73 protein-coding genes and 1 pseudogene (1 of these 74 only partly in view) are annotated in these 53,106 nt (G+C 69.8%); 64 read left to right on the top strand and 10 right to left on the bottom strand.

Annotated elements, in window-relative coordinates; all coding sequences use genetic code 11:
• From VFB40_RS27955 to VFB40_RS27885, 15 genes are all read left to right on the top strand, one after another.
• Positions 1–2,360: the 3' portion of a hypothetical protein gene (locus VFB40_RS27955; protein ID WP_324855961.1), read on the top strand. 436 nt of this gene lie to the left of the window's left edge; only the last 2,360 of its 2,796 coding nucleotides appear in the window; its start codon lies beyond the left edge, outside the window; it ends in the stop codon at positions 2,358–2,360.
• Between the two features lie 68 nt (positions 2,361–2,428).
• A complete protein-coding gene (locus VFB40_RS27950; RefSeq protein WP_324855959.1) occupies positions 2,429–4,423 on the top strand; it encodes a hypothetical protein in 1,995 nt (664 codons plus the stop codon).
• Between the two features lie 73 nt (positions 4,424–4,496).
• Positions 4,497–6,242, top strand: coding sequence for a hypothetical protein (locus VFB40_RS27945; RefSeq protein WP_324855957.1), 1,746 nt, complete (start codon positions 4,497–4,499; stop codon positions 6,240–6,242).
• A 66-nt stretch (positions 6,243–6,308) separates the two neighbouring features.
• Positions 6,309–6,572, top strand: coding sequence for a hypothetical protein (locus VFB40_RS27940; protein WP_324855955.1), 264 nt, complete (start codon positions 6,309–6,311; stop codon positions 6,570–6,572).
• Entirely contained in the window at positions 6,572–6,958 is a 387-nt protein-coding gene (locus VFB40_RS27935; RefSeq protein ID WP_324855953.1) for a hypothetical protein, read from the top strand. Before VFB40_RS27940 ends, VFB40_RS27935 begins: the two co-directional genes overlap by 1 nt.
• A complete protein-coding gene (locus VFB40_RS27930; protein WP_324855951.1) occupies positions 6,958–7,416 on the top strand; it encodes a hypothetical protein in 459 nt (152 codons plus the stop codon). Before VFB40_RS27935 ends, VFB40_RS27930 begins: the two co-directional genes overlap by 1 nt.
• Positions 7,416–7,595: a hypothetical protein gene (locus tag VFB40_RS27925; protein WP_324855949.1), complete on the top strand. Its 180-nt coding sequence runs from the start codon at positions 7,416–7,418 to the stop codon at positions 7,593–7,595. Before VFB40_RS27930 ends, VFB40_RS27925 begins: the two co-directional genes overlap by 1 nt.
• Before the next feature lie 25 nt (positions 7,596–7,620).
• Positions 7,621–8,502, top strand: a complete 882-nt coding sequence (locus VFB40_RS27920; RefSeq protein ID WP_324855947.1) for a hypothetical protein — start codon at positions 7,621–7,623, stop codon at positions 8,500–8,502.
• 57 nt (positions 8,503–8,559) lie between these two features.
• Complete coding sequence (locus tag VFB40_RS27915) at positions 8,560–9,090, top strand: hypothetical protein (RefSeq protein ID WP_324855945.1); 531 nt, start codon at positions 8,560–8,562, stop codon at positions 9,088–9,090.
• A gap of 1 nt (position 9,091) precedes the next feature.
• Positions 9,092–9,532, top strand: a complete 441-nt coding sequence (locus VFB40_RS27910) for a hypothetical protein (protein ID WP_324855943.1) — start codon at positions 9,092–9,094, stop codon at positions 9,530–9,532.
• 43 nt (positions 9,533–9,575) lie between these two features.
• Complete coding sequence (locus tag VFB40_RS27905) at positions 9,576–9,860, top strand: hypothetical protein (protein ID WP_324855941.1); 285 nt, start codon at positions 9,576–9,578, stop codon at positions 9,858–9,860.
• A gap of 6 nt (positions 9,861–9,866) precedes the next feature.
• Positions 9,867–10,883 (top strand): phage tail tube protein, encoded by a 1,017-nt coding sequence (locus VFB40_RS27900; RefSeq protein WP_324855939.1) that lies wholly within the window; start codon positions 9,867–9,869, stop codon positions 10,881–10,883.
• Between the two features lie 16 nt (positions 10,884–10,899).
• Positions 10,900–11,397 (top strand): hypothetical protein, encoded by a 498-nt coding sequence (locus tag VFB40_RS27895; protein WP_324855937.1) that lies wholly within the window; start codon positions 10,900–10,902, stop codon positions 11,395–11,397.
• A 94-nt stretch (positions 11,398–11,491) separates the two neighbouring features.
• Positions 11,492–11,944 (top strand): phage virion morphogenesis protein, encoded by a 453-nt coding sequence (locus VFB40_RS27890; protein ID WP_324855935.1) that lies wholly within the window; start codon positions 11,492–11,494, stop codon positions 11,942–11,944.
• A 61-nt stretch (positions 11,945–12,005) separates the two neighbouring features.
• On the top strand, positions 12,006–14,465 hold the full coding sequence (locus VFB40_RS27885; RefSeq protein WP_324855933.1) for a phage tail tape measure protein: 2,460 nt from the start codon (positions 12,006–12,008) through the stop codon (positions 14,463–14,465).
• Here VFB40_RS27885 and VFB40_RS27880 read toward each other — a convergent pair.
• Genes VFB40_RS27880 through VFB40_RS27870 form a run of 3 tightly spaced genes read right to left on the bottom strand, consistent with a single transcriptional unit; the run spans position 14,462 to position 15,675 of the window.
• Positions 14,462–14,788 carry a hypothetical protein gene (locus VFB40_RS27880; protein WP_324855931.1) on the bottom strand — a complete coding sequence of 109 codons (327 nt, stop codon included), beginning with the start codon at positions 14,786–14,788 and terminating at the stop codon, positions 14,462–14,464. The genes VFB40_RS27885 and VFB40_RS27880 overlap by 4 nt on opposite strands.
• On the bottom strand, positions 14,785–15,102 hold the full coding sequence (locus VFB40_RS27875) for a hypothetical protein (protein WP_324855929.1): 318 nt from the start codon (positions 15,100–15,102) through the stop codon (positions 14,785–14,787). The genes VFB40_RS27880 and VFB40_RS27875 overlap by 4 nt, the downstream gene beginning before the upstream one ends.
• 9 nt (positions 15,103–15,111) lie before the next feature.
• A complete protein-coding gene (locus VFB40_RS27870) occupies positions 15,112–15,675 on the bottom strand; it encodes a DUF4352 domain-containing protein (RefSeq protein ID WP_324855927.1) in 564 nt (187 codons plus the stop codon).
• A 113-nt stretch (positions 15,676–15,788) separates the two neighbouring features.
• Here VFB40_RS27870 and VFB40_RS27865 point away from each other — a divergent pair, with 113 nt between their 5' ends.
• The 5 genes from VFB40_RS27865 to VFB40_RS27845 all read left to right on the top strand — a co-directional run bounded on the left by VFB40_RS27865 (position 15,789) and on the right by VFB40_RS27845 (position 23,682).
• Complete coding sequence (locus VFB40_RS27865) at positions 15,789–20,018, top strand: hypothetical protein (RefSeq protein WP_324855925.1); 4,230 nt, start codon at positions 15,789–15,791, stop codon at positions 20,016–20,018.
• A gap of 67 nt (positions 20,019–20,085) precedes the next feature.
• Positions 20,086–20,613, top strand: coding sequence for a hypothetical protein (locus VFB40_RS27860; RefSeq protein WP_324855923.1), 528 nt, complete (start codon positions 20,086–20,088; stop codon positions 20,611–20,613).
• 14 nt (positions 20,614–20,627) lie between these two features.
• Positions 20,628–22,133 (top strand): hypothetical protein, encoded by a 1,506-nt coding sequence (locus tag VFB40_RS27855; RefSeq protein WP_324855921.1) that lies wholly within the window; start codon positions 20,628–20,630, stop codon positions 22,131–22,133.
• A 704-nt stretch (positions 22,134–22,837) separates the two neighbouring features.
• The gene (locus tag VFB40_RS27850) at positions 22,838–23,146 is read left to right on the top strand and encodes an HNH endonuclease (protein ID WP_324855919.1); all 309 of its coding nucleotides are present in this window, start codon (positions 22,838–22,840) and stop codon (positions 23,144–23,146) included.
• A 29-nt stretch (positions 23,147–23,175) separates the two neighbouring features.
• A complete protein-coding gene (locus tag VFB40_RS27845) occupies positions 23,176–23,682 on the top strand; it encodes a hypothetical protein (protein WP_324855917.1) in 507 nt (168 codons plus the stop codon).
• A 60-nt stretch (positions 23,683–23,742) separates the two neighbouring features.
• Here VFB40_RS27845 and VFB40_RS28715 read toward each other — a convergent pair.
• Positions 23,743–24,240 (bottom strand): annotated as a pseudogene (locus VFB40_RS28715) (HNH endonuclease); the annotation flags it as partial.
• A 75-nt stretch (positions 24,241–24,315) separates the two neighbouring features.
• On the opposite strand from VFB40_RS28715, the gene VFB40_RS27840 reads away from it, so the two are divergent.
• From VFB40_RS27840 to VFB40_RS27825, 4 genes are read left to right on the top strand one after another with little or no spacing between them, the layout of a single operon-like run.
• Positions 24,316–24,717 carry a hypothetical protein gene (locus tag VFB40_RS27840; protein WP_324855915.1) on the top strand — a complete coding sequence of 134 codons (402 nt, stop codon included), beginning with the start codon at positions 24,316–24,318 and terminating at the stop codon, positions 24,715–24,717.
• Complete coding sequence (locus tag VFB40_RS27835; protein WP_324855913.1) at positions 24,714–25,577, top strand: hypothetical protein; 864 nt, start codon at positions 24,714–24,716, stop codon at positions 25,575–25,577. The genes VFB40_RS27840 and VFB40_RS27835 overlap by 4 nt, the downstream gene beginning before the upstream one ends.
• Positions 25,578–25,627: 50 nt before the next feature.
• Positions 25,628–26,047: a hypothetical protein gene (locus VFB40_RS27830; RefSeq protein WP_324855911.1), complete on the top strand. Its 420-nt coding sequence runs from the start codon at positions 25,628–25,630 to the stop codon at positions 26,045–26,047.
• 20 nt (positions 26,048–26,067) lie between these two features.
• A complete protein-coding gene (locus tag VFB40_RS27825; protein ID WP_324855909.1) occupies positions 26,068–26,919 on the top strand; it encodes a hypothetical protein in 852 nt (283 codons plus the stop codon).
• Positions 26,920–26,926: 7 nt separating this feature from the next.
• On the opposite strand, the gene VFB40_RS27820 is transcribed toward VFB40_RS27825, so the two are convergent.
• The 5 genes from VFB40_RS27820 to VFB40_RS27800 all read right to left on the bottom strand — a co-directional run bounded on the left by VFB40_RS27820 (position 26,927) and on the right by VFB40_RS27800 (position 30,736).
• The gene (locus VFB40_RS27820; RefSeq protein WP_324855907.1) at positions 26,927–27,421 is read right to left on the bottom strand and encodes an HNH endonuclease signature motif containing protein; all 495 of its coding nucleotides are present in this window, start codon (positions 27,419–27,421) and stop codon (positions 26,927–26,929) included.
• Between the two features lie 240 nt (positions 27,422–27,661).
• Complete coding sequence (locus tag VFB40_RS27815) at positions 27,662–28,582, bottom strand: tyrosine-type recombinase/integrase (protein ID WP_324855905.1); 921 nt, start codon at positions 28,580–28,582, stop codon at positions 27,662–27,664.
• Positions 28,572–29,246 (bottom strand): GIY-YIG nuclease family protein, encoded by a 675-nt coding sequence (locus tag VFB40_RS27810; RefSeq protein WP_324855902.1) that lies wholly within the window; start codon positions 29,244–29,246, stop codon positions 28,572–28,574. The genes VFB40_RS27815 and VFB40_RS27810 overlap by 11 nt, the downstream gene beginning before the upstream one ends.
• 228 nt (positions 29,247–29,474) lie before the next feature.
• Positions 29,475–30,104 carry a hypothetical protein gene (locus VFB40_RS27805; RefSeq protein ID WP_324855900.1) on the bottom strand — a complete coding sequence of 210 codons (630 nt, stop codon included), beginning with the start codon at positions 30,102–30,104 and terminating at the stop codon, positions 29,475–29,477.
• 125 nt (positions 30,105–30,229) lie between these two features.
• The gene (locus VFB40_RS27800; protein WP_324855898.1) at positions 30,230–30,736 is read right to left on the bottom strand and encodes a hypothetical protein; all 507 of its coding nucleotides are present in this window, start codon (positions 30,734–30,736) and stop codon (positions 30,230–30,232) included.
• Positions 30,737–31,079: 343 nt separating this feature from the next.
• On the opposite strand from VFB40_RS27800, the gene VFB40_RS27795 reads away from it, so the two are divergent.
• The 25 genes from VFB40_RS27795 to VFB40_RS27675 all read left to right on the top strand — a co-directional run bounded on the left by VFB40_RS27795 (position 31,080) and on the right by VFB40_RS27675 (position 43,838).
• Positions 31,080–31,400: a hypothetical protein gene (locus tag VFB40_RS27795; RefSeq protein WP_324855896.1), complete on the top strand. Its 321-nt coding sequence runs from the start codon at positions 31,080–31,082 to the stop codon at positions 31,398–31,400.
• Complete coding sequence (locus VFB40_RS27790; protein ID WP_324855894.1) at positions 31,397–31,675, top strand: hypothetical protein; 279 nt, start codon at positions 31,397–31,399, stop codon at positions 31,673–31,675. Before VFB40_RS27795 ends, VFB40_RS27790 begins: the two co-directional genes overlap by 4 nt.
• Before the next feature lie 90 nt (positions 31,676–31,765).
• Positions 31,766–32,860, top strand: coding sequence for a hypothetical protein (locus VFB40_RS27785; protein WP_324855893.1), 1,095 nt, complete (start codon positions 31,766–31,768; stop codon positions 32,858–32,860).
• Entirely contained in the window at positions 32,857–33,075 is a 219-nt protein-coding gene (locus tag VFB40_RS27780) for a hypothetical protein (RefSeq protein WP_324855891.1), read from the top strand. Before VFB40_RS27785 ends, VFB40_RS27780 begins: the two co-directional genes overlap by 4 nt.
• Positions 33,072–34,121 carry a YqaJ viral recombinase family nuclease gene (locus VFB40_RS27775; RefSeq protein WP_324855889.1) on the top strand — a complete coding sequence of 350 codons (1,050 nt, stop codon included), beginning with the start codon at positions 33,072–33,074 and terminating at the stop codon, positions 34,119–34,121. Before VFB40_RS27780 ends, VFB40_RS27775 begins: the two co-directional genes overlap by 4 nt.
• Positions 34,121–35,011, top strand: a complete 891-nt coding sequence (locus tag VFB40_RS27770; protein WP_324855887.1) for an ERF family protein — start codon at positions 34,121–34,123, stop codon at positions 35,009–35,011. The genes VFB40_RS27775 and VFB40_RS27770 overlap by 1 nt, the downstream gene beginning before the upstream one ends.
• A complete protein-coding gene (locus tag VFB40_RS27765) occupies positions 35,008–35,718 on the top strand; it encodes an exonuclease domain-containing protein (protein WP_324855885.1) in 711 nt (236 codons plus the stop codon). Before VFB40_RS27770 ends, VFB40_RS27765 begins: the two co-directional genes overlap by 4 nt.
• A gap of 97 nt (positions 35,719–35,815) precedes the next feature.
• Positions 35,816–36,115: a hypothetical protein gene (locus VFB40_RS27760; RefSeq protein ID WP_324855883.1), complete on the top strand. Its 300-nt coding sequence runs from the start codon at positions 35,816–35,818 to the stop codon at positions 36,113–36,115.
• Entirely contained in the window at positions 36,112–36,531 is a 420-nt protein-coding gene (locus VFB40_RS27755; RefSeq protein WP_324855881.1) for a hypothetical protein, read from the top strand. Before VFB40_RS27760 ends, VFB40_RS27755 begins: the two co-directional genes overlap by 4 nt.
• Positions 36,532–36,685: 154 nt before the next feature.
• A complete protein-coding gene (locus VFB40_RS27750; RefSeq protein ID WP_324855879.1) occupies positions 36,686–37,048 on the top strand; it encodes a hypothetical protein in 363 nt (120 codons plus the stop codon).
• Entirely contained in the window at positions 37,048–37,464 is a 417-nt protein-coding gene (locus tag VFB40_RS27745) for a hypothetical protein (RefSeq protein WP_324855877.1), read from the top strand. The genes VFB40_RS27750 and VFB40_RS27745 overlap by 1 nt, the downstream gene beginning before the upstream one ends.
• A complete protein-coding gene (locus tag VFB40_RS27740) occupies positions 37,461–38,033 on the top strand; it encodes a RusA family crossover junction endodeoxyribonuclease (protein WP_324855875.1) in 573 nt (190 codons plus the stop codon). Before VFB40_RS27745 ends, VFB40_RS27740 begins: the two co-directional genes overlap by 4 nt.
• 26 nt (positions 38,034–38,059) lie before the next feature.
• Positions 38,060–38,506: a hypothetical protein gene (locus tag VFB40_RS27735; protein WP_324855873.1), complete on the top strand. Its 447-nt coding sequence runs from the start codon at positions 38,060–38,062 to the stop codon at positions 38,504–38,506.
• Between the two features lie 57 nt (positions 38,507–38,563).
• Positions 38,564–38,959 carry a hypothetical protein gene (locus tag VFB40_RS27730; RefSeq protein ID WP_324855871.1) on the top strand — a complete coding sequence of 132 codons (396 nt, stop codon included), beginning with the start codon at positions 38,564–38,566 and terminating at the stop codon, positions 38,957–38,959.
• 184 nt (positions 38,960–39,143) lie between these two features.
• Positions 39,144–39,338, top strand: coding sequence for a hypothetical protein (locus VFB40_RS27725; protein WP_324855869.1), 195 nt, complete (start codon positions 39,144–39,146; stop codon positions 39,336–39,338).
• A complete protein-coding gene (locus VFB40_RS27720; RefSeq protein ID WP_324855867.1) occupies positions 39,335–39,757 on the top strand; it encodes a hypothetical protein in 423 nt (140 codons plus the stop codon). Before VFB40_RS27725 ends, VFB40_RS27720 begins: the two co-directional genes overlap by 4 nt.
• Positions 39,750–40,319 (top strand): hypothetical protein, encoded by a 570-nt coding sequence (locus VFB40_RS27715; RefSeq protein ID WP_324855865.1) that lies wholly within the window; start codon positions 39,750–39,752, stop codon positions 40,317–40,319. The genes VFB40_RS27720 and VFB40_RS27715 overlap by 8 nt, the downstream gene beginning before the upstream one ends.
• Positions 40,312–40,971, top strand: coding sequence for a hypothetical protein (locus VFB40_RS27710; RefSeq protein ID WP_324855863.1), 660 nt, complete (start codon positions 40,312–40,314; stop codon positions 40,969–40,971). Before VFB40_RS27715 ends, VFB40_RS27710 begins: the two co-directional genes overlap by 8 nt.
• A complete protein-coding gene (locus VFB40_RS27705; protein WP_324855861.1) occupies positions 40,968–41,213 on the top strand; it encodes a hypothetical protein in 246 nt (81 codons plus the stop codon). Before VFB40_RS27710 ends, VFB40_RS27705 begins: the two co-directional genes overlap by 4 nt.
• Positions 41,210–42,094 carry a sigma-70 RNA polymerase sigma factor region 4 domain-containing protein gene (locus VFB40_RS27700; RefSeq protein ID WP_324855859.1) on the top strand — a complete coding sequence of 295 codons (885 nt, stop codon included), beginning with the start codon at positions 41,210–41,212 and terminating at the stop codon, positions 42,092–42,094. Before VFB40_RS27705 ends, VFB40_RS27700 begins: the two co-directional genes overlap by 4 nt.
• Positions 42,091–42,561, top strand: coding sequence for a hypothetical protein (locus VFB40_RS27695; protein ID WP_324855857.1), 471 nt, complete (start codon positions 42,091–42,093; stop codon positions 42,559–42,561). The genes VFB40_RS27700 and VFB40_RS27695 overlap by 4 nt, the downstream gene beginning before the upstream one ends.
• Positions 42,558–43,118: a helix-turn-helix domain-containing protein gene (locus VFB40_RS27690; RefSeq protein ID WP_324855855.1), complete on the top strand. Its 561-nt coding sequence runs from the start codon at positions 42,558–42,560 to the stop codon at positions 43,116–43,118. The genes VFB40_RS27695 and VFB40_RS27690 overlap by 4 nt, the downstream gene beginning before the upstream one ends.
• Positions 43,115–43,384: a hypothetical protein gene (locus tag VFB40_RS27685; RefSeq protein ID WP_324855853.1), complete on the top strand. Its 270-nt coding sequence runs from the start codon at positions 43,115–43,117 to the stop codon at positions 43,382–43,384. The genes VFB40_RS27690 and VFB40_RS27685 overlap by 4 nt, the downstream gene beginning before the upstream one ends.
• Positions 43,381–43,626, top strand: coding sequence for a hypothetical protein (locus VFB40_RS27680; protein ID WP_324855851.1), 246 nt, complete (start codon positions 43,381–43,383; stop codon positions 43,624–43,626). The genes VFB40_RS27685 and VFB40_RS27680 overlap by 4 nt, the downstream gene beginning before the upstream one ends.
• On the top strand, positions 43,623–43,838 hold the full coding sequence (locus VFB40_RS27675; protein ID WP_324855849.1) for a hypothetical protein: 216 nt from the start codon (positions 43,623–43,625) through the stop codon (positions 43,836–43,838). Before VFB40_RS27680 ends, VFB40_RS27675 begins: the two co-directional genes overlap by 4 nt.
• 328 nt (positions 43,839–44,166) lie before the next feature.
• On the opposite strand, the gene VFB40_RS27670 is transcribed toward VFB40_RS27675, so the two are convergent.
• Positions 44,167–44,409, bottom strand: a complete 243-nt coding sequence (locus VFB40_RS27670) for a hypothetical protein (protein ID WP_324855847.1) — start codon at positions 44,407–44,409, stop codon at positions 44,167–44,169.
• A gap of 178 nt (positions 44,410–44,587) precedes the next feature.
• On the opposite strand from VFB40_RS27670, the gene VFB40_RS27665 reads away from it, so the two are divergent.
• The 15 genes from VFB40_RS27665 (at position 44,588) to VFB40_RS27595 (ending at position 53,039) form a co-directional block, all read left to right on the top strand.
• Complete coding sequence (locus VFB40_RS27665) at positions 44,588–44,953, top strand: hypothetical protein (RefSeq protein ID WP_324855845.1); 366 nt, start codon at positions 44,588–44,590, stop codon at positions 44,951–44,953.
• 100 nt (positions 44,954–45,053) lie between these two features.
• Positions 45,054–45,596, top strand: coding sequence for an HNH endonuclease (locus tag VFB40_RS27660; protein ID WP_324855843.1), 543 nt, complete (start codon positions 45,054–45,056; stop codon positions 45,594–45,596).
• Positions 45,596–46,693, top strand: coding sequence for a hypothetical protein (locus VFB40_RS27655; RefSeq protein ID WP_324855841.1), 1,098 nt, complete (start codon positions 45,596–45,598; stop codon positions 46,691–46,693). The genes VFB40_RS27660 and VFB40_RS27655 overlap by 1 nt, the downstream gene beginning before the upstream one ends.
• The gene (locus tag VFB40_RS27650; RefSeq protein WP_324855839.1) at positions 46,690–47,295 is read left to right on the top strand and encodes a zinc finger domain-containing protein; all 606 of its coding nucleotides are present in this window, start codon (positions 46,690–46,692) and stop codon (positions 47,293–47,295) included. The genes VFB40_RS27655 and VFB40_RS27650 overlap by 4 nt, the downstream gene beginning before the upstream one ends.
• 38 nt (positions 47,296–47,333) lie before the next feature.
• Positions 47,334–47,549, top strand: a complete 216-nt coding sequence (locus VFB40_RS27645) for a helix-turn-helix domain-containing protein (RefSeq protein ID WP_324855837.1) — start codon at positions 47,334–47,336, stop codon at positions 47,547–47,549.
• Positions 47,546–48,058: a GIY-YIG nuclease family protein gene (locus VFB40_RS27640; protein ID WP_324855835.1), complete on the top strand. Its 513-nt coding sequence runs from the start codon at positions 47,546–47,548 to the stop codon at positions 48,056–48,058. The genes VFB40_RS27645 and VFB40_RS27640 overlap by 4 nt, the downstream gene beginning before the upstream one ends.
• On the top strand, positions 48,055–48,300 hold the full coding sequence (locus VFB40_RS27635) for a hypothetical protein (RefSeq protein WP_324855833.1): 246 nt from the start codon (positions 48,055–48,057) through the stop codon (positions 48,298–48,300). Before VFB40_RS27640 ends, VFB40_RS27635 begins: the two co-directional genes overlap by 4 nt.
• Positions 48,297–49,238, top strand: coding sequence for a DNA-methyltransferase (locus VFB40_RS27630; protein WP_324855831.1), 942 nt, complete (start codon positions 48,297–48,299; stop codon positions 49,236–49,238). The genes VFB40_RS27635 and VFB40_RS27630 overlap by 4 nt, the downstream gene beginning before the upstream one ends.
• Positions 49,239–49,290: 52 nt before the next feature.
• Positions 49,291–50,052: a DnaJ-like cysteine-rich domain-containing protein gene (locus VFB40_RS27625; RefSeq protein ID WP_324855829.1), complete on the top strand. Its 762-nt coding sequence runs from the start codon at positions 49,291–49,293 to the stop codon at positions 50,050–50,052.
• A complete protein-coding gene (locus tag VFB40_RS27620; protein ID WP_324855827.1) occupies positions 50,052–50,279 on the top strand; it encodes a hypothetical protein in 228 nt (75 codons plus the stop codon). Before VFB40_RS27625 ends, VFB40_RS27620 begins: the two co-directional genes overlap by 1 nt.
• The gene (locus VFB40_RS27615) at positions 50,276–50,845 is read left to right on the top strand and encodes a hypothetical protein (RefSeq protein WP_324855824.1); all 570 of its coding nucleotides are present in this window, start codon (positions 50,276–50,278) and stop codon (positions 50,843–50,845) included. The genes VFB40_RS27620 and VFB40_RS27615 overlap by 4 nt, the downstream gene beginning before the upstream one ends.
• Entirely contained in the window at positions 50,845–51,237 is a 393-nt protein-coding gene (locus tag VFB40_RS27610; protein WP_324855823.1) for a WhiB family transcriptional regulator, read from the top strand. Before VFB40_RS27615 ends, VFB40_RS27610 begins: the two co-directional genes overlap by 1 nt.
• Positions 51,234–51,713, top strand: a complete 480-nt coding sequence (locus tag VFB40_RS27605) for a LuxR C-terminal-related transcriptional regulator (RefSeq protein ID WP_324855821.1) — start codon at positions 51,234–51,236, stop codon at positions 51,711–51,713. Before VFB40_RS27610 ends, VFB40_RS27605 begins: the two co-directional genes overlap by 4 nt.
• Entirely contained in the window at positions 51,710–52,036 is a 327-nt protein-coding gene (locus VFB40_RS27600; protein WP_324855819.1) for a helix-turn-helix domain-containing protein, read from the top strand. Before VFB40_RS27605 ends, VFB40_RS27600 begins: the two co-directional genes overlap by 4 nt.
• A gap of 517 nt (positions 52,037–52,553) precedes the next feature.
• Positions 52,554–53,039 carry a hypothetical protein gene (locus tag VFB40_RS27595; protein ID WP_324855817.1) on the top strand — a complete coding sequence of 162 codons (486 nt, stop codon included), beginning with the start codon at positions 52,554–52,556 and terminating at the stop codon, positions 53,037–53,039.
• The last annotated feature ends 67 nt before the right edge of the window (positions 53,040–53,106 follow it).

Raw genomic sequence — 53,106 nt, 5'->3', positions numbered from 1 at the left:
GGACCATCACGATCTCCAAGGACGCGGTCGCGAAAGCCGAGGCCGCCAGCCCCGGGTCCTCGCGCGCCGACGTGGAAGCCGACCTGCGTAAGCGCCTGGGCCCCGAGATCGCCCGCTGCACCGCGTTCTGGGAGCGTCCCGACCCAGGGCAGGACGAGGACTGGCCCGACTGGATCGGCAAACTCCTCGAAGAGCACCTGGTGTTGGACGCGGTGGCGATCTATCCGCGGCGCACCTACGGCGGCGACCTGCACTCCCTGGAGATCATCGACGGGACCACGGTCAAAGTCCTGCGGGACTATCGTGGCGGCAAACCCCTGCCGCCCAACCCCGCCTACCAGCAGATGCTGTGGGGTTTCCCCCGCGGCGAATACGTCGCCGACGTCGACGACGAAGGCCGCATCCTCAACGCGTACGCCCCCGACACGCTGATCTACAAGCGGCGCAACGTGCGCGCCGAGACCCTCTACGGGCACTCCGCCGTCGAGCAGTGCCTCGAAGACCTTGACGTGTGGCTGCGTCGGCGCGCCTGGATCCGCGCGGAGTTCACCGACGGCACCGTGCCCGCGGGGCTGCTGCGCAACACGGGCGCGAACTCGTGGACGCCGCAGCAGGTCCTGGAGTACGAGACGGCGTTGAACGACGCCTGGTCGGGTCAGACGCTGGAGCGGCACCGGATGCGGATCCTGCCGCCCGGGTTCGAACTGGAGTCGACGCCGGATGTCGCGGAACGCTACAAGCCCGAGTACGACCTGTTCCTGCTCAAGCAGCTCGCGGCGCATTTCTCCACGACGATCGCGGAACTGAACTTCACCGAGACCGGCGGCATCGGTAGCAGCGGGTACCACGAGGGTCAGGCGGACATCAAGGAACGCATCGCGACGATGCCGACCTACCGGTGGATCCAGGGCCTGATCACGGGTATCTCGCGGCGGCACCTGGGGATGCCCGGCGAGCTGGAGTTCAAGATCCTCGGCTTGGAGGATGAGGACGAGGCTGCGGCGGACGAGGTCGCGGGCAACCGGGTCAAGTCGGGGCGGATGACGTACAACGAGGACCGCGACCGGCTGGGGCTGCCGCGGTACCCGTTCGCTGAGGCGGACATGCCGATCGTGGAGACCAGCCGCGGCGTGATCTTCCTGGAGGGTGCGAGCAAACTCGCGCCGCCGGGCGAGACCGTCACGCCGCTCGAAGCACCGCCGAACAAGGACGCCGACGCCGACGGCATCCCGGATCAGGACGAGGCCGCTGACGGCGAGCAAACCGCCGACAGCGCACCCGGCCGGCCGGACACGCAGGCCGTCAAAGCGGAGATCGCCGCGTACCGCAACTGGGCGCGCCGCAACCCCAAGCCAGGCCGTGCCTTCCGCACCGAGATCCTCACGAAAACCGACGCGCCCGGCGACATGGCCGCCGACCCGCGCGTCACCTTCGCCGCGGCAGGCGGTGACCGGGCCGCCCCAAAAGAGCGTGACCCGGACCGGCCGCACTGGCCGGGCTGGGACCGCGACAAGGCCACCGCCGCCGTGTGGGCGCCACGCATCCGCAAAGCCATGCGCGGCGCCGTGGACACCCGGGCGCTCGCCGAGGCATGGCTCGCCGCCCGGCACCCGGCGCTCACCAAAGCCGACGAAGCAGACCTGCCCGACGGCTACGACGATGACCCCGACGGGCCGGACATCTACGGCCAGGACTCCGCCACGTGGCTCGCCGAATACGGCATCGACCTCACGACCGCGCTCGCGGCCCTGATCGTCGGACTGTGGACCGAGGGCTACGCGATCGGCGACCTGTCCGCGACCGCGGTCCTGGCCGGGATCGCGCACATCGACTGGTCGCGGTGGACTCCCGGGGACGCCGACGCGGCGCGCCTCGTGCTCGACGAGAACGGCCGTAACGGGCTCGCGCTACTACTCGATCAAGCCGGGATCAGCATCAACTCGATCGCCGCGAACCGGCTCGACAAGCTCGCGAAGGCGCTCGCGGACGCGCTCGCGCGCGGCGATTCCTCCGGGACGCTGGCCGGCGTGCTGCGCGGCATCCTGGACGACCCGCAGTGGGCCGACATGGTCGCGATCACGGAGTTGGCGCGGGCGACGAGCGTCGCGGCGATGAACACCTACCGCGCGAACGGCATCGAGGCCACGTACTGGGCCACGGCGGACGACGACAGGGTCTGCAGCGCGGTCTGTGAGCCGAACGAAGCGCAGGGCGCGGTGCCGCTCGGCGCGGCGTTTCAGAGCGGCGACACAGAGCCGCCAGGGCGCCCGGTATGTCGATGCGCTCCCATACCGGCATTGACATCGCTGGCCGATATCGACCCGTCCGACCTGGCCGGAGCCGACGCGGCAAACGGCTGATCCACCACATCGATGACGAAGGGCCACACCGAGCGGTGCGGCCCTTTCGCATGTCCGAAGGAGGCGACGTGACCGCCCTAGACGTGCGCGAGGTCTACGTCCCGATCACGAAGAAGGACCGCGACCCGCAGACCGGACACCTGTACGTCTACGGCAAGATCACCGGCCCGGATCTGGACAACGACCAGCAGCGCATGGACCCCGCGTGGCTCAAGACCGCAGTGCCCGACTGGTTCAAGCGCGGCAACATCCGCGAACAGCACGACGCCAAACGGGCCATCGGCAAGGCGATCGAACTCGAGGAGAAGGCCGACGGCTGGTACATCGGCGCGAAGATCGTCGACAAAGACGCGATCGACAAGGTTGAGGAGGAAGTCCTCAACGGCTTCTCCATCGGGATCCGCAACTGGCGCCTGGACCACACCAAGGCCGACGCGCCCGCCGGGACCGTCGTGGCCGGCCGCATCTTCGAGACCAGCGTGGTCGACGCCCCCTGCCTGGGCAGCGCCACCATCAACGACCACTGGCGGCTGCCGCTCGCCAAAGCCGACGGCGCCGGGAACCTGCAACTGCTCGACGAGCCCGCTCTGATCCGTGCGGAGTCCGCCACCTTCGGGTTGCCCGCCGAGCTGTTCGACCGGCTCGCGGCGCCCGTCAAGCAGGCTCTCGCGGACCTCGCCTCAGCTGGTGCCGAGGTGTCCGCCGCAGCCGAACAGGACGCGCCGGCGGCCAAGGCCGACACGGCACTCGCGCCGGTCGTGGTCAACGTAACGGTCTCCGGGAGTGTCATGGGCGAGCAAGCGCTGACGGACGCGGTACGCGAGGCGGCCGCCGCCTACAAGGCGGACACCTACGCGTCGCTCGACAAGGCGTACACGGCGGAGCAGAAGAGGCAGGCGCTCGCGGCGGGCCAGGCGATGCCCAACGCGAAGGGCGAACCCTCCTATGTGATCAAGACGAAGGCCGACCTGCGGCGCGCAATCAAGGCCGTGGGACGCGGCAACGCCGATCACGACGACGTGAGAAAGCACATCCTGACCCGGGCCAAGGCCCTCGGATTGGAGAGCATGGTGCCCGACAACTGGAACGCCGACGGCAGCCTCAAGGACGCCACCAAGGCCGACGCGGCCACCGTCGAGAAGGCCGAGGCGCTGCTGCGTGACGTGCGCGCCCTCGTCCCCGAACTGGCCAAGGCCGACGACGGCGACGACGGGGAAGACGACGGCGAGGACGAGACCGCGGACATCGCCGGCGCGCAGGAAGCGATCGCCGCGATCGCGAAGCTCATCGTCTCCGAGGCCGAGTCCCTCGCCATGGGCAACCTCAACGAGGCGTGCGACATCGCGCTGCTGCTCGACGCGGTGCGGGCCCTGAAGTGGTTCCAGGCCAACGAGCGGGCCGAGCAGTCCGGCGACACCGACACGGTGATGATGCTCGCCGACGCCCCGGCCGGGGACAGTGACCTGCTCAAGGCCGACGGCAAGAACGGCGGGAACCTCGCGCCCCCGTTCAAGAAGAAGCCCAACAGCGGCGAGGACGCGGCTGACAGGGAAGACGACGGCGAGGGCGACGCGGACTCCGAGGGCGGCGAGAAGAAGAAGACCGCCACCAAGGCCGACAGCGACGAGCACCTGCTCACCAAGGCCGAAGCAGCCGACCTGGTCAAGGCCGCCGTCGCCGCGGCCCTCACCGAACCCGGCGACACCCCGAGCACTGCGGCCGACACGCCGCAGACCGTGACCAAGACCGAACTCGCGCACATGGTCAAGAGCGCAGTGGCAGAGGCCAGGGCCGCCGACGAGGAGCGCATCGCCGCGCTCACGGCCGACCTGACGAAGGCCCAAGGCGATCTGGACGCCATCAAGGCGCTTCCGGTCCCCGGCGGACCGGTGCTCACCCGCACCGCCGCCCAGCAGGAGTCCGCGATGAAGAGCGACTCCGAGGCGCTGCACGCCCAAGCGGCCGCGCTCCTGGCGAAGGCGGACGCCTACTCCGCGAACCGGGACCTGGCCGAGGGCTACCGGCAGCGCGCCAAGGCGCTACTCGCCAAGGCGGCCGCCTGACCCTGCGCACCACCCCCAACGACCATCCCCGGGCCCCGCTGTGCGGGGCCTTCCGCATGGAAGGAGCAGGGCCGTGGCTCTGCCCGCGAACCTCGAACTGCTCTTCGGCGAGTCGCCGGAAGCCCCGAAGCTGTCGAAGGCGGAAGTCTCCGAGCGCTTCGACGACCTGATCAAGTCCATCGGTGACATGCCCGAGCGGGAACTGTCCCGCGAGGAGATCGTCACCTCGTTCCGCGGCGGCCAGCCGATCGACTTCTCCAGCCGGCCCACGAACGCCTACCAGTACGTTCAGAAGGCGCTCGGCGCGCCGGAACTGAACAAGGCGATCTCCCCGGACACCGTCGCCTCGGTGATGGCGGCCCTCGACGGGCTCAAGTCGCAGCAGCCGGACTTGGTCAAGGACATCAACCTGACCTCCCCGGTCGGCACCGGCCTGGTCGCGTTCGACCTGGAGGCCCCGGCGAAGATCCTGGCGCCGCGCCCGACGCCGCTGCGCAACTCGATCCCGCGGATCAAGGGCAACGGCACGAGCCACCGGTTCAAGGTGATCTCCGGGTTCACCGGCTCCGGGACCGGCGGTGTCGGCAACATCCACCCCGGCATCCTGGACACCACGCAGAACAACTTCGCGCCCTCGGGCTCCAGCAACTCGCTGTACTACGCGCGCGGCCCGAAGATCTCCTACGCCGGTTACGACGTGGTGCTGCCCTACTCGCAGTTCAGCATGAGCGACGAGGTGACCTGGTCGGCGCAGTACGGCGGACAGGGCTACCAGGACATCCGGCAGCTCTCGCGCACCAGCCTGCTGTACGCCAGCATGCTCATGGAGGAGCGGATGCTGCTGATGGGCCGCGGCACCGCGTCCGGGTACGCAGGAGCGCTCGCGGCCCCGACCGGCACGTCCCTGGTGGACAACACGCTGGGCACGGGGCAGGTCGCGCTGACCGGGTACACCACGAACATCTACGTGTACGTCACCGCGGACGCGGGCGCGTTCGGCGAGTCCGTGGTGTCCACGGTGGCCACGATCGCGCCGACCGCCGGGCACAACGTGGTGCTGCGCCTGACCGACGTCCCGCAGGCCCTGGGCTACAAGGTGTACATCGGCACCGGCGCGTCGCAGCCGGCGAACTCGTCATTCTTTTTCTACGGCCGGTTCCCGAACCAGGCCGCGAACGGCGGCGGCGCGGGCGGCACGGGCATCGTGCTGCAGGGTGCGATCCCGACCTCGGGCGCGAACCCGCCCACCGCAGACTCCTCGGCGTACGCGGCGGGTTACGACGGGATCCTCGCGTGGGCGATGGGCACCTCGTCCGGCTACAACGTGAAGATCAACTCGACGTTCTCGACGAGCAACCCGGGCAGCGAGTTCCAGACCGCGTTCGCGAGCCTCTACAACAGCGTGAAGGCCGACCCGGACCGGATCCTGTTCAACGGCGCCGACCGCAAGCAGCAGTCCGACACGCTCAAGGCGGGAAGCAGCAACAACTACTTCCTGCAGATCACGCAGGACGAGGTGCGGGGCGTCGCCCTCGGCTCCGTCGCCGTGGCGATCATGAACGAGACGACCGGCAAGCGCGTCGAGATGGAAGTCAACCCCTGGCTCCCGCAGGGCGTGTGCCCGATCCTCTCGGACACCCTGCCGATCCCGGACACGCAGGTCTCCAACGTGTGGTCCGTGGTCAACGTGCAGGACCTGATGGGCATCGACTGGCCCGTCACGCAGTTCGCCTACGAGTCCAGCTCGTACTGGTTCGGTTCTTTCATCTGCTACGCCCCGGCGTGGAACGGCTGCGTCTCCGGCGTCACCGCCGCCTGATCCAGCTCCACCCGGCGCCCGCGCAGGCAGCCTGCGCGGGCGCCGGGCCCGCCCGGAAGGAACCCCATGCGCATCGCAGCACCCGACGGCGCCGTCGCCGGGATGGAAGTCAAAGGCGCCTACACCGGCCGCGTCACCCGCTACAACGGCCGGATCATGGACGTCGAGAACCCGGCACACGCCAAGGCCCTGATCGCCGAGGGCGCGTTCCCGGTGTCGCTCACAGGCCGCACCCGGGCCGACCTCGGCTACCGCTGCCCCGCGTGCGGACACGGATCGTTCTTCGTCCGCTGCGGCAAGTGCGGCGGCCAGTGTGAGAGGGAGAGCTGATGCCTCCACGCACCCGCAAGACAGCCGCTCCGGCGCCGTCGCTCGAGGACGCCGCAGCTGGCGTTTCCGAGACCGTCGAGGAGTCCGCGCCGCCGAGCCCGGCCCAGTCCGACGCGACCGCCCCCGAGGACACGCCCACGCCCGACACCGCCGTCGCCGCCGGCGCCGCTCAAGAAACCACCACCGAGGGCGAGGCCGCGCAGGTCCCGTCCGAGCCGGCTCCCGCCGCAGAGGTCCAGCCAGCGACGCCCACCTTCCACTGGGAGTCGGTCAAGAACGACGGCACCGAACCGTGCCGGCTCTGCCCGCCCGGCACACCCCCCGATGGCGCAGGCTCCTACGGCTGCCCGCACGGTCAATGGGTGCGCGTCCAGGACTCCGACTGATGGCGAAGATCGTACGTGGCAACGCGTCCGCCGCGGTGACCCAAACCACCACCGGCCAGGACTACCCGGCCGCACAAGCCGTAGCCATCACCGACGGCGACGGCGGGCTGATGACGCTCACGGGCGGAACACTGCCGGTCTCCAGCGGCTCCGGCCCCTCCACCTCACTGAACGCCGCCACCGCGACCGGCCCCGGCGCCGTCATCGACCTAGGTGTCGTCCGCTCCAGCCACACCCTGCAGACCACGGTGACGGGATCGCCGACGGGCGTCACGGTCAACCTCGAAGGTTCACTCACCGCCACCGGCCCATGGACGACGCTGGCTACATCCACCTCCACCACCGGGGACGTGCAGACCGCCACCGGCAAGGCCGTGCGGTACGTGCGCGCCAACCTCACCGTCCTGACCGCCGGGACGTCTCCCACGGTCACCGCTCTGATTGCGTCCGCGCAGTAATGCCCGCGGTCATCACCACTGGCGGTCCTCGCGGACCCGAGAAGCACACCCACGAGGAAGCCGCCGACCTGGGCGTCGACGAAGGCGGAACGCTGATCGTCACCGCCCGCAAGGACAAGGGCGAATGGGTCATCGCCGTCTACGCCGCAGGCGCATGGCTGCACGCCGAGATCACCTGACCGCCGGGTCCTACGGAGGTAAGCCGTGATCACCCCGTACGTGTCCGCCGCGTCGTTCCGCGCCCATCCGACCTACCTGGACCTCGACGACCTGCGCTACAACGACCCATCCTCGCTCGACCAGACCGCACAGTTGAACGATCTTCTGCTGATGTCCTCGGCGTGGGCCGACGGGTACTGCGAGCAACCCCTCGCGGCGCACCAGAACGTGCAGAACCTGCGCACCCGCTTCACCCGCGACGGAACCCTGAAAGTCCACCCGGACCACACCCCGGTCATCACGGTCACCTCGGTCGGCTACGGCTACACACCCACGTCGCTGACGACGTTCACGAACCCGGCCGTGTGGAGCGAGGACGGCCGCAACCTGGTCGTCACGATCGGCAGTGGTGGGCCGTGGACCGGGTCCTTGCAGTTCGGCGTCCCCGGCGCAGGCGCGCAGGTGTACACGCAGCTCGTCTACACGGCCGGGTTCGTCGCCACGGTCCTGTCGGCCGGCGCCTCGGCAGGCGCGATGTCGCTGAGCGTCACGGACCCTACGGGCATCGAGCCCGGCGGCGTCTACCGGATCTGGGAGCCGGGCGCGGAGGAAAGCGTCACCGTGTCCTCCGCGTTCACACCCCCGGCATTTAGCGTGCCGCCGGTCCCCACGGCCGTGCCGCTCGCGGCCCCGACGCTGTTCGCGCACACCGCGGCCCAGGACTTCACGAACATGGAGCACGACATGCGGCTCGGGATCGTGAACTACACGGTCGCGCAGCTACTGCGCCCGGACACCGCCGCTGAGGACGCCTACCCGGACTCGCGCATGGCGTCGGGGACCCGGCAGACCGACTCACGCAAGGACGGTTCGGGCCTGATCGACGAGGCCGAGCGGCTGCTGGAGCGCTTCCGCAGGGTTCGCTGACGGCACCGCGCCGCCGTATCGGGTTGTTGGCTTCGTGATGCCGGATGGGGGTCGCCGGTGTCGATTCAGAACGTGCTGGACGGGATCTGCCAGTACTTCGGCGGCCCGTTCGACGCCCAGACGCGCACTTACCGCTCTTCGCTGGTGGACGGCGTCGGCGTGGTGCGCCGCGCCTGGGCGAAACGCGACAACCACGCCGACTACTTCAACGGCATGCCGCCCGGCACCCGCACCGGCAGCCAGATCGTCGTGCACATAGCGCACCAGCGCGAGACCCGCAAAGCGGTCGGCGGAGCCACCAGCGGCGTCAAACGAGTGACGTACACGGTGGTGCTGCACTGCTACATCCGCTCCAACACCCCGTTCGCGGAGGACGCGCAGGACGACGTGTACGCGCTGCGCGACAACCTGGTCGCGCGGCTGCGGCAGGACCGCACGCTCGGCGGCGCGGTGTTCCAGGCCGGTGAGGCCGTGGACGGCGAACTGTCCTGGATCGAGTTCGAGTACGGGCAGGCCGAAACCAAGGACGAGTTGACCAAGAACTACCTGTCCATGCAGTTCCCCGTCACCGAGTACGTGTTCGCCTAAGATGGCCGGCCGCGGTCGCAGGCACGGTGCGCGACGGCACCAGGCCCGCAGGCACGAGTCCGCGGCCGCCCGCAAGCGGCTCTCGGCACGGGAGAAGGGCCACAAGCACCCGCACAAGGGCAGCCACGCGCACCGCCGCCACACCGGGCACCGGCACCCGGCGCGACGGCACACCGCGCACCGCCGCAAGGGGCTGAAACACCCGCACCGCGGGCCACACACCAAGCACACCCAGCGGCGCAAGGCGACCCGGCACCGCCGCACGGTACATCGCGCGACACGCCACCACGCCACGCCGCATATCCGGCGTGAACGCATCCGCCCTGCTCGGTTCGCCCGCGGCCACACCCGCCTGCCCTCACGGTTCCGCAAAGGCCGACGCATCCGCGGCATGCGCTCCCCGTTCACCGCCGGGCGCCGGCACACCCGCGCCTGGCGCTGATCGCCCCCTTCCCGCCCCGCCAGCCCGAGAGGGAGGCCGCCGCATGCCCCCGCGCACCCGAACACCCAGCCCGCCGCAAACCGAGACCCGAGCGCCCGACGGCGAGCAGCCCGAACCGGACCACGGCGGATGGTTCCGCAACACCGGCGCCACCTCGCTCACGGTCCTCGGCGACGGCGTCACCGCCGTACTCGCGCCCGGCCGCATCGCCGCCCTGAACCGCACCCCCACGCACCGGGACCTGACGCCCGCCACTGAGGCGGACTTCCTCGCGCAGCAGGCCGCCGACACGGCGTCCGAGGCCAGCACCGACGAGACGGAGGCGTAACCAGCCATGGCCGGCCCCACCACCTTTCCCTCCGTCAAGCGGTTCATCGGCTTCGCGAAGGAAACCACACCCGGCACCCCGGTCGCCCCGGTCGCGTACATGCCGGTGACGAAGTTCGACTGGAACGACAAGCCGACGTGGCTGGATGACAAAGGCCTGCGCGGCGTGATGGCGGACGACTCGTTCAACGTCATCCAGGGCGTGCAACTCGGGGAGATCGACTTCGAAGGGCCGGTGTTCGCCGACGAACTGGGCTACCTGATCGGCAACATCATGGGCGCCGACGACACCACCGGCGCGTCCGCCCCGTTCACGCACAAGTTCTCGCTGCTCAACACCGGCGGCGGCCAGCCGACGACGCACACCGTCACCCAGTACTACATGGCCGAGCCGACGCACCAGGCCCGGCAGTTCTCCGGCACGTGCGTCTCGGAAGTCGGGTTCAAGTTCAACGCCGAGTCCGAGCTGCTCACGTACACGGCGAAGGCCGCCTCCTGGGTCAGCAACGTGGCCGCCGCGACGCCGACGGCGACGTTCACCACGGCCAAGCCGCTGCCCTCCTGGCAGTCGGTGCTGGGTATCGCCGGCCCGGCGTCGGGCGGCACGCAGGTGCTCACGGTCGCGTCGGGCGAGTTCAACTTCAAGCGCTCACTCAAGCCGTACTTCACCGCGCAGAACTCACAGAACCCGTACATCATCCAGCGCGGCGGCCTGACCGCGGACTGGAAGTTGTCGTTCGTCGCCGCCGACGAGACGCCGCTGACGTACATGCGCAACAACACCCAGCCGCAAATCCAGTTCATCCTCAACAACGGCCTCACGCTCGCCAACGCCCTCGTGGTGCAGGTGGACATGGCGCAGGCGGCGTTCACCGAGGCCAAGCCGAACTTCGGCAGCGAGGCCGTCATGTTCGACTGCACCGGGCGGTGCGTGCTGAACACCACGAACATCGGCACGTCGGGCGGGTACGGCCCGGCGACGATCACGCTGCAGAACGCCATCGCCGCATCGACGTACGTGTAACCGGTAAGGACCCCGCATGAAGATCGACCTCCCGTCCGGGGCGTGGGCGGACCTGCTCGCCCCGGACAAACTCAAGGCCAAGCACCAGCGCGCCGTGATGCGCGCGGTCACCGCCCAAGACCAGCGGGAAGGCGGCATGGCCGTCGACCTGACCGACGGTGTGATCGCCATCATCATCCAGGACTGGAACGTCACCGGCGACAACGGTGAACTGCTGCCGCTGCCCAGCGAGAAGTTCGCGTCCCTCGACGAACTCACGATCGAGGACTACGAGACGCTGCTGGGCCACGAGTACGTGGTGCAGGTCGCCACGCGGCTGATGAAGCTGCGCGGCGAACGCGTCTCCCCGGACGACTGGGACGACCCCGAGTCCCCTTCCGTGCCCTCAGCCGCATCCGGGCCCGGCTCGAGGGCGGAGAGATCCCCGAGCACAAGAACGTCCGCACGGAGTGGGACGAAGACGAAATCTACGCCCGGTTCGCGGAGCGCTGGGGCTGGCCGCCGCAAGTCGTAGACGAGATCCCCGTCGGCCCGTTCAACCATCTGCTGCCGATCGCGCAGGTTTTCGACGAAGTGCGCGCCGAACGCGAGAACAGGCGGTGGAACTGATGAGCGTGATCCTGGTGGGCGTCCCGCAGTTCACGGCGGCTCTCGACGCGCTGGTGGCCGCAGCCGGCGAAGCCACGAAGATAGCGGTGATCAAGGGCGGTCACCTGATACAGGCGGAAACCCAGAAGAAGCTCACCACGTCCTCGCACAAGAAGGGCACGCCCACGCCCTCACAGCCGGGCGAGCCGCCGTCTCTGGTGACCGGGCAGCTGCGCCGATCCATCCGCACAGATCACCCCAATCGCGGTGGTGACGGGATCTGGTCGACGCGGATCGGCCCGACCGCCGCGTACGGGCGCATCCAGGAACTCGGCGGGGTTACCGGGCGCGGGCATGCGACGACACTGCCCGCACGCCCGTATCTCGCGCCAGCGCTGGAGGCCGCGATCTCCTCGGGCCGTCTGGGCGAGGTGTTCGACGAGGCATGGCGTGTAGCACTCGGCCACCTGTGACACCCGCCTGAGCATTCCCTGCCCGTAGCCCGCTTCCGTTCACCGCCGGGGGTGGGTGTCAATGGCTGGTTTTCTGCCGCCGACCGTGGCCTACCTGCTCGGGAACATCACGGACTACAAGGCGAAGATGGACGAGGCCGGGGTCAAGGCCGAGGAAACCGACGCCAAGATGAAGGGCTTGGGCGCGGGATCCAGCGCCATGTTCCTCGGCCTCGGCGCCGCCGTGCTCGGCGTCGGCTACGAGTCGGTGAAGATGGCCTCCGGATTCGACCAGGCCATGGAGATGGTCCACACCCAGGCCGGCGCGTCCCAGGCCGAGGTCGACAAACTCAAAGGCTCCGTGCTCGCGCTCGCCCCCGCGGTCGGCATGGGCCCCGAGGAACTGGCCACCGGCCTCTACCACATCGAGTCCGCGGGGTTCCGCGGCGCGCAGGCCATGGACATCCTCACGGCGTCCGCGAAGCTCGCGCAGATCGGCCAGTCCGATTTCGAGACGACCGCGCAGGCCGTGGTCGGCGTGATGGCCTCCCAGATCAAGGGCGTCAAGGACGCCGCCGACGCGGGGAACCTGCTGAACACCACGGTCGGCATGGGCGACATGAAGATGCAGCAGCTCGCGGAGGCGATCGGCACCGGGATCCTGCCGAAAGCCGCCGCCGCGGGGCTCAGCTTCGAGGACGTGGGCGCGGCGCTGGCGACCCTCACCGACAACGTGACCCCCGCGAACGAGGCCGCCACCCGGCTCGGCATGACGTTCAGCATGATGTCCGCGCCCACCGCGAAGGCGAAAGCCGCCTACGAGGCGATCGGGATGACCAGCACCCAGCTCGCCAACGACATGCGCGGCCCGGGCGGCCTATCGGCGGCCCTCACGGACCTGCAGAACCACCTGAACAAGACGTATCCGGCCGGGCAGGGCGTGAAGCTGTCGCTGCAGGAGCAGCAGGCGCAGCTCAAGACGTACTCGCAGTCGCTCACCGACATGGGTGTCCCGCTCAGTCAGCAGACGACGCTGCTCGCGACGTTCAAGGGGAACTTGGAGAAGACCGGGTCGGCGGCGGTCAAGCAGTCCGAGGCGCTCTCGGCGATGTTCGGCGGCGGCAAGAGCAGCGGCACGATGATGACGCTGCTCGGGGAGATGGACCGGTTCAAGGACAAGACGCAGCAGTACGGCACCGCGGCCTCGCGGGCGGCGCAGGCGCAGGAGGCGTGGCGGGCGCAGCAGGCGCAGTTCTCCCAGCAGCTCAAGGACATGGGCGCGCGCATCGACACGATGTTCATCGCGATCGGGCAGAAGCTGATCCCGGTGCTCTCCCGGTTCCTGGGCTGGATCCAGCAGGGCATTTCGTGGCTGGGCCAGCACAAGGCGGTGCTCGCGGTGCTCGCGGGCGTGCTCGCCGGGGCGCTGGTCTCGGCGCTGTATGCGGCGGTCGCGGCGACGGTCGCGTGGACCGCGGCGCTGGACGTCAACCCGATCTTCCTGGTGATCACAGCGATCGCCGGTTTGGTCGGCGGCTTGATCTACGCCTACAACCACTTCAAGGCGTTCCGGGACGTGGTCGACACGGTCGGCCGGTTCTTCAAACAGCTGTGGACCGACGCGGTGCACGCGGTGGGCGCGGTGGTTCAGTGGTTCATCAACGGCCCGCTGCAGTGGATCAAGCAGCGGGTCGCGGAGTTCTCCGCGTTCTGGCACGCGCACGGCGAACAGATCATGGAGATCGCGAAGCACGTCTGGACCGTGATCTGGACGAATATCAGGGTCGCGTGGGACCTCATCCAGGCGTACCTGAAGGTCGGCCTCAGCACCCTGGAGAACCTGTGGAAGATCGCCTGGGACCTGGTCAAGAACGCGGTGAAACTGGTGTGGGACCTGGTCAAGAACATCATCGAAACCGGGTGGCACCAGATCCTCAACACCTTCTCCCTGTTCGCTGACCTGCTCACCGGCAAGTGGGGCAAGCTGTGGGGCGACGTGAAGAAGCTCGTCGGGCAGCTACTCGGAGACATCGGCAAGACGATCGGCGACTTCGGGAAAGACGCCTTGAACCTGCTCTACCAGGCCGGTAAGGACATCATCCGGGGCCTGATAAACGGCGTGAAGTCGATGGGCAGTGCCGCGTGGGACGCGGTCAAGAGCATCGGTTCGTCGATCAAGGACGGTATCAAGTCGTTCTTCGGGATCGGTTCGCCGTCGCGGGTGTTTCATGAGTTCGGGCGCAACATCGGGCAGGGTCTGGTCAACGGGATCGCGTCGATGCACGGTGAGGCGGCGAAGGCGACGGCGGGGCTCGGGAACGCGGCGCTGGGCGGGTTCGGCACGGCGGGGTTCAGTGGGGCGCTGACGGGCAGCGGGATCGGCGGCGGCGTGGCTGCGGGTGGCGGCGTGGTGGTGGTGGTGAACGTGGCGGGCGCGGTGCACAGTGACGCGGGGATCGCGAAGGTGGTGCGCCAGGAGGTGCTGCGTTACAACCAGCGCAACTCGCGTAACAACCTGGCGCTAACCACGTTCGGCAGCTAGTCGCGTGCCCGCACCGCAGCGGCCGCCGCTGCGGCGCGACACCGATCGGCGCTGGTGGCGAGCCCCACCCCGTCGAGGCGCTCCGCGAGATCCGTGAACATCGCCACGTCGCGCAGGGCGTCACGCCGGGCGAGCCTGCGGTCCAACGCCTGTGCACCGGTCCAACGGTAAATGCGGCGCCACACAGGGCCGATCCACGCGTCGAGAAACCGCATCGGGCGCGAGCCGGCGAGAACGCCGAGCCAGTCCATGTCGTCGGCGATGACGGCAAACGCGCCCAACCAGATCACGCCCGTGAGGATGGCGCTGGCGCTTGGGGTCACGACGGTACGATCTCCTCGGTGGGTCCCGGTTCGGCCGCAACGTTCTCGGGCTGCTCAAGCAACGGCTCGATCGCCTGCCATAGCGGCACGATCTGCTCGCGCAGCACCCCCCAGCTTGCCACGATGAACGGGCGCGCCAGGGCCATCGCTTCTTGCAGTGCGGTGAGCTCCGCCGCCTGCTGACGATGCTCGGCCAGCACGGCCCGGACGTCTTCAATCAGCGGGCCGCCCGGATCCGCGTCACTCGCGCCGGACCGGTAGGCCTCATCCTGGTCAGCCCAGGCCGTAAGCCGGGCCACTGCGTCAGTGCTCATGCCGTCACGCTACGGCAGGTTCCACTGCGCGGTACTGTCCGCCATCCCCGAATCCGGGGTGAACTGCAACCTCACCGGCTTGTCCCCGTTCGGCACCTGGAAGACCACCACACCCAGCACACTGTCACCCGGGGCGATGTTCACCGACCCGAACGACTGTCCCGCAGTCACACTGGCCAGGTCCGTCTGGAACTGCTGCCCCGCGGCGTCCTTCAACACAGTGCCGTTGTCCGGGGAGTCGGAGTACGCGACGCCACCCGCGTTGGCGATACGCAGCTGCACCGCGTAGAACACCTTGCCCGCGTCGGGGCTGGTGAACTCGTCGGCGCCTTTCGCATCCGGGAACACCTTGACGAGGGTGACGGCCAGTTTCTCGTGGTTGAACCCCGTCACGGTGATCGCATCGCCGAGACCGGCGGGTTTTACGGCGCCGCTCGGCTTAGCCGACACTGCGGCGGCCGCACCACTGCCGGCTGGGGTCGTGGACACGGTGTTGGTCGTGGACTTACACCCGGCGAGCACTACGACCCCGAGCAGCACGACAGCCGCGGGCGCGACACTGCGGACGATCATACGGTTCCCCCTCCAGTCGAATCAGACGTCCGCGACGCTACCCCCACGCCCCGGCACGCCGCCGGACGGTACCCGGATCGTTACCGCCGCGACACGCGACCGGGGGGTGCGCCGTGGCGACCACCACCATCCCGCCGACGTTCTACCAGGTCGCGTTCAACGCCGACCCCAACCAGGCCGCCATCCCCCCCTACTGGACCGACCAGTCCTGGCGCGTCCAGTTCCCCTGGTCCAGCGCCCGCGGCCGCCAATACGAACTCGACGCCGTCGAAACCGGCGAATGGCGCCCCACCCTCGCCAACCCCGACGGGGCACTGGACCCCTCCAACAGCGCGTCACCGTACTCCCCGAACGTCATCCCGTTCCGGCAAGCCCGCGTCATCTGCAAACCCGGCCCCAACGCCCTGACCCCCGACCAGGCCACCGCCGGGGAAGCCACCGGCTACCCCCCCGGGATCAGCGCCCCGGCGCAGATGAACATCAGCAACGACTTCGGGTACACCGTCACCCTCGCCGCCTCCGGAACCGCCTACCAGGGCAGCCAGGTCTACCAGGTCACGCTGCCGGGCGGCGCCACCCAGTTCACCAGCGTGCTGCTGGTCAAACCCGCGCCGGTCATGCCCGCCGTCACCTACAGTTTCTCGGCGCAGGTGCGCATCCCCTCGGGCACCTCCACGCCGACGAGCGCGGCGCTGCTGTGGTTCGACGCCACCGGCGCCAGCATCTCCAGCACCGCGGGCGCCACGGTCACCCCGACGTCGGGTTCATCCTCCTGGGTGCAGGTGGCCGTGTCGGGGACCGCGCCTGCGAACGCCTACAGCGCGACCCTCAAGATTCAGATCGCGTCCGGGGGCTCCACCGGCGCCCCGACGACCTGGCAGGCAGACGGGCTGCAGTTCGAACAGAACCCGTTCCCCACCCCGTACCAGACCCCGTTCACGCTCTCCACCAACCTGTTCCCGGGCAACCTCGCCTCCGGCGGGTACGACACGCAGAGCGCCACCGGCTGGTGGTACCCGACGGCGGGCTCCACCACCTACGCCACCGGCCTGGCCGCCGCCCCGACCGGGCACACCAACGCGTTCGCGTGGACCACCCCCGCGTCCACGACCAGCACGTCACCGCTGCTGGCCGGCGCCGCGTCCTCCGGCCCGGTCGCGGACAACGTGCAGGTGACCGCTACGGGCGCGTACAGCGCCACGTTCTACGCGCTGCGCTCCTCCTCCGCGGACGCCACCCTCACGGTGACACCCACGCTCACCTGGTACAGCGCCACCGGCGCGTCGATCAGCAGCGTGTCCGGCACACCCGTCACGCTCTCCATCGGCACCTGGAACCGGCTGGCCGTATCCGGGACCGCCCCGGCCGGCGCGCTGTGGACGCGGTTCTCCATCGCGATCACGGCCCCGGCGTCCACGACCGCGAGCAACACCGTGTACCTGACGGCCGGGCAGTTCGAGGCCGCCGCGTCCCCCACCTCGTGGCGCGACACCGGCGCCACATACTCGGTCATCACGCCGATGATCGAACGCTGGCCGCAGACCTGGACCGAACAAGACGGCACCTACGGCACGAGCGACGTGATCGGCGACGACGCGTTCGCCGCGCTCTCGCAGTACACCCTGGCCGCACCGTTCATCGAAGAGGTCCTGGCTGCGGGCCCGGACTTCTTCTACCCGCTCAGCGACCCGGCCGGCTCCACCAGCTGCGCGGACGCCTCCGGTAAGCGCGTCGCGGCGCCGGTGGAGAACGCCCCGTTCGGCGCCGGGTCGCTCACGTTCGGCAGCTCCGTGACCTCCGCGAACGCGGGGCAGGCGTTCACCGGAAGCGCTGGGCCCGTCGCCACGTTCGCGAACAACGCCACCGCGAACCCGCCCACACAGGTGCAGTTCGCCGAGACGTTCGTGTCCCTGCACAAGACCACCAGCAGCCCCGGGCTGCCCGCCAGCGGGCCCTGGACCCGCATCATCGCGTTCCGGGCGTCGGCGGCACCCGGCACCAACAAGGCCTACACGCTGTGGGACGCCGAACCCGCCTCCTGGGCGACGAACGCGTCCCTCGCCCAGTTCGCGATCAACAGCCTGGGTCAGGCGAACATCCAATGGTCCGACTTCCACGGCACCAGCGCCTGGGACTACACCGGCACCGCGAACCTGTGTGACGGCAACTGGCACCTGCTGGCGATGGGCAACGACCCGGTCGCGACCGGGACCGTGATCTGGGTGGACGGCGTCGTGGTGTCCACCAGCCCCGGCACCACCGGGCTGCCCGCCGGGTTCGCCACCGACGTCCTCGGGTGCGCGATCAGCACCGGCCGCAACTGGTACAACGCCGGGCACATCGGGGACCTGGCGTTCGCCGCCCAGTTCCCGGTACTGCTGACCAGCACCCAGATGACCAACCTGTACACCTCCTGGCGCACCGCCAGCAGCGGGGAGTCCTCCGGTGCGCGCATGACCCGGATCCTCAAATGGGTCGGCTGGAGCGGCCCGAGCGCCATCGACACCGGCGCCACCACCTCCATGGGGCCCGCCACCGACCTGACCGGCGCCGCAGCGCTCGACGCCGCCAACAGTGTCACCCTGACCGAGAACGGCAACTGGTACGCCGCCGCGAACGGCACCCTCACGTTCAAGGCCCGTACCGCCCGCTACAACCAGCTCACCCCCGCATTCATCTTCGGCGAGAACACCGCCGTGGGCGAGTGGCCGTTCGAAGTCCTGCAGTTCGACTACGACCCCAGTCACATCGCCAACAACGTGCAGGTCACGCAGTTCGGCGGCAGCGTGTACACGGCGCTGGACGCGGCGTCGGGCAGCCGGTTCTTCCCGCGGGTCTACCAGCGCACGATCAACGCCACCAGCGTGAACGAGTGCCAGGACGCCGCGAACTACCTGCTGGGCCAGTACAAGGACTCGCACCTGCGGGTCTCGGCGCTGCGGCTGCACGCCTCGGCGGTCCCGGGGCTGCTGGTGGCCTGCCTGAACCTGGAGTTGGGCACCCGCATCCGGGTGAACCGGCGGCCGAACGGCGCCCCGCAGATCACGTTCAACGGGTTCGTGGAGAAGATCGAATGGGAGTGGGACCCCGAGGGCCCTGAGGTGTTCGTGAACCTGCAGTGCTCGCCCGCGGACCTGGCGAGTTACTGGCTGCTGGCGGCGCTGCACACCGCCGTGAACACGCAGGTCACGAACGGGTCGTTGACCGCGAAAATCAACGCGCTGCCGGACTCGGCGGTCAACGCCCTCTCGCAGTCGCTGCCGTCGGGCTACCAGCTGACCTTCGACCCCGGCACCCCGATCGCGGAGACGATGACGATCGCACCGGGCGGGATTCCCGCCACCAACCCCGGCTACAGCAACGCGACGTTGACGTTCACGTCGAGTTTCGCGTTCACGCACGCGGCGGGCGCGATCGTGTGCGAGCCGCTACCCGCCGGGGTCAGCGACCCCACGACGTACGACGCGGCCAGCACCCTCGGCGCCGCGTACGCCACCATGCAGGCGCAGACCTCCGGCACGAACCTGATCACGATCAACCAGCTGCCCGACGGCAAAGTCAACGGAGCCGGGTCGGACTGGAACACCGGCGACGTGCTCTGGATCGGGCCCGGCACCGCGAACTTCGAGGGCTACAACCTGCTGCACCCGAACATCTCGACCGCAGGAGAAGGCGTGCTGCCGCTCGCCGCGGGCACGGCCGGCACGGCGCTGGGCCTGTCCAGCGACGTCGGCACCCCCAGCGTGACCGCCTCGGGCACCGCGTTCCAGGGTGCGAATGTGTGGCAGGTCAGCGTCGCCGGCGGGGTCGTACCGACCAAGGGGCTGCTGTACGTCCTCAAGGTGCCGGTCACGCCGGGCCTGGCGTACACCGCGAGCGAGTACGTGCGCTCCGCGACCAGCGCGGCGAACCCCACCGTGCAGATCTACCTGAAATTCCTGGACTCCACCGGCACCAGCCTCGCCCAGACCAACAGCGGCTCCACCGTGCTGACCGGGTCGCCGACCGCCGCCTGGACCCGGATGACGGTCACCGCGACCGCCCCCGCGGGCACGGCGTGGGCGCAGATCGGGCTGCTGCTCACGGCCACCGCACCCGGCTCGGCGTGGAGCTTCCAGGCCGACGGCCTGCAACTGGAACAGAACGGTACGGCCAGCGCCTACCAGACGGCGCCGCAGGTCAAGTCGATCACGGGCAGCGTCGCCGGGTACTCCACGGCGACGATCACCCTCGCGCAGAACCTCGCCAACAGCCACGCCGGCGGCGAGTGGGTGTGCGACCCGCTGCCACCCGGCACGACGAACCCGAGCACGGTGGCCGCTAACTCGCGCCTCGCTTACTGACGATCATGTCGCACCCTGAACTACGCCGCGGAATGTCCGGCCACCCGCTCACCCGAGGAGGTGGCCGGTGACCAACCTGCCCGTGCCCGTCCCCCGGACGTTCACCGTCGGCGAAGTCGAAACCGGCGCGTACCTCAACAGCCTGCGCGACGCGCTCAACTTCCTGATCAACGTCCCGATCGTCACCGCCGGGCAAGCCAGCGTCCAGTCCATCCCCAACACCACCTGGACCAGCCTCACCCTCGACACCACCGTCGTGGACTCCTACGGCGGACACAGCAACACCACCAACAACTCGAGGTACACCGCGCAGGTCGCCGGCTGGTACCTGTGCTGCGGCACCTGCGGATTCGCCGCCAACGCCACCGGGTTCCGGCAGATCCGCCTCGCGAAAAACGGCGCCCAGGTCACCTTCTCCGTCGCCACCCTGCCCGTGGTCGCCGCGACCGTCGCCACCGTCATCGTCACCCCCACCCTGCAGGTCTTCCTCGCGGTCGGCGACTACCTCGAGGTGCAGGGCTTCCAGAGCAGCGGCGGCGCCCTGAACACCACCGGCGCCGACCCGTCGCTCACCGCCACCTGGGTCCACGCCTGATGATCGGAGCCCTCTTGCCCCGCGCCCCCCGCGCGCGCCGCGTCCTCGCGGCCGCCCTCACGCTCCTGGGCGCCGCAGCGCTCACGCCCGCGCCGGCGGCGGCCTCCTCCCGCGTCGGCGGGGGCGTCGTCGGCACCGCCGGCTACTACGACTACGCCCCGAGCGTCATCCAGGCCGGGCAGCTCCAGGACTTCTGGTGGTGCGGCGACCTGCCCGGGCGCACCGTGGACACGATCCTGCACGAGCAGTACTCCTTCACCGGGGGCCTGCACGTCACCATCCCCGAACACGCCGTCCTGGCCGAAGGCGCGGCCGGGACGTGGGACGACGCCCTGATCTGCAACCCGGACGTGATCGAGGGCAGCTTCGTCGACCCGCTCGGCGACGGCGTCACCTACACCTACGCCCTGTACTACGTCGGATACGGCACCGCGGGCACCGCCGACAACCAGATCGGGGTCGCGTTCAGCCTCGACGGCGACCACTGGGTGAAATACCCCCAGCCGGTGATCACCGCCCCCTACTCGAACGGCACGTACTACGGCGCCGCACAACCCAACCTCTCCTACGTGGGCGGCGTGCTGACCATGGTGTACGAGTACCAGGAGGGCCCGAACCAGCACATCGAGGCCACCAGCGCGGACGGCGTGCACTTCACCACGGTCGGCACCGTGACCACCTCCGGGCTGCGCGCCGCCCGCCCGTACTGGGCCGGCGCCCGCCCGCGGGTCGGCGGCGCCCCGCAGCCGCTGTCCACCTCGACGTGGGGCGGCGCGGCCTACGACACCGCGGACGGCAGATGGTACGTGGCCGTCAACGACGACCCGACCCGGCCCGCGGCCAGCAGCGGCGGCGTCCAGGAACGCGGGCAGCTCGGCGTGACCCTGTATGCGGCCAGCGACCTGCTCGCCGGGACCTGGACCGAACTGGACACGATCGACACCAACCTGACCGGATGGGAGTCCAACTTCCTCGCCGGGATCCTGCGCGACCCCGCCGGGACCGTGTACACCCCCGGGCTGCCCGGCGTCGAGGTCTACGCGTCCACCGCCATCCCCAGGCCCGCGTACAACGCCTCCGGCGCCACCCTCGGCAACGCCGGGGCGTTCAACAACTGGGACGTCGCCTGGTCCACCTGGAGTCCCGGCCAACCGTGGCGGGCGTTGCAGCGCGTCGATTACGCGGGCGGCCACCACGAGGTCACCACCGGCTGGTGGGACAGCAGCGTCTACCACCTGGAGAACATCAACCTGGGCAAGCTCGCCGAAGCCCCCACCGGGGCGGCGAGCGTGCCGCTGTACGGCTGCAAGCTCGGCGGCGGCGATTACTTCGTCGTGCCGAACAGCAACTGTCTCGGTCAGTACAAGCTCGGGTTGCAGGGCTACGCGTACGCGACGCCGGCGCCTGACCGCCTGCCGCTGTACCGGTGCGAGATCCCGAACATCGGCGATTTCCTTTCGACGGACCCCAATTGCGAGAACCAGGTTAATATGGGACTCGTAGGATATTCTCAGAACTAACCTGGGGTCCAAGGTTGAGCAGAAGCAATCCGTATTGCGAGACGCCTGGCTGCACGCGCAAGTCGGGCGATCACCAGAAATGCAAGGAATGCCGCGGGCGCCTCTGCGACGAGTGCGGCGCACCAAGCCTGGACCGGCGCCTGTGCGACAAGTGCCGAGGTGAAACCGGCATCTGCGCCACCCCAGGGTGCGGACGGCGCTCGTACAACTGCAAGACGTGCAACGCCTGTCGCGGATACGTGAAACCCCAGAAGATCTGTGCCACAGACGGCTGCGGAAAGCCATCTCGGGAATACACCTACTGCCACTGGTGCCGCAACCGCGAAAAGCAGTGTGCAAACGACGGCTGCACAAACGTCTCAGGGGTCAGCCGAATATGCGGCGAATGCCGGTCCACGCGTAAGAGCGGCCCGATATGCGAGACCGAAGGCTGCTCGAACCCCGCGCCCAAGATGCGCAAGTGCCGCCACTGCCGCAACAAGCCGTGCGAGACCGCGGGATGCACGCGCAAAACCTACGGCAACAGGCTCTGCGCGAAATGCAGCGGCCATGAAGACAAGACCTGCGAGACGTGCGGCGCACGCAGCGGGGCCAGTCGCCTCTGCCCCAAGTGCGCGTACATCAACAAGCACGGCGAGCAAGCCTGGCGTGTGTACGTAGCCACGCGCACGAAGCTCCGGAGCGATCTGAAGAGATCCGCCACGGTGGCTGAGCCAGTCCCCCCGTCCTTCTACGCGAAGGTCCGCAGCGGCCCGTGCGTGTACTGCGGAGCTCCCGGGGAGCACGTGGACCACGTCATCCCGCTCAGCAGGGGCGGCATCGAGCACCCGTCAAACCTCGTGAGCGCCTGCGGCCCGTGCAATCACTCCAAGCGGTCCCGTCTGCTCTGGCAGTGGACGCCGTCGAAGGTCGCGCACGCCGTGGAGAGCTCGCCAGAGGTTCGCGCCATCTGGCTTGCTGACGGCTCGACGCTGCAATCGCAACTCATCGCGAAACAGTTGAGCGCCGCGTGACCTTGTGGCGCCCACAGAAAGGGGGCGCCATGACCGCGGCACACGACCAGTCGATGACCCTGCACGTCGAGCGCCGGACTCTCCATGAGTTGGCTGCATACCCACCGCATGCGCCACGAGAGGAAGACGGCCACTACAAGATCTTCCGTCATGCTCAGCATCACCTGATCCACGTGCTCGGCGCACCTTGTTGGATTGGTGGCGCGACCCTCGCCCAGATCAAGGCAGGACTCCCTGCCGGACATCGTTGTGAGGGCGCGACGCAGCTTGAGGCTCACCACGCTGTGGCGGAATTCGCCGGCCTATCAGAGATTGATTGGCGAAAGGTCGCCCACGATTTCCCACAGGCCGAGCTGCACTCCGACGAGGACTTCCTTAATTTCGCTGAGAGCGAAGGTGGCCTCATGATCCTCTGCGACGTGCATCATAGACATGCTGGGCGCGGGATTCACTCCATCACCTACCCCGTGTGGCTTCTCGATCGCTACGCCCGCGAGGAATGGGAGTTCCTGCAAACTCCGGAACCGACCGGGTGATTTTAGGCGTTCCTCCAGCACATGGAGGCGCCGGTGGACGCTGATTGAAGGCAGCACCAGAAGATTCGCCGGATCGTTGTCTTCCCGTCGCCGGTTTATGTGATGCACAACCTCGCCTGGGAGTAGCAACCGGCCGAGTGATTGCTCGGCAACGAGCCTGTGCTCGGCCACGTATCGACCGCCGTGTATCAGCTTTCCCGCGTAGCCGTCTGGCGGCAGCACTCTGACGTAACCGTCGCAGTCGAGGAATCTGCCACCCTTCCACCGGCCTGAGTTCTCACGTCGCGTGGAACCGGGTTTGTGCGCGGCTCGCAGAGCGGCACGATGTTCCTCGCTGCCGGAACGTGCCGCGTCAGGATTGCGGCGAAGGGCCTGGTAGCAACTCTTACACAACCCCTTGCTGAACGGCCTGCGGGTTTTCTCGCAGCGGAGACATGCAACCGGGTCGCGACTCTCGTAGTCAACACGCACCTGGCACGCCGTGCAGTAGCCGTTCCGGTTCACTTTGCGGTTCTTGCTGCATCGCAAACATGCACCCTCGGTTAGTGAATAGCCCATGAGTGTATTCTACTTTTCGGTGCCGACAAAAAAGGGGGCGATGGTGGGCATCGCTTTCCTTGTTTTGAATTCCGCGTGGTCGGATTGACTGTCCTGTCTCGCTTTCCTCGGTGGCTACGGCGCCTGCTACTCGGCGCCAACCTCGCCGCCGCGCTCGCGATCCTGGTCAACTGGTGGCTCGCGATCTGGCCGAACCTGGCCGCGAGCTGGGAAGTCGCCTCCGCGGGTGTCGCCGTCGCCGTCCCCGTGAGGACCTGGCTGGGCCGCAAGATCCCGCAATGGCAGGAGCACATCGCGAGGCGCGCGGCCGAGCACACCGCGGCGCACATGACTGAGCATCACGAAACCACCCGCGCGCACGTCACCGAGCAACTCGCCGCCCACGCCGCCGCGCAGGGCGAGCGGATGCAGGTCATCTCCGACCAGATCGCCGCCCTCAACCAGCGGCTCGACCAGCAGCAAGGAGGGCAGTCGTGACGCGCTTGATGCTCGACGGGATCGCCGGCGACGCGGCCGCCATGCAACACGAGGTCGCGGCACGCGCCTCCACGCAGAGCCCCGTCAAACTCGTCGCCGGATACGACGACGGCGCGTACGCGTGGAGCCCGGCGCATTGGGCGCTGTTCCCCGGCCTGGTCCACGTGCACATCGCGGTGTTCGCGACCACGAACAGCGGCACCGTCCTGGACTGCGAACCCGGCAACTGCACCCCCGCGCAGTCCGTGGACTGGGTGCTGATGCGCCGCAAGGCCGGCGCGGACCCGACCGTGTACTGCAACCAGCTGGACCCGACGGTCGGCTGGCCCGCAGTGCGCGCAGCCTTCCGCGCCCGCGGCGTCGCGGAGCCGCATTACTGGGTCGCCGACTACGACGGCGTCACCGCGATCCCCGCCGGCGCGGTCGCGAAGCAGTACGAGGACGCCGGGGCGTTCGACCTCTCGTCCGTAGCCGACTACTGGCCCGGAGTGGACCCGCTAGGAGCAGACATGCAGTGGACTGATGTGATCAACGGCCCGAACGGGCGCCCGAACGGCAACAGCGTCGCCGGCATCCTCACCGACCTGGGCCGGCTGCGGGACGCGCTGGTCGGCGATACGACCGCGCTGGCCGCGTACCCGGCGGGCAGCCCGCTGCGGGGCCTGCTCGCGGTCGCCGCTGGCTTCCCGGACCTGCAGGCGAAGGTCGCCGCCCTGTCCGCGCCGGCGCCCGCGCAGGTGGATCTCGCCGCGCTGGAGGCGCTGATCGAGCAGCACCTCGCCGCCGGTTCGGTGCCCGGGGTGATTGCCGCGGCGGTGCTCGAGCACCTGTCGGCGGCGACCGCCAACGCCAAGCCGTAAGCAAACGCGCACCGCGCATCCTCGGCCCGCACGACCACTGAGGGGCCGCCGTGGCCGAAGACCGCACCCTCGGCGAACTCGCCCGCAACCTCGCCGACTTCAAACGAGACATCCGAGAGTCGCTCAAAAACGCCGACGACCGGCACGCCGACCTCGCGGGCAAGATGGTGCCCACCTCGTTGTGGCAGGCCGAACACGAGTCGCTGGAGAGGGACGTCGCGGAGCTGCGCGATGACGTGCGTCAGGCCGTCGAGCGCATCGAGCGCACGTCGCTCGAGCGGATGGGCGTACTCACCGAGAAGATCGACAAGCTGGATCGGCGGATCGGCGCACACGAAAGCGCGCACCGGGACAGCAACGCGTGGTCGCGCAGTAAGACACTGACGGCGATCGGGATCGCGGTGGGTGCGGTGGCGACGGTTGCCGGGGCGTGGATCGCCGCTGTCCTCGCGGCCAAGGGAGTTCACTGACGATGTCGCCGCGTGGGCGTGTGCTGGCCGCGACCGGGACCGCGCTGGCGCTCGCGGTTCTGATGCTGATGCTGTTCCTGATCCTGAAACTCGGCCGGGCGTCCGATCAGATCGGTGCGCTGAACACGGCGGATCAGGCGAGGGATCGCGCGATCGCGGCGCTCGCGACCGGTGACAATCAGTTGCGGTCGCAGGTGTTGAAACTGGGTGGTACGCCGAACGTGCCGCCGCCGCAAGTCATCATCTCCAGCATCCCCGGCGCCACCGGCCAGCAAGGGCCCGGCCCGTCGGATGCCCAGGTTGCTGCCGCGGTCGCCGCGTATCTGGTGGCGCACCCGGTGCCGGGGGTGTCGACGGAGCAGATCACTTCGGCGGTCACGGCCTACCTGATCGCGTCCCCGCCGCCGTCCGGGGCGCCCGGACCGGGGCCGAGTGATCAGCAGGTGGCTTCGGCGGTCGCCGCGTACATGTCCGCGCACCCCGCGCCAGCCGGCCCAGCTGGGCCGGCTGGCAGGGATGGCCAAAACGGCGTCAATGGCTCACCGCCTGCCGGATGGTCGTTCGAGGCCGACGGTGTCACCTACAACTGCGTCCCGGACAATGGGACTCCCGCACCCCACTACACGTGCCCGCCGGAACCTTCCGCGTCGGCGTCGCCCACTCCGCCGCCGACGCCGCCTAACTCCGCCTCACCTACGGCGGGAACGCCCACCCCGACGCCAACCGCATCCAGTGCGACAACACCCGCAGCTGTCGCGTCTACGCCTGCCAGCTTCGCCACCCTGATCGGGGGACCAGTTCACGAAGCTGGCGACGCGGGGCGTAGGGCCTTCGTACTCCTCGGCGTGCCGCTCTATCGGCGCGGGCTGTGAAGACCAGCTACTTCACGTGAGCCCAGCTCTCGCCGAGCAGCGCTGCCTTCATCGTGGTAGGCGAAACGCCGCACGCTCGAGCGAGGCCGGCTGTCGTCATCGACCCGGACTTGTATTGCTGCCGAGCCCACTGGACCTTGTCCGCGGTGAGTTTCGCCGAAGGCGCCTTCTCCCCTCGCAGCGAACTGGCGCGCTGGCGCCGCAGTGCGTCGGCGTTGTTGTCCGAATGCGTGCCAGCGACCAGATGGTCCGGGTTGACGCATCGCCTGTTGTCGCACATGTGCCGGATGAGCTGGCCCTCGGGTATCGGCATCGCGTGATGCCACTCCCAGGCGATCCTGTGGACGCGTACCAGCTGGCCGTTGATCGAGAAGATCCCGTAGCCGTGGCTGTTGACTTTCCCTGCCCAGTTCCAGCAGCCGTTTTCGCCGCTCTTGTCGACCTTGAGGGCAAAGCGCCGTTCGGCGCTTAAGGGCTGGAACTTCCCTGGAATAGTATCCATTCAGATCCCTTCGATCCGTTTGGGACCATTCTACCCCTGAGGTAGCGTCGCTGCGGCTGTTTTCGCTGCTCACGACTGGTCTCGCCCCCGCCCCGAATCCCAGCAGCCCGAGCCTGACACTGCTACCCCTCGAGCTGTTCCCGCCGCCCCGCCGCCACCCCTAGCCGCCGCGTTTCCCCGCCGCGCCGTAGCCCCTCGCACGGGCTCGGCGCGGCGGGGCTTTTTCGCGTTCCCGGGGCCCTACAACTCGCCGACATTCAACCGGCGAGCCTCGGTCAGAGCGCGTCGCGTCGCGCGAGCCTGCGAATACCGCTGCACCATCGCCGGATCAGACCAGCCCGCGATACGCATCAACCCGCCCTCCGTGCCCCCCTTGTCCAACCACCGATCCGCGAACGTATGCCGGTAACGGTGCGGATAGACGTTGGCGACACCCGCCATCTCGCCGCGAGCCTTCAACGACCGGTACATGCCGTGGTAGCCGTACGCCCGCCCCTTCTCCCCGAGCCATAACTGCGCCAGATGTGCCTGCGGATGCCGGCGCCTGACCCGCAAATACTTGTCCAGTGCCTCGCACGTCCGATCGCTCAGCGGGATGTAGCGGTCCTTGGCGCCCTTGCCGCGCACCAAGGCGAGCCCGTCAGCCAGGCGCACGTCCTCCAGCTGCATGCCCACGATCTCCATCGCGCGGCCGCCGCTGTCGAGCAGGATGTGCTGGATCGCGGTGTCGCGCACGTCCATGAAGCGTTTGCCCGCGCACGCCTTCAGCAGCGCCCCGAGCTCGTCAGGGGTGAAGGGTTCGGTGACGTGCTGGTCGACCTTGGGTTGGTCGATCTCTGCGAGGTCGTAGGGGCCGGTCTCGTTCTCTTTGGCGGCCCACCTGGCGAAGGATCGCAGCGCCACGAGGTGGTTGCGTGCGGTCTGCCCGGAGCGGGTGTCGCACACGTCGGCCAGGTACGCGGTGACGGCAAGGTGGCCGAGGTTGGGTGTGGCGTCCGCTTCGCGGCACCAGGCGAGGTAGAGGCGCACGTTCTTGCAGTAGGTGCGGATCGTCGGGGGGGACTTTTTTGCGGCGCGCAGTGAGATCTGCCATGAGATGACGAGATCGTCGGCGGCGGTCAGCGCGTAGGGGTCCGGGGTTTCGTCCGCGTCATAACGCATGGGGCATCGCCTCCTGGAGATGGCGCGCTTCGGCGATCGCCAACGTCGCGCGCTGCGCCTCCGACAGGACGCTAGGCAGCGCGCCCGCTAGCACCTGTTCGACCGATCCCTGATCCCATCCGAGCGAGCGCTCCACGGCTTGCACGACAGTCCGCGGGTAACGCTCCCGCTCGGCCCTTTCGATGGCGCGAACGTCAACCAACGAGACCTTGGCGTCTCGCGCGAGCGATGTCTGGGAGCGTCGCCCGGCAACCCGAGCTTGGCGCACTGCAGCAGCGACCGACTCCCAGGCCGCGCGCTTCGAGCTGGCCACAAATGCGAGCGCGTCAGCTGTACGCGTCTCGGCTTCCCAGCGGCCCGCGTTGCCCGCGATGTTGTAGGCGGGCATCAGGTCGGCGATGTGGCGCTCTTCCACGGCGTCTGCGTCTGCGCGGGTGGCGTACTGCTCCCAGCGGATTCGGTGGGTCTTGGGCAGCCATGCGGCGCGGGTACGACGGTGATCATCGATGCGGCGCGCGAGGTTGCCAGTGGCACCGATGTACAAGAGATCACCGTCGGCGTCGTAGGCGTAGTAGACGAAGCCCAACGCGGCAATGGGTATTTCGCCGTGGGCGATCGGGAGTGGTAGTTGCCTTGTCACGCAGCCAGCATATCCGGTGATCATGAATAATTTTTTGACTCTGTGTGCTGTGGTTGCCCGCCTTCTACACGCCGGCGCGCACGCATGCGCCCTGACCTGCTCACATGCTAACTCGCGGCCCAGCGATCGAGTCAAGGAATTAGCGGAGTCTCAGCGCAGGAGTGCTGTAGTTCTGGTGCCTTATTGCGTGTGGCGACAGAGCCCTGTGGGTCCGAATCTCTTTGACTCTAACCAGCTTCCGCGAAGAACGCGTCAGGAACCGAACATGTCGTCGGGACGGGGCAGCGCGCGCAGGTCGGGGCGTGAACCCGGCCTGCGCGCGTCGCGCCGCGCCGCGTCCACGATCATGCCCAGCGCCTCGTGCTCCCGCTCCAGGTCCTCGAGCGTCGCGTCGTCGAGGCGCCGCAGCACCTCGGCCACCGCGGTGCGCTCCCGCAGCGCGTCCGCGAGCGCGTCGCGCCGCCCGGCCTCGTAGGCGCGCTGCTCCCGGCAGAGCACCTCCGCGGCGTTGAACGCCTGAATGGCGATCGCCATAGGCAGGATCAGGCTGGCGTAGATGATCGTGGTGCGCGGGTGTAGCTGCCCGGTGGCGATCAGCCCGGTGAGGATCACGGCCACGCCGGCGAACAGTATGCCGACGTGGCGTGCGACCGAGGGGCTTAGGCGGTTCCCGAACAGCCGCAGCCCGTAGACGGGGCAGCCCAGGCAGCCGAGCGCGACCAGCCACGTCCAGGCCACGGCGAACGCCCGGGGGCTGGCTATGACGGCGCCCCGGGCGTGCAGCAGGATCAGCAGCGCGGACGCCGGCCAGGTGGCGAGAGAGCCGGCGGAGATGAGGACGGCGCGTGCCCGTGACGGTTCCCGTGCGATCCCGATCGTCAAGGCGTGGCCCTCCGCGCATGCGCGGCAGCCCGAATGCCGCTCCCCAACAGCAACAATGTTCCACGGTACGGGATGGCACGGGGTTGTAAAGTCCTGTCACTCCAACGGGGGATGGCGTGATTTGGTCATAAAGCGTTCTCGTTGCCGGTTTCCCGCTCACCGGGAGCCTCGGTGCGCTCGCGGCGCATCTTCTCGAGCTTGATGGCGATGAGTTCTTCCATGAGCGCGAGCTGGCGTTCGAGGTCGCGCTGGTCGGATTCGGGCAGCCCGCTGGCGCGGATGCTGGCCAGGAGCGGGTCGCCGTCGGGGCGGCGCGCCTCGAGGAAGTCGGCGAAGTCGTCGTATCCGGCTTCGCGTAGGACGGTGTGTGCGGGTAGTCCCCATGCGGCGGCCACGAACATGGCGCCGGCTTCGCTGGGGCGTTTCTTGCCTTGCTTCCACAGCGTGATGTCTGAGGAGTTGTAGCGACCGTGGGCGCCGACACCGTTGAGTAGTTTGAGCATGGCGTTGTTGCGTAGGGCGCGGCGTTCGAGTTCGCCGGCGAACCAGGTGCCCCAGGCGGGGTAAGGAGGTTCGTCGTCGGTTTCCGGCGCTGGTTCGGTGCCCCGGGGTCTGGGGGGCGGTGGGGTCATGGTGGGCGTCCTCGGGTGGATGAACGCGGCGCGCCGTTTGATGGAGCTACTGCGGTTGATTGTTCCACCAAGCATATGGGTGCCTCTCGCGCGGCGCCATCACACGCAGGCCACGAGTGTGACGGCGAAAGCGAAATCGCAGGTGAGCGGGGACAGCTCGCCGTCAGCGTCGCAAGGCTCGTAGAAGTACGCAAGGGCGTGCGCCAGAAGTGACCGGAACACAGCGGCCGAATCGTTACCCCAGATAAGCGATTCCGCTTGCCCAGGCAACCAGACCGGCGTAGGTTGATTACCACAGCAAGTATCTTTGCTTGCTGGAGACATCGATCTACGGAGGATATCCGTGGCCACCAACAGCGAAGCCTTCAAAATCCGACTCCGGCCGGACGCGCTGGCCCGCATGGCCGCCGCGGCAGCCGAAGCCCGCGAAGACCTGCACCCGGGCCACAACGGCCACCCCAACGCATCCGGGCTGCTCGGCGGCCTGCGTAACGGCGTACCCCAGGTGATGTTCTCCCGCGAGGGGTACGCCCCCGAGAACAAGACCCTGGGCCGCATGGCGATCCTGCACGCCAGGCGCCGCGGCATCACCTGGTACGAGGCACTCGGCGAACTGTGCGAGGAGCCCGCCTCCGACGACGCGACACAGCCGGCCGCGGCATGAGCGCGAATCGGATGACCGACGGCGAGCGGCGTCTCGCCGGACGCGCCGGGGCGCACGAGTCGTGGGCGCACACCGAGGACCGTGCGGCCCGTACGGCGGCGGCGAGGGCTGCGGCGGACGCCAGGTTCGAGCAGCAGGTCGACCCGGACGGGGTGCTCCCGCCGCAGGAGCGGGCTAGGCGCGCGGCGGCGGCGAGGGCTGCCTTCTACGCGCGGATCGCACTGAAGTCGGCTGCTTCGCGGCGGCGGCGTTCGTCGCCTCCTGCGGCTGCCTGACAAGCAAAGACCGCCCGCGCCCGGGGGGCATCCGGGCGGAGGCGGCGATCAAAAACCGCCAGCACATCCATTTGGGAAGGAAGGGCAGCTTTGTCCTCCACTGTAACCGACGCCAGGCATCGCGTAAGTGATGCGAAGGTCAAGAACGTCTCAGGGCTCGTTGAACGTCCCCGCCGTTGGTGGCAGCGCAAGGCGGAGCCGCAGTCCCCGGTGGTGGAGCGGTCGCCGTTCCCGGATCCGGGCGGCGACACCCAGATCCTGCCGACCGTCCGCGCCACCGAACCCAAGCCGCTGCCGCCGGTGCTCTACCGCGACCGTCCGCTCGACCTGGACAAGGCCGCCTGCAACATCTCACTGGTAGCGACCAGCGCGACCCTGCACCGCCACTCGGCGATCAAGCTGGAAGAGGACCTGGCGGTCCACCTGCGGGTGGTGCACGCCTTGGCCGAGCGGGAGCGCGCCGAGGGCCGCAAGCTGCTGGCGCGCGACGGCAACGGCGCGCAGGCTGCCGCGCAGATCGCGCAGACCTTGGACGAGATCGTCACGGCGGAGCGGAACGCGAACGAACTGCCGGGCGTGACGGTCAAGGCCGAGGTCGACACGGGTGCGTTCGGTAGCGAGCTGGCGGCGGTGACCGCGAATCAGGGCGCGCTGGGTGATGAGACGACGAGCTTTCAGCGGATCACCCCGGGGATGCCGGATCCGCGGGTGCAGGTGAGTGTCACGACGGTGACGGTGTCGAAGCCTGCGTCTCCGGTGCATGTGCCGGGTGACGGCATGGCGCCGCCGGTCCCGGACGAGGACGAGGTCGCGGACCCGGGCGCGCTCAAGCCGCTACCCAAACGCGTCCCGCAAGCCACCACCCACCACGTGCTGCCCGCCACCGACCTCGACCCGTACGAGGCCGTGGACCCGACCCTCAACGGGCACACCCTCCCGGCAGGCGCGTGGGTGTACGACGAGGGCTCGGGCACGGCCGGCCCGGTGTGGTTCCTGCTCGCCGAGCAGCGCAACGAGTTGCGTGACAGCGGCCGGGTGGCGGTGCTCAGGTTCGCCAACGGCCAGACGCGTGACGTACATGCGGGCGGTCAGGTGCGGGTGCTGGATGTGCGCCGTGCGCAGGTCCTGGTGGCGCAGATCGAGGCGCGGCTGGCTGCGCGCGACGGGGCGGGGGTGTCGTCGTGAGCCCCGAGCTGGTGCGCGCGGTGTTGGAGAAGCTGACGGAGCCGGATCACGCGGGCGAGTTCACGGATCTGCTGATGCTGCGCGCGGTTGCGGCGGACGGGGCTGAGCCGGCGGCGGTGCGCGAGGCGTACGAGGCGAAGGCCGACGCCCTGTTCGCCGAGCTGGTGGAGTCGGTCGCGGCCGAGGTCGCGCGGCGAGAGCAGGTGCTGGCATGACGGCCCTGTTCGATGTTCCCGCCGCGGCGCAACGCAAGACCGGGCCGCGCGTCACCCCCACCGCGCACCTGGTGCTGCCCGCCACGGCGACCCGCGACGAATGGCTCGCCGCCCGACGCGAAGGCATCGGCGCCTCCGACGTGCCCGCGATCCTCGGTGTCTCCGACTACGGCACACCCCGCTCCGTGTACTACGACAAGATCGGCGAGGCGGTCGACGGCGCCGGGGAAGCCGCACACTGGGGAACCGTCCTCGAGGAGCCCGTCGCCCGTGAGTGGGCGCGGCGCAACCGCTCCGTGGTGCGCCGCGTGGGCCTCGTCGCGCGCATCGACGACCCCGTGATGATGTGCACCCTGGACCGGCGGGTGACCGAGTGCCCGCTGCCCGAGACGCGCCGCGAACAGTGCGCGCTCGAGGTCAAGCTCCGCTCGGCGTTCAAAGCCAACCGGTGGCACGCCAACCTGCCCGACGATATCGCCGGGCAGATGCTCTGGCAGATCGCCGTGACCGGCTACGACCACCTGCATTACGCGGTGCTGGTCGGCGGCAACGACTACCGGCAGGGCACGGTGCGGCGCGCGGATCACGAGGCGACGATCCGGCACATTGTGACCGCGTGCAAGCGGTTCTGGGCCGAGTTCGTGCAGGCGCGTGTCGTGCCGGCTGCGGACCCGGAGCACGGTGACCGCGAGCTCGACATGTACAAGCGCATGCACCGCCAGCGCAGCGGACTGGTCGCGGCCGATCCGGTCGAGACGCGCGAGGCCGCGCTCGCCTACGCGCAGCACCAGCGCGCGGAGTCCCGCGAGAAGAAGCAGAAGGCCGCCGCGTATGCCGAACTGCTGCGCCTGATGGGCGGCGGAACGGCGCTGCTCGCAGACGGTCATGTCGCGGCCGAGGTGCGGGAGGTCAACCGGGCACCGCGGGTCGATCTCGAGCGCCTCGCGGAGCGGTACCCGGACGCCTACCGCGACTGCGTGGTGAGCAAGACGGGCCCGCAGCTGTATCTGAACCCTGAGTTTGTGGAGATGGCGGAGGCGTTGTGATGGGGCTGGCAGAGAACGCGGCGGCGCTTGCGGGCGAGCCGCTTGCGGGGACGATGGTCGCGGACGAACCGCAGTTTCGGGCCGCTCCCGACCTGACTGAGCCGGACCTGGGCGACCTGACGGTCGACGGGGAGAAGGTGCCGGTCGTCGTCGCCTGGTCGCGCGTGATGGGCGAGATCCGCGCCATCGGCAAGAACCAGAACTTCGACGGCGGCAAAGCCGGGAAGTTCAAGTTCCGCGGCATCGAGGCGGCGTTGAACGCGTTCGGACCCGCGTGCCGCAAGCACGGCGTGGTGGTCTCTCAGCACCGGGTGGGCGCCGAATACCGGGACATCTCCACGGCGAGCGGCGGCCGGATGCGCGAGTGCACGGCGACGGTCACCTACCGGATCTACGGGCCGTCCGGTGACTTGAGCGAGTTCATCGAGTGCCAGGCGATCGGTGAGGCGTCGGACAGCGGCGGACGGTCGACGCCGAAAGCGCAGTCGATCGCGCTGCGCACCCTGCTGATCAACAACGGCCTGGTGCCGACTGAGGACCGGGACGCGGACGCGGATCACTTCGAGCGTGGCGAGGCCCCGAGGCGTACGGCGGCGAGCTACCTCGAGGAGATTTTCAACGAGCAGACTTCGCCGGGCCGCATGAACCAGATCGTGTTCGAGTTGCGCCAGTTGCGTCAGGAGAAGGCGCTGGTGCGTAACGAGCACGGCGAGGAGGAGCCGATCGGCGCGCTGGTGACCCGGATCGGCAATGAGCGGTTCGGTGCGCCGCAGCGTCCTCGGCCGGCGGGTCCGCGGCATCAGGGTCACGCGGAGGGCGGGTACGACGCGGACTGTGTCGGGTGCAAGGCGGAGCAGGCCGAGGCTGACCGAGCGGCGGCCACGTCATGAGCGGCTGGGCGAAGGGACGCCTGTGTGCGTTCGACACCGAGACGGACTGCGCGGAGCCGGAGGACGCGCGGATCATCACCGCGACCGTGTTGTTCCTCGGCGGTGGCCAGGACCGGGTCGACCGGCAGTGGCTGCTGCGCCCGGAGCGCCCGATCCCGGCCGAGGCGACGGCGGTGCACGGCATCACCACCGAGCACGCGCAGGAGCACGGCATGGACCGCGCCGAGGCGATTACGCAGATCGCTGCTGAGATCGAGGGCGCGTTCGTGCACGGCGTGCCGGTGGTGGTGTTCAACGCGGCGTTCGACTTCACGGTCCTGGACCGCGAATGCCGGCGTGTCGGCGCCACTGTCCCGGACCCGGCTAGCGCCCTGGTGATCGACCCGCATGTGATCGACAAGGCGGTGGACCGGTATCGGCGCGGTAAGCGCACGCTCGGGGCGACGTGTGAGCAGTACGGGATCGACCTGGGTGAGGCGCATGACGCGACGGCGGATGCGCTGGGTGCGGCCCGGTTGGCGTACATGCTCGCGACGCGGTTCCCGGCGGAGGTCGGGGAGCGTTCGCTGGCCGAGTTGCAGGCGTTTCAGGTGGAGTGGCGGGCGCGGCAGTCGGCGTCGCTTCAGGAGTATTTCGCGAAGCAGGGCAAGGACGAGGTCGTGGACGGCTCGTGGCCGCTGCGCGTGTTCTCCGGGGTGGTGGCGTGATGCTCTCGGCGTTTGCTTTGGCGCTGTACGCGACCTTGTTCGGTTGCGGCCTGGTCGTCGTGTGGTTGTTCGCCCCGTGGAAGCGCGGTGAGCGGCCATGACCCTCTCGCGCTTGTTCTCGCTGTTCGCAGCACTGCCTTTCGCGGCGCAGGCCGCGATCGTGCTCGCCCTGGCGCTGCTGGTGCTCGGTGCAGTCACGACGGCGCTGGCGGCCGGCAGGGTGGCGGCCTGGGCGCAGGAGCGGCGCGTCCTGCCCCGCGCCGTGCATCTCGCCCGCAGGCCGGGCCGGTGGCGCGTCGTGGCCGCGCGCAGGGGCCCGCGCTGGTGGATCGACCGGCAGGCGCAGGTGTTGCTGCGGGAGTTCGCGGGCGACGACCTCGAGGAGGCGGACGCGTGAACGCCGCAGACGCGTACCGGGACCTGGTTGTGGGCGCGCTCGTGGTCGTGATGCTGGCGTTGCTGCTGATTGAGCCGTTGGTTGAGCGCCGTAAAGCTCGGCGCAAGGCCGCCCGCGGGCAGCAGAAGCTCGCCGCGCCGGTGTCGCACGCGCAGGCCCGTACCGCCCTGGATGAGGCGTACGCGCAAGCCACCGAGCAGGCGCTCGCGCAGGCCGAGACTGGGCAGGGCTGGGCGATGCCGACCCGCCAGCAGGTCGCCGACGACCTCGCGGCCGTGAGCGTCGAGCACGACCAGGTGGACCTGTCCACGCAGGAGTGCCTGGCGTTCGCGGCGCTCGCCGCGGGGTTCGATCGGGCGTTCCGGCCGCCGATCACGACTGAGCCGACTGATCCGGACGACGCCCACCAGTGGTGATCGTCCGCTAAGTCGCCCGGGTGGGGCTCCCCCCTCCCCCATCCGGGTTCGCCGCCCGTGCGCACGGGCGGCAACCGGCCTCGGTGCCCCGACCCCGGGTACCGAGGCCGGCCAGGGGGCTCCTATCAACCACCGATTCCCCGAGGGGGAAACCGTGCCCGACCAAACCACCAAGGCGCCACCCGTCCCGATCGTGGATGCCACAGCCGCCGGGATCCGCGCGTGGGCGGACCTGATGGGCCGCGCCTCGTTCCGGCTGCGCATGACCGACACCACGCCCCTGGGTACCGCTGTCGCGGACCTGCTCGACGAGGAAACGCAGGGCGACCACGGCGCCGACCACTGCCCCGGCCGCAAATGCCCGCAGTTCACCTGCCCGACCGAACTCGACGAGGGGTTCGTCGACGAGGACCAGCACCACCACTGCCGCTGGTGCACCGCGCTGGCCCTGTCGTGGGAGCACCCGGAACCCGCCGCTGTGCGGCTCGCCCGCACGCTCCTGGAAGGCGGCGTGTGATGCGCGCCAACGACGAACTGCTCGCCAGCGCGCGCCCGGAGCCGCCGTTCTCCAACAGCACCGAGGGCTACGGGTGGATAGACGCTCACTGCCTTACGTGCGTGCACGAGAAGCCTGCCAGGCAGGGCCGTGAGTGGGACGGCTGCCCGCTGGTCGCCTTGTCGATGGGCGGGTTCACGCCCGCGGAGTGGATTCCGGGTGACGCTCGGGTTGATGGTGGGTGGGATGCGGCGCGGCTGTTCATGTGCGTCGAGTACCGGCACGAGGACGACGGGGGCGACCCGGAGCCGAAGCCGATCCCGGACCCGCCAGGCCAGCTGACGCTGTTCCCGCGTGACGGGTTGGAGGGCGTGAGGCTGCTCAAGCCGTACGACACCGAGCGGGCCGCGCAGGATCGGGCGGGGGTGTCGGTGTGAGCGCGTCTCGTTTCGCTGGACTCCCGGACGACGCCCTGATCCGCGAGCTGCACGTGGGGCTCGGGCAGGCGCCCGAGGGTGAACTGCTCGCCGCCGCAGACACCCTCGCGGCGGTGCTCCCGGTGCAGGGTTGCGCGCAGCCCGCACTCGACACACTCCTCCACGGCGCCCGCGCCTCAGCGCTCGCGTTCCCGGACGGCTACACGCCCTCGGCCAAGTACACGCTGTGGCAGTGCGGCGCGAATGCCCGACACAACCGGTGGGTGGAAGCGGCCATCACCAAGCAGATCCGCCTCGACGCCGCACGGCTGGCCCGCTCGCAGAAGCTCCCGCACTACACGGGCCCGGTGACGATCCTCGCGGTGCAGCACCCGGGGAAGGGTAAGCGGGCGCACGACGCGGAGAACATCGCACCGCTGGTCAAGGCGGCAATCGATGGGCTCCGTGATGCCGGTGTGCTGGTCAACGACTCGCCGAAATGGGTCACGAAGGTCTCGCACACGACCGGGCCGCGCACACCGCGCGGACGCCTGGTGCTGCACATCACACCCGTGGACGGTGCGCCGTGAACAGGGGCGGTCAGACCACGGGCCGGATGATCCGCGAGCTGGCCCGGGAACGCCACGAGCGGGTCGTGCACCTAGTGGACGTCGAGGCCGTGCGCCGGGCGCTGCTCGGTTCCCCTACCGCGTTGACGGAGCTGGAGCGCGGCGCGGTGATCGCGCTGTGTGACTTGTACGGGCTGGACGTGACGATCACGGCGGCGGGGCTGGGGGTCGCGCCGAACACGGTGGATTGGACGATCCGCCGTAACCGTAAGCGCCTGCCCGGGTTGACGCGGGATCTCATGGCGGCGGCGATGCTGCGGCCGGCTGGGGAGTTGGTGGAGGCGGTCGCTGCGGGTGACGCGGACGCGGTGGCCGGGCTGCTGACTGATTTGGATCGGCAGCGGTTGGCGGCTCTGGCGGTGGTGCTGGCGTCGATGGTCGCGGACGGCGAGTCGGGTGCCGTTTCGGATGGTCGAGAACGGGTCGCTGCTTGATTAGCAGCCCTTGCCGCTCGCCTCCTGTCTTACCCGTCACCAACCAGAAAGACGCTGATGATTACCGGCGCCATCCACCCGTCTACCAGCCGCGCAGCCCACGCGGGCGCACCGCCGGGGAGTGCGGACGAGCACATCGCGGCGTTGCGTCGGCACGCCGCCGAGGTCGCGGACTGGCAGCGGATCGCGGAGATCGCGCAGGCCGAGGCGATCGAGGCGCGCAACCTGCTGCGTGAGGTCCAGGCCGAACGGGACGCGGCGCTGCGGGAGAACCGCGGCCTGGCCCGGGTGCTCGACGGGATGCAGGCGCATGTCGACGAGACGAACCACGAGAACCGGGTGCTGCGCGGGTTGCGCGAGGACGACCGGACGCTGATCGCCGACCTGCAGGCGCGGCTTGCGGCGGCTGAGTCGGAGCTGGACCGGCGTGGCCGGCACAGGCGGTCCCGTTGACCGTCGTCGTCGAGTGCGTGCGCTGCCACCGGTCGATGCGTCCGTCGCCGGACGGTCTCGGCCCTAAATGCCGCGCGCGCGAACACCCCGAGTCCGCCGCCCCCGAGACGTTCAGGCCGCCTCGCCGTGCGCGGGGCGGCCAGCCCTATCCAGACCAGATCCCTCTCTTCGACAAGGAGCCCTCATGGGCAAGTTCTTCGCAGCGATCACGCACTGGTTCCTCACCGCGTGGCTGGTGATGCTCGTCTTAGGCGCGAACCACCTCGTGACGTGGGGCTTCTGGCGCGTGCTGTTCGCCGAGTGGGCGATCGAGGCCGTCATCGGCGGCGCGGTCGCGTCCGGGCTGATGCTCGCAGCGTCCATGGACAGTGCCTCGTGACCGCCACCAACAAAACGACCGGGCCACTCAGTTCGGACATAGACACCCTAAACCGTGACGCATCGGACGCGCAGCGGTTCCTGCGCCAGCGCTGCGCCCACTGCGGGCGGCGCGTCCCCGCGGGCAACTACTCGACCGTCACCAGTGGCGGCGAGGTGTTCGCGTACCACGACAAGGCGCCGTGTCGGCGTGCCCAGCATGAGCGGCATGGTCGGCCGCTGCGGGTGTCCGGCGCGAGCACGGAGGCGCTGGGTGCGGCTCTGATCGCGGCGGATTACGTGTCGTGGCCGTGGTGGGCGCGGCTGGTTGGTGGCCGGCGGCGGGATGCGTTGCGCTACGAGTTCGCGCGCCGGTTGTCGGCTGCGGTGGAGCAGCGCACCGAGCAGCGCGCGGCCGGGGCGGTGTCTTCCGATGCCTGAGCAACTGTTTCGTAAGCGCCCGGTCGTAGTGGCCGCGCTCCAGTGGACCGGCTCGAACGAGGCCGAGCTGGCCGAGTGGACCGGCCACCGGTTCGAGTCCACCGCGCCCGGCGACTATGCCGACCCCGAGATCACCGCGATCGTCTACGACGAACTGCACAGCACGTGGGTCGGGGTGAAGACCGGCCAGTGGATTGTGCGCGGTGTGAAGGGCGAGTTCTACCCGATAGACGAAGCGGTTCTCGCGGAGACGTACGAGCCGGTCGAGGCTCCAGCACCGCCGCCGGAACCCGAGTACCTGCCCGGCTACCCCGGCAAATCCGCCCAGCGCCCGGCCGGGATGGAATCGCAGCCCAGGAAGTGGACCGCTGAGGACATCGCGACCTACTACCTGGATCACTGCGGGAACTGCCGCGACGCCGAGTTCTACGGGCACGCGTGGGGTCACGGCAACCCGCACGAGCGGCATGTGCCGGTGATCGAGGACGGTCTTGGCCCGCTCGCCGGCCAGCCGTGCGCGTGCAAGACGTGCGTGCCGGCCAGGGCGGTGACCGATGCCTGAGGCGACGCTCACCATCCCGCCACGCATGACCGCGCTGCCCCGGGACAAGCACGGTCGGCCGGTCCCTTGGTTCGTCGCCTGGATCGACGGCCAGCCCGACTTCCGCGTCATCCGCCCCGGCGGCATCCAGCAGGCACTCAAGCAGCGCAAATGCTGGCTGTGCGGCAGCAGACTCGGCGTGAACACAGCGTTCGTGATCGGCCCGATGTGCGTGGTCAACCGCAACACCGCCGAACCCGGCTCGCACCTGTCGTGCGCGAAGTACGCGGCGGTCGCGTGCCCGTTCCTGTCGAACCCGTCGATGCGCCGCCGTGAGACCGGCAAGCCGTCAGACGCGCACAACCCCGCCGGGATCATGATCGAGCGCAACCCGGGGGCGTGTGCGGTGTGGGTGTCGCGGCGCTGGTCGACGTGGAGTCCTGCGCGCGGGCAGATCCTGATCGATATCGGTGACCCGGTGGCGGTGCACTGGTTCGCGCACGGGCGTGAGGCGACCCGTGGCGAGGTGCTGGAGTCGATCGGCTCGGGGTTGCCGTTGCTGCGCGCCGAGGCGGAGCGGTCCTGTGACCGCGCGGGCGCTTTGGCGGCGCTGGAGGGGATGCACGCTGCGGCGCTGCGTTATGTTCCCGCGCAGCCGGGCGGTGCGCCGTGACCGCTTCGGAGTATCTGCTGCGTGGCGAGCTGGTGACTGTGCTGGCGCGCTGGAACGGCAAGGCGAACCCGGACCTGCCGAGGTTGCAGGCGGTGTTGCCGCTGGTGCGGTTGAAGCCGCACGGGCCGCGTAACGCGCTGGTCGCGTGGCCGGACGGGTCGGTGGCGGTGCGACCGTTCCGGGGCCTGCGACGCCCGCCGGAGCCCGAGCCAGCTGAGATCGCGGACGGGGGCCGGCCGTGAAGCACAAGCCGTACTCCGCCGCGCAGGTGCGCTGCTGGACCATCACGCCGCCGCAGCACGAACCCGAAACGCCGACGCCCGAGCCGGAAGCCGACCGTGCCCTCGTGGCCGGGGCCGTGCGCCACGGCTACACGATGGCCGACCTGGACCGGCTTGCGCGCCTGACCGTCACCTTCCACCTCGGATGGTTCGCCGGCGGTGACCGAAACGACCAATATGAGGCCGCGTGGCACGGGATCGTCGAGCACCTGTGCTCCGTCGAGCAGCAGCCGAGCGAACGCGACCTGCTCGACGCCGGGCGCCGCGTGCTGCAGGACGACCAGCAGCGCCATCAGCAGATGCTCGGCACGCGGCGCAGCGGCACCTACACCGGGGCAAACTTCGCCCGCTACTGGGACTGGCACGCGCGCACGGTGCCGTCGCCCGAGGACGCGGTCGTCGAGCGGATCGCGTTGGTGCAGATCACCGCGACGCTCTGCGCGAGCCACATCGAGGCGTTGACCATGCTCGCCGTCCTGGGCAACGACGTGCAGGCGACGGCCGAGGCTTTGGGCATCACCTACCAGGCTGCGAAAGACCGGCTGAACAAAGCGCGGCGCAACTTCCGCGGCCACTGGTACGCGCCCGACCCGCCGCCACCCATGCACCGCCCTATGGCCGCCGTGGCGCCGCAGGCCGAGGAGCGGCTACGCGCCGAGTGCGGCGTCTGCGGTACGCCAATGACGCCGGAGAACACCCGGTGGGAGAAGCCCCGCAAGCCGGGCCGCGCCCCGGTCGGGCATTGCCGGGCGTGCGAGAGCGACCGGGGCAGGCGCCGCGCTGAGGCGGCGCGTGCACTGTTACCTGCGCCCATGGCCGTATCGGAGGCGAGTGCGGCGTGAGCGACTGGTACGACTTCCTCGGCTCGCAGGTGCGCGACCGCAAGCGCACGGATCTGCTGATCGCGGACGACCGGCGCTGTGACGTGCTGGTGGAGACGCTGATGCTCGCGGTGCCGTTGCGGATCTGGGAGATGCGCGGGTGGGCTCCGGCCGCTCGGCAGCGCGCGGCACAGCGCAGCGCGCAGGTGGTGGCGGAGCGCGGTGATGACCTGATGTTCGGCAGCAGGAAGACCGGGCGGGTCGCGCAGGTGTTCAATGCTCTGGCGGAGGGCCTGGCGGCGGCGGCCTTTCAGCCGGGCGGCGTGAGGTTCGCGGGCCGGCATTGGTGCACGGATCACGCTCGGTGTGAGCGTGCCGCGGCGGGGCTGCCGGACGCACCAGTGCCCGGCGAGTGCGGTGACGGGTACGGTTCCCGGCCTCCCGCGCGGCCCGTGGACACCGTCCAGCCGATCGGGGGTGTCCTGTGACCGAAGACCTGGCCAAAGTAATCGGCCGCAACATCCGTGCCGCTCGCGAAAAGCTCGGCGTCCCGCAACGCGAACTCGCCCGGCGCGTCGGCGTGTCCAGTGCGTGCGTGTCGAACTGGGAGCGTGGCGACGGAGAGATCGGTGCTGGCAACGCTCTCGCGGCCTCGCGGGTGCTCGGGGTGTCGTTGCTGTGGCTGCTCGGTGTCGCCGACGACTCGGACGAGCGGTATCGGGCCGGTTGGGACGACTGCGCGTCCGCGGTGACGGCGGTGCTCAAGCAGGGCGGTGCGGCGCCTGCCCCGCCGCCGTCGCTACCGGCGTTCGGCCTGCGGGATCACCGTGCGACCGGGCTGGGTGTGGGTGAGCCGTGGGTGACGGCGCGGGGCAGGGATCTCACGGAGGCGTGGCCCGAGCTGATCGAGTCGCGCGCCGGGATCGCGGCGGGTGACGAGGTGGTGCGTCGGGATCGGCCTGGGGACGTGTGGCGGGTTGTCGGGTTGGTCGGCGAGCATGGGTCGCTGGTCGTGCCGCAGCCGGAAGCAGGTGCCGGGTCGTGATCCCGGTGCGGCGTTGGCCGCTGTTCGCTGTGCTGGTGTTGTGCGTCGGTTCGGCCCGCTGGTTGCCGTGGGCGCGCTGGTTCATCGCGTGCGCGGGCGGCGTGGAACTGGTCGCGTGCCTGCTGCTGGGCGAGTGGTGGTGGGCGCTGCTTATGGGTGTCGTGCTGCCGGTGGGTGTCGTGTCGGCGTGGGCGGCTGAGCGTGCGGCGCTGGAGATCCGGCAGCTGCTGCTGGAGATGCGCCGCGAAGGCGGTGAGACGTCGTGACGGCGCGTTGTGATCTGACCGACCTGCCCGAGTCGCAGTGCGCGTGTCGCATCCACGGCAAACCCGAGGATCAGGCCACCGCCGGTGTGGTGCGGGAACTGCCGCGGCCGGGCTGGCTGGAGGCCCGGTATCGGGGCCAGTGCGCGGGGTGCGGGGAGCCGTTCGCGGTCGGGGCGTTGATCACGCGGGATGAGGGGACCGGCGGTTGGGCCGCGGAGTGCTGCGCGGAGGTCGAACCGTGACCGAGTTCCTGCCGCCTGGCCGTTCGATCGAGCGGGTCACCGTGACGCCGGAGGGTGTCGAGGTGTGGTGCGACTGCGCCGCGATCACCGTGCTCGACTTCCGGGACGTGCCCGCTGCGGCGCTGCCGCTTGAGCAGGCGTTCACCTGCGACGGGTGCCACAGCGTGCACTGGTTCACGCTCGGCGCCACCCGCGAGGACGGTGCCGTATGAGCGCGCGTTCGCGGTTCGACCACTGGTTCACGGCGAAGATCGAGGGCCACGGGCTCGTCAAGCTCGCCTGGTGGGCCTGCGGCGACCGGGGCGCCCTGTGGCTGTGGCGCCCCGCGTGCTGGGCGCGCGGCTACCACGTGCCGCATCACTGCGACGTGCGGTTCGAGAACTGTGTGTGGTGCTGGAAGCCGTTGTGGTCGCGGCGGTATGGCCCGAATCCGTTTGCGGATCCGTGGGTTGATCGTGCTCCGCTGCGTCGCCAGCGTGCGGCCAGGTCGGGGGCAGCCCGGTGACCGCCCGTGTGTCGGCCGCCGCGACACACCCGGCGTCAGGACGCGGCGTCCTCGGCCTGGATCGACGCCAGCATCTCGGCGGCGTGGCGCTCCATCCACTGCGCAGCCCACGGCGGCACGAGCGCGAGCGTCTTCTCGCCGCGGCTCTCTACGTAGGTGATGGGCAGCTCGCCCAACTCGTGGCGGGCAGCGGAAGCGGCGCGGCTGATGGGGCCAAGGCGCTTGTACACCTCGGCCGGGGCGATGGTCTCGGTAGTCACCTTGGGGTCCTTGCTCACGGCGGGATTCTACGCAGCTTTCCCTTCCATGCTAACTTGCCAAGCTTTCCTCATCAAGCTTGTCAAGGTTATCAAGGTTGGCGTTATACTGGGACGAGAACGAAGCGGCCCCGAACCGGTGATCGCAACACCGGACGGGGCCTGAATCCACACCCTGCTGTAACAGGAGATGGACCTGATGTCGGAGCTTACAGACCTGCTCGACCAGACGCTGCTCGGCGCGCACCAAGGCTTCGAGCGCTACGACACCTGCTTCCCGGCCTGCGAGGGCCACGCCGACCCCTCCACCGTGCACTTCCACTCCACGCCCTGGGACTTCTTCGGCGAACTCGGCGTGACCGTCAGCCAGACCGACGGCGAAGCGCCGCAGGTCTCCCTGGTCGACATGCCGCACCCCGTGGCCAGCTACAGCCCCGCGTACGCCCGCGTGCTCGCGTACCAGATCTTGCTGGCTGCCGACATGGCCGAACGCCTCGCGCAGCCCTCCCCCACGGCCGAGGTCACGCGGCTGCTCGCCGAGGCCCTGCGCTCCATCTCCGGCTGACCGGCCGCGATCCCGGCACCGGCCCCCGACATCCCCGGCCGGCGTCAGCGCCGGAACGCAGCCCACCAATCGGTCCAATCCTCGGGAGAGCAGCAAGCACATGGCACGCAAGTCCGAAAGCGGCACGGCGACGCGGCGCGAGCCCGTACGGCACAGCTTCGAAATCCACTCAAGCGCCCACTCGGCGCTACCGGTTTGCAAGGCGGGGAGCGAGGCTTTCGGGCTCTTCGTCGTGTGCGCACTCACGCGCGACCGTGTGGGCGACGACCCCACCTATGTCAGTCGACGGCACGCCGCCAGCCTGCGGGACGAGCCCGCTTTATCCCGGGTTGCCGCGCAACTCGTCAACGCCGACCTGTGGCGGCCCGAGCGTGGCGGATGGCGCATGGTGCCCAGGCCGCGAGGTTTCTATCTGCCCGAGCCTCTGTGGCGGATGCGTCCGGTGTACGAGCGCGATCCGATCTCGGACGCGTTGCGCGCCGCAGTGTATGACCGCGATGGGAACGCCTGCCTTCGCTGTGGCGCTACTGACGACCTGACGCTTGACCACATCTACCCGTGGTCAAAGGGCGGCCCGGACTCGTACGCCAACCTCCAGACACTTTGCCGGCCCTGCAACAGCAGCAAGGGGGCGAAGGTCTGATGGCTCGCACCTTCGGCAAGATCTTCGCCAGTCAGTGGGACGACGAAGACTTCACCAGCCTCGGCGCCGATGCGAAGTACGTATACAACTTCCTGATCCCGCAGCATGACCTCGGGCACTCCGGGATCATCGCGTTGCGTATCGCCCCATGGGCTCGGCGACTTAGCAAGACGGTCGCTGAGGTCAACGCCGCGCTGCGCGAACTGCACGCCCGTAAGTACGTCGTCATCGACGACGAAGAGATGCTGCTGCTCGTCCGCTCGCTCATTCGCAACGACGACGTGTACAAGCAGCCGAACGTCTTCAAGGCTGCCGCTGCCCAGATCTACGCGTGCCCTTCCAAGCCGATCCGCCGCGCGCTACTGGCCGAACTCGAACGACTCGACGAGGCAGGCATGAGGGGCGACACACGGGAGGTTTGCAGCGAGCTGATCGCGTGGCTCAGGAAGGGTTCCGGTAACCCTTCCCCGGACCCTTCCGGCAAGGGTTCAGGCGATGAAATCCGACAGAGCGGTCAAAGCGGTCAGCTTGCCCATGAAAGCGCAGGCGAAGAGGGTTCCAGTAACCCTTCCGGAAACCCTCTCCCGCGTGCGCACGCGTGCGCGGGCGTTCCCCTGCCCCTTCCCCTGCCCGTGGCCCCTTCCGTGAACCCCTCCGCGGCTGACGCCGCGGGTGCCGAACCGGCCGCACTGTTCGACTCACCCGCCGCCGTGGACTCCGCGCCTACGGCGCCCGCCAACGGCAATCCTGACGCTGGATCGCAGCAGAACGCCGCCGCACTCGTCGCCGAGTGGATCGAGTCTCGCCCCAACAACCGGCCGCCTGGCCGGACCATCGGCCACGCCGGCAAAGAGTTGCGGATCCTCCTCGAAGAGGACCGCATCCCCTACGAGGTCGTTCGCACCGGATTCATGGCCTGGAGCCGTAAGGGCTCTGCGCCCTCCGCAATCGCCTCCTTCGTCAACGAAGCCCAGGCCCGCGCCGCGAACGTCGTCGTCCCCTTCCAGCGCTCCGTCCCCAACGACCTGGGCGGCGATGAGCACATGGCCCGGTTCCTCGCCCGCCAGGGCCTCGACCCCACTCGGAGGACGTCATGACCCCGCAGGAGATCGCCGTCCTCGGCCGGTACGTCAAGGCCTTGTGCCCGGCGCAGAAGTTCGACGAGTACACCCCGGACGCCTGGCTGATGGTGCTCGGCGGCCTGGAGTTCGCGGACTGCCAGGAGGTGCTGCCGCGGATCGCCCAGGGGCGGCCGTTCATCGCGCCGTCGGACATCGCTACGGCGGTGAAGGAGTTGCGGGCGTCGCGTCTGTCTGCGGCGAACGTGATCTACGAGCCGCACCCGGAGGAGAGCGTCACGGACTTCCTCGCCCGCGCCCGCGGCATCACGCGGGCTGCCGCTGGTGGGCAGATCGCGCCGTCTCGGCCGACTCTGGCGCTGCCTGCGGGTGGTGCGGCGTTCGCGCCGCCGGAGATCGGCCGGATTGTCTCGGAGGTGCGTGCGACGCGCGGTCACCCGGCGTTGAAGGTGGCGTGCCCGTGGGAGGCGTGTCTGGCGCAGGCCGGGGCGTGGTGTGAGAAGCCGGTCGGGAAGTCGTCGCGGCGGCCACTGGCGGGGTTTCTGCATCCGGCGCGGTGTACGGCTGCGGGTGTGGCGTATGAGCCGATTCGGCCGAGCGTCGAGGACGGTGCGCCGTGACCGGCGGGCCGGTTGTTCTGCCGCGTCCGGGTTCGTCGTTGCTGAACGACCGTGACCGGTACCTGCTGTGGCTGCTCGCGGAGGATTACACGACCGCGGAGCTCGCCCGCGTGTACCGGATCAGCCGCCCGGACGCCGAGCGGCGGGTGCGGGTCCTGCTGGCGAAGACCGGGGCGGGCAGCCGCGAGGAGCTGGTTGCGACGGCGCTGCGCTGCGGGTGGATCAGCCTCGACCGGTACGGGGTGGCGGCATGAACGGCCCCATCGCCGACAGCCGGGCCGCGAGCCGCTGGACGTACGTCATCGGCAGCAGCGGAAACCGGCTCGTCAAGATCGGCACCACGACCGGCAGCGTCGAGCAGCGGCTCGCCAACCTCCAAGTCGGCTCACCCCACCGCCTGCACCTGATCCTCGCCGTCCGCACCAACGCTCGCGCGGAGCGGGCGCTGCACGAGTACTTCGCGCCGCGCCGCTGCCATGGCGAGTGGTTCGACTTCGGGGATTTGGACCCGGCGACCGAGGTGTGTGCCGCGATCGGCGTGATCGGGACGACACCGGAGGTCGCGAAGAGGCGCGCGGTGGCTCGGCCCGAGCGCACTCCTGCGGCCCGGTACGTGACCGCGCTGCTGGCTGCGGGCGCGCCGGCCGGTGTCGGGCGTGACCGGCTCAAGGACTGGGCGAAGGCGCACGGGGTTGCGCTGCCTGGGAAGACCGAAACCCTCGCCGAGATCACGGCGCAGCTCAAGGCGGCGAGTGCCCGATGACCGCCGCCCGGATCGTGCGCCCGTCCACGTCGGCCGGCTGGGCGCCCCCCTGGACCGACACCCCCGACGAGATCGAGCAACGCCGCCGGGAAGCCGCCGACACCGCCCAGGACCGGCGCGACCAAGCCACCCGGCAACGACGCGCCGACGAACAGGCCGCCGAGCAGTGGCGGCAGGCCGTACGCGACGCACTCCAGCAACTCGAACACGACACGACCAGCGAGACAGGAGCAGCACGGTGACCAGCCCCTACTACCGCGACGAGCAGGTCACGCTCTGGCTTGGCGACGCCCTCGACGTACTGCGCGGCATGCCGGACGAGTCCGTGGACTGCATCGTCACCTCCCCGCCGTACTACGGGCTACGCGACTACGGCGTGCCCGGCCAATACGGGCTGGAGTCCTCGCCCGCCGAGTACGTAGAGATCATGCGCCAGGTATTCGTCGAAGCCCGGCGCGTCCTCGCCAAGGACGGCACCTGCTGGATCAACCTGGACGACTCCTACGCCTACCCGCCCGGTTCGGCCGGACGCCAGGGCAACGGGCAGCGCCAGGGCCGCACCTTCACCGCCGAAGGCCTCCGCGGAACGCGCGCCATCCCGCCGAAGAACCTCATGCTCATCCCCGAGCGGCTGGCCATCGCCTTCCAGGACGACGGCTGGATCGTGCGCAACCGAATCGTGTGGCACGCCCCGAACTCCATGCCCGAGTCCGTCACCGACCGTCTCGCGCACCGTTACGAGACGGTCCTGCTGCTGGTGCGCGACGCTCGGTACGCGTTCGACCTCGACGCGATCCGCGAGCCGCAGAAGACCGCAGGGCAGCGGCACGAGGGGCGTTCGTGTGGCAGCGGCGAGGGCTGGCCGTCGGAGTGGTCGGCGAAGACGCGGGCGCTGAACCCGAAGGGCGGCAATCCCGGCGACGTGTGGTCGATCCCCACGCGGCCGTATCCCGAGGCGCACTTCGCGACGTTTCCGCTGGAGCTGCCGGTCCGCTGCATCAAGGCCGGCTGCAAGCCCGGCGGCACCGTGCTCGACCCGTTTTCCGGGTCCGGCACGACCGGTGAGGCCTCGCGCAAGCTCGGCCGCCGGTACATCGGCATCGACCTGAACCCCGCCTACCACGACCTCGCGATCAAGCGGTTCGCGCAGGGCGTGCTCGATCTTGACCCTGCCGCGTGACCTTTCCCTGTGTTGACCTGCACGAACACCACACCCCCGGAAACGAGTTGACATGAACGACACCGACACCAGCCCCACCACCGAACCCGAATGGGCCGACGACGGACACCGCATCCGCGTCACCCTCGACCAGGGCCAGTTCGAGTTCACCGTCATCTGCCCCTTCGACGCCACCGACCTGACCGGCCGCGACTGGGCCGACCTGCCCGTGTGCCGCCGCGCCGGAGACGAGGGCGGCAACCCGCGCCCCGACAAGTCCCCCACCGCGAACTGCGGCCTGGCGATCTTCGGCGAGGAGTTCACCTCCGATGAGTTCTTCGACAGTGGTCCCGACGTGCCCGTGTTCGAGGTGGTCTCGCCGTTCCCGGTCGTCTACCGGTTCGCGGGCTGGGACGGCGACGAGGTGTACGTCCGGCCGAAGCCGGCCGTGCAGTCCCCGGGCCAGGGCGTGCTGCCGGTCGAGACCGAGCCCGAGACGTCCGCGTGCCCGTCGTGCGACGGCACCGGCCAGGAGACGGACGCCGAAGGCGCCAGTCAGGGCGAGTGCCTGCGCTGCCACGGCAGCGGCACGGTCGAAGCCCCGTCGATCTGGGTCACGCACGGCGGCGCGGATCGCCCAGTGCCCTATCAGCAAGTCACTTCCCTGGCCGACCTGTTCGCCTCGGCCTGCGACGTCCACGGCGTCGGCGAGAGCGAGCGGCAGCGCCTCGGCCTGTTCAACGGCGGCGGCGTGCAGCTCGACACGGACAGGGTGCTGCGGCACGTCGCACCGGGCGACCTGCTGGTGCTGCGGCCTCGGATCGTGAGGGCCTGATGACCGCGCGTCGTCCGCCTGCGCGCCCGCTGGTGTGCGCCCTGGTGGCCTGCGGGTCGACCGACCGGGTCCGCCTGTACGTGATCGGCGCCCGCTGTGCCGCACACACCCCGTCCGCCCAAGCGGGCCTGCCCGAACCCGACGAACTGCTCACCCGCCACCGCCAGACACTCGCCCGACTCACGAGCACCGACACCGACACCGACACCGAGAGGACCGCAGCATGACCAGTACCGAACCGCTCACCGACGAGCGGCTCAGCGAGATCGAAGACGACACGCATCGGGCCTGCCTGTGCGACAAGCTCCAGCGCGAGGACATCCCGCAACTGCTCGCCGAGGTCCACCGTCTGCGCATCCAGGCAGCCAAGAGCGACGAACTGGCCCGCGACCACTGGCGCGAGTCCGAGGCAGAGTTCGACCGCGCAGCCGAAGCCCAGAACCGCGCATCCGAGGTCGAGGCGGAGCGCGACGAACTGCGTCAGCGGATCAGCAACGCCCGCGCGGAGATCCGCAAGCAGGACACGGCCGCGGCCGCGGGGATGCGGCCCGGCTACTGCGACGTGTCCGACGCCCTGGCCGCGGTCGAGACGCACCTGGTGGACCCCGAGCATCGGCCCGCCCGGCACCGCGGCCCCGGCTACCCGCACGAGCTCCCCGACCACGCCGGACCCGCCGACACGTGCGCGATGCCCGCGTGCGTCACCGCCCGCGCCCAGCGCGAGGCCGTCGCCGACATCCAGGACCTCACGCACGAGCTGTTCGCCGACGACGAGCCGAAAGCGGGTGCGTGATGGCGGCGCACACCCCCACCGCGGTCGGCATCCCCGCCATGCAGCCCTTCACGGTCCTCTCCCGCCATCAGCGCGAAGCGCGCGCCCGCACGGCCACCGAACCCCGCGACCGGCACGCCGGCACGTCGTGGATGCTCGACGGCGCGTGCAACGACGAGAACCCGGCCCTGTTCCAGCCGATCGGCGAGTCGGCGCTCTACAGCGACCAGATCGAAGAGGCCCGCACGGTCTGCTCCGAGTGCTGCGTGATGCCGCTGTGCCGGGAGTACGCGTTGGAGACCCGGCAGCCGAGCGGCATCTGGGGCGGGCTGACCGAGCGGGACCGCGAGCAGGAGTTGCGGCGCCGCTCCCGCCAGCGTCAGCAGCAGGCATCGAAGCGGGCCGCCGCATGAGCGCCGCCGTCCTGTTCTCCGACGCGCCACCCGCCGCCACCCTCATGAGCCCGCTCGAACGGCAGGTCCTCGACCTGCTCGCCGACGGCCTGTCCGATCCCGCGATCGCGGTCCGCCTCGAGGTGGCCACCAGCAGCGTCAAGGACGCGCTCGGGCGCCTGTCCGGGCGGCTGAACACCCGGGAACGCGCCGCGATGGTCGCGGCCGGCTACAAGCAGGGCGTCCTCGCCCCGCCGGCCTCGGTGCCGGACGGGGCGGGGAAGGTCACGCGCCGCGAATTCGAGTGCCTGCTGCTGATCGCGCAGGGCTTGAACGCGGTGGGCATCGCGGACCGGTGGGGCCTGCCGGTCGGTGATGTGCGGCGCATGACCGCGGAGTTGCGGCAGCGGCTGGGTGCGTGTTCCCGGACGCATCTGGTGCGCCGGGCGGTGGAGCTGGGCGTGCTGACGCTGGTGCGCCGGGAGCGTGCCGCGTGACCGGGCCGGCCGCGTGGTTGGGCGCGTACCCGAAACGCCCCGGCGCCCCGCTGATCCTGCCGGGGGCGACGCTGGCCGAAGCCCTCGGCAGGCAACCGCACCGCAAACCGGCCGCCCTGGACCCGCGGCTGGCCGCGCTCCTGCCGCTGCTGGCCGCGAACCTGACGCAGGCACAGATCGGGGCGCGCCTCGCCCTGAGCCCGTCAGCGGTCAAACACCGGGCGCGGCGCCTGTACACGGCGCTGGGCGTGTCCAACCGGGTCGGCGCGGTCACGGCTGCGCTGGCGTGCGGCCTGATCGAGGAACCCGGGAGCGAGCCGTGAGCGCGGGCCTGGAGCTGCCGGGCCGGGATCCGGCGGTCGAGACGTGGCGGGAGGTCTGCACCGCCGCCAACCCCGCGGTGCTCGCGGTCGCAGCCGACGCCAGGTGTCTGCTGCTCGCCCTGCCCGGGATGCCGCGCTCCGAGCAGGCCGCGATGGCGGAGGAGTTCCGGGCGGCCGAGTCGTGGCAGGCGATCGCGGAGCTGCTGCGGGCGTGGCGGATCACCGCGGGACTGCACGCGGCGGCTGCGGAGGCCCAGAACGGGCCTCAGAGCCACGGGGGCGGCGTTCTGGCACGGGCGGACCCGGGAGGCGTGAACGGCGCTCCACGGTCTGCTGCATCGGGCGCACGGGCCATCCCTGGCCGATCCGTAACCCCGGAAAGCCCGCACAGCCCCGCTGGGGCCCCAGCGGATACCGGAACGAGAAATCCATCACGGGACCACACCGAGGACGCTCAGCGGCCCGCTGTGGCCCGCGTTGCCACCCCCGAAGCCCGCACCGACCCAGAGGACCCCCGATGACCGACGACACGATCGCCCCCTCGCCGCTCCTGGACCGCAACCGCGTCGCCGAAGCCATCACCCGGCAAGTGCGCCTCGACCTCGACCCCGTCATCGCCCGCGCCGCAGCGAAGGGCATGCCCGTCGAACTGAACGAGGAACAGGCCCTCAAGGTCGCCGACGCCGCGTTGGCCGCACTCGTGAGGGCCCACCCGATCGCCGGGCGCGAATGGCTGATCAAAGCCAACCAGGACTGGCAGTGGCGCAACCGAAGCGACCGTTCGCGGTACCAGTCACTGTTGCGGGCGCAGCGCCAGGCCACAGACCGGTGGCGCGGGACCGCCCTGTCCGGCTGGGTGTACCTGGTCGGGTTCGCCGCCGTGTGGCAGTGGCATCTCTCGCGTTGGGTCGGGTTCGGCGTGATCGTCGCCGGGCTTGGGGCTGGGACGGGGTTGCGGGTGTGGCTGGCGTCGCGCGACCGGAAGCGCGAGGACGCCCGATGACCGACGCCCTTCGCCGGTCCATCCGTGACGCCGCACGCAGCGTCCCGATCCGGCTCGGCCCCAACGC

This window comes from Actinocrinis sp. (assembly GCF_035650855.1).
In the GTDB taxonomy this organism is placed as follows: domain Bacteria; phylum Actinomycetota; class Actinomycetes; order Streptomycetales; family Catenulisporaceae; genus Actinocrinis.
This window is presented reverse-complemented; position numbering and strand designations above follow the sequence as displayed.

What these genes read in the sequence shown, in the direction of transcription:
- VFB40_RS27895 (WP_324855937.1), top strand. Translation starts at nt 10,900, where the DNA reads ATGAAGATCGACCTCCCGTCCGGGGCGTGGGCGGACCTGCTCGCCCCG.
- VFB40_RS27775 (WP_324855889.1), top strand. Translation starts at nt 33,072, where the DNA reads ATGACGGCCCTGTTCGATGTTCCCGCCGCGGCGCAACGCAAGACCGGG.
- VFB40_RS27745 (WP_324855877.1), top strand. Translation starts at nt 37,048, where the DNA reads ATGCGCGCCAACGACGAACTGCTCGCCAGCGCGCGCCCGGAGCCGCCG.
- VFB40_RS27715 (WP_324855865.1), top strand. Translation starts at nt 39,750, where the DNA reads ATGCCTGAGCAACTGTTTCGTAAGCGCCCGGTCGTAGTGGCCGCGCTC.
- VFB40_RS27710 (WP_324855863.1), top strand. Translation starts at nt 40,312, where the DNA reads ATGCCTGAGGCGACGCTCACCATCCCGCCACGCATGACCGCGCTGCCC.
- VFB40_RS27770 (WP_324855887.1), top strand. Translation starts at nt 34,121, where the DNA reads ATGGGGCTGGCAGAGAACGCGGCGGCGCTTGCGGGCGAGCCGCTTGCG.
- VFB40_RS27730 (WP_324855871.1), top strand. Translation starts at nt 38,564, where the DNA reads ATGATTACCGGCGCCATCCACCCGTCTACCAGCCGCGCAGCCCACGCG.
- VFB40_RS27930 (WP_324855951.1), top strand. Translation starts at nt 6,958, where the DNA reads ATGGCGAAGATCGTACGTGGCAACGCGTCCGCCGCGGTGACCCAAACC.
- VFB40_RS27650 (WP_324855839.1), top strand. Translation starts at nt 46,690, where the DNA reads ATGACCCCGCAGGAGATCGCCGTCCTCGGCCGGTACGTCAAGGCCTTG.
- VFB40_RS27815 (WP_324855905.1), bottom strand. Translation starts at nt 28,582, where the DNA reads ATGCGTTATGACGCGGACGAAACCCCGGACCCCTACGCGCTGACCGCC.
- VFB40_RS27870 (WP_324855927.1), bottom strand. Translation starts at nt 15,675, where the DNA reads ATGATCGTCCGCAGTGTCGCGCCCGCGGCTGTCGTGCTGCTCGGGGTC.
- VFB40_RS27910 (WP_324855943.1), top strand. Translation starts at nt 9,092, where the DNA reads ATGGCCGGCCGCGGTCGCAGGCACGGTGCGCGACGGCACCAGGCCCGC.
- VFB40_RS27875 (WP_324855929.1), bottom strand. Translation starts at nt 15,102, where the DNA reads ATGAGCACTGACGCAGTGGCCCGGCTTACGGCCTGGGCTGACCAGGAT.
- VFB40_RS27615 (WP_324855824.1), top strand. Translation starts at nt 50,276, where the DNA reads ATGACCAGTACCGAACCGCTCACCGACGAGCGGCTCAGCGAGATCGAA.
- VFB40_RS27605 (WP_324855821.1), top strand. Translation starts at nt 51,234, where the DNA reads ATGAGCGCCGCCGTCCTGTTCTCCGACGCGCCACCCGCCGCCACCCTC.
- VFB40_RS27735 (WP_324855873.1), top strand. Translation starts at nt 38,060, where the DNA reads ATGATCCGCGAGCTGGCCCGGGAACGCCACGAGCGGGTCGTGCACCTA.
- VFB40_RS27790 (WP_324855894.1), top strand. Translation starts at nt 31,397, where the DNA reads ATGAGCGCGAATCGGATGACCGACGGCGAGCGGCGTCTCGCCGGACGC.
- VFB40_RS27620 (WP_324855827.1), top strand. Translation starts at nt 50,052, where the DNA reads ATGACCGCGCGTCGTCCGCCTGCGCGCCCGCTGGTGTGCGCCCTGGTG.
- VFB40_RS27900 (WP_324855939.1), top strand. Translation starts at nt 9,867, where the DNA reads ATGGCCGGCCCCACCACCTTTCCCTCCGTCAAGCGGTTCATCGGCTTC.
- VFB40_RS27655 (WP_324855841.1), top strand. Translation starts at nt 45,596, where the DNA reads ATGGCTCGCACCTTCGGCAAGATCTTCGCCAGTCAGTGGGACGACGAA.
- VFB40_RS27890 (WP_324855935.1), top strand. Translation starts at nt 11,492, where the DNA reads ATGAGCGTGATCCTGGTGGGCGTCCCGCAGTTCACGGCGGCTCTCGAC.
- VFB40_RS27935 (WP_324855953.1), top strand. Translation starts at nt 6,572, where the DNA reads ATGCCTCCACGCACCCGCAAGACAGCCGCTCCGGCGCCGTCGCTCGAG.
- VFB40_RS27635 (WP_324855833.1), top strand. Translation starts at nt 48,055, where the DNA reads ATGACCGCCGCCCGGATCGTGCGCCCGTCCACGTCGGCCGGCTGGGCG.
- VFB40_RS27625 (WP_324855829.1), top strand. Translation starts at nt 49,291, where the DNA reads ATGAACGACACCGACACCAGCCCCACCACCGAACCCGAATGGGCCGAC.
- VFB40_RS27610 (WP_324855823.1), top strand. Translation starts at nt 50,845, where the DNA reads ATGGCGGCGCACACCCCCACCGCGGTCGGCATCCCCGCCATGCAGCCC.
- VFB40_RS27940 (WP_324855955.1), top strand. Translation starts at nt 6,309, where the DNA reads ATGCGCATCGCAGCACCCGACGGCGCCGTCGCCGGGATGGAAGTCAAA.
- VFB40_RS27760 (WP_324855883.1), top strand. Translation starts at nt 35,816, where the DNA reads ATGACCCTCTCGCGCTTGTTCTCGCTGTTCGCAGCACTGCCTTTCGCG.
- VFB40_RS27640 (WP_324855835.1), top strand. Translation starts at nt 47,546, where the DNA reads ATGAACGGCCCCATCGCCGACAGCCGGGCCGCGAGCCGCTGGACGTAC.
- VFB40_RS27925 (WP_324855949.1), top strand. Translation starts at nt 7,416, where the DNA reads ATGCCCGCGGTCATCACCACTGGCGGTCCTCGCGGACCCGAGAAGCAC.
- VFB40_RS27810 (WP_324855902.1), bottom strand. Translation starts at nt 29,246, where the DNA reads ATGATCACCGGATATGCTGGCTGCGTGACAAGGCAACTACCACTCCCG.
- VFB40_RS27595 (WP_324855817.1), top strand. Translation starts at nt 52,554, where the DNA reads ATGACCGACGACACGATCGCCCCCTCGCCGCTCCTGGACCGCAACCGC.
- VFB40_RS27820 (WP_324855907.1), bottom strand. Translation starts at nt 27,421, where the DNA reads ATGGATACTATTCCAGGGAAGTTCCAGCCCTTAAGCGCCGAACGGCGC.
- VFB40_RS27660 (WP_324855843.1), top strand. Translation starts at nt 45,054, where the DNA reads ATGGCACGCAAGTCCGAAAGCGGCACGGCGACGCGGCGCGAGCCCGTA.
- VFB40_RS27905 (WP_324855941.1), top strand. Translation starts at nt 9,576, where the DNA reads ATGCCCCCGCGCACCCGAACACCCAGCCCGCCGCAAACCGAGACCCGA.
- VFB40_RS27725 (WP_324855869.1), top strand. Translation starts at nt 39,144, where the DNA reads ATGGGCAAGTTCTTCGCAGCGATCACGCACTGGTTCCTCACCGCGTGG.
- VFB40_RS27800 (WP_324855898.1), bottom strand. Translation starts at nt 30,736, where the DNA reads ATGACCCCACCGCCCCCCAGACCCCGGGGCACCGAACCAGCGCCGGAA.
- VFB40_RS27885 (WP_324855933.1), top strand. Translation starts at nt 12,006, where the DNA reads ATGGCTGGTTTTCTGCCGCCGACCGTGGCCTACCTGCTCGGGAACATC.
- VFB40_RS27765 (WP_324855885.1), top strand. Translation starts at nt 35,008, where the DNA reads ATGAGCGGCTGGGCGAAGGGACGCCTGTGTGCGTTCGACACCGAGACG.
- VFB40_RS27665 (WP_324855845.1), top strand. Translation starts at nt 44,588, where the DNA reads ATGTCGGAGCTTACAGACCTGCTCGACCAGACGCTGCTCGGCGCGCAC.
- VFB40_RS27845 (WP_324855917.1), top strand. Translation starts at nt 23,176, where the DNA reads ATGACCGCGGCACACGACCAGTCGATGACCCTGCACGTCGAGCGCCGG.